We start from the raw sequence: 42,745 nt of genomic DNA on the forward strand, positions 1-42,745 counted from the left end.
GGTACGCCAGCAGCGCGAGACCAAGGGGCAGGATGAAATAGACCACCCAGCGGTGGACGCGGGCCTGGATGCCGAAGGCGTGCTGCGCCCATTCAGGATAGCGCAATTCATGCAGGCCGATGCCGGTATTGAAGGTCCGCAGCCAATAGCTGTAGGCCCCGCCGCTGGTGGGAAGGCCGAAAACCTGGAGCCAGTCGGCGGCGAAGAAGATGGCGGCATAAAGCACGCCGCACAGCGCGCCGAAGATGGCGAAAGCCCGGAACCACGGTTTGGGAAAAGCCCGCACGAACGTATCCACGCCAAGATGCGACCCGATCTTCACGCCATAGGACATCCCAAACAGGATGAGCCAGGCGAACAGGATGCGCGTGAATTCAAGAGCCCCAAGCCAGCCGGTGTTGAACACATAGCGGGCCACAACTTGTGCGAATGAGGTGAGCACCATGGCGCCCATCAGGAACGCGATGATTATTCGTTCGACGCGATCGACACTCTGACCGAACCTGCCCATTTGTCGTATCCTTAGGAATACAGGTAGCGTCGCCCGAACCGCCGCATCCTTGGGACCGGCGGGCGGGACTCTTCATGCGATGTCGGCTTTCGAGGCGGCTGGCGCGCGACGCTTGGGCAGGCACTGCCAAGCTGCCTCCAGGCAGCCTCCGAGCAGCCGCGCCGCCACGGGGGCGGCGCGCACCGCCCCGGTTCAGGGGGTGTTGGAGGCAACGGCGGCCTGGATCACATCGGCCCCGATGCCGCTCTCGAACTGCTTCCAGACCGGCTTGACGACCGCGACCCACCGCTGGCGCTGCTCGGGTGAGAGGTGACGCACCTTCACGCCGGCATCGACGATGCGCTGCTTGCTCTGGTCGTTGATCGCGGTTGCTTTGTTATTGTATTCTTCCGCGACTTCGTTGGAGATTTTCAGGAACTGAGCGCGCACATCCGGGGAAAGCTTGTCCAGGAATTTTTGCGACGTCACAAGAATGTAGGTCAGGAACTGGTGATTGGTCTCGGTGATGCCATCCTGAACTTCATAAAGCTTGCCGGTATAGATGTTGGACCAGGTGTTTTCCTGGCCATCGACGACGCCGGTCTGCAAGGCGCCGAATACCTCGCTCCAGGCCAGCGGCTGCGCGGTGGCACCGAGGGCGCTGATCATGGCGATGGAGACGTCGGACGTGGTGGCGCGGATCTTCAGGCCCTTGAGGTCCTTCGGCTCCAGCAAGGGGCGATTGGCCGACCAGGCGCGCAGGCCGTTATAGAGATAGGTCACGCCGACGAAACCGTTGCTCTGCATGGAATCGAGCAGCTTCTTGCCCACCGGGCCATGGGTAAAGCGGGAGACCGCCTCGGTGTCCTGGAACAGAAACGGCAAGTTGAAGACGTCGAATTTCTTGGTATAGGCGCCAAGCTTGCCGATATCGGGCGAGGCCAACTGGACGTCGCCGATCGCCAGCGCCTCCATCACCTCGTCGTCATTGTAGAGCTGGGAGCTCGGGTAGACCTGCATGCACAGCTTGCCGTTCATCTCGGCATTGATGCGCTTGGCCAGGGCGACCGCCATCTCGCCCTTTGGATTTCCGGTGGGCGCGCTGACGTGGCTGTATTTGATTACGGTCTCGCCGGGCTGGCACTGTTCCTGGGCCATGGCACTGCCGCACAGCAGCGTTGCCGCGACTGCGGCCAAGATGATCGGCTTCATGTTTCCTCCTCGTGAATGTCTTCACGCGATTTGTTTTTTTGGACGTAGCGCCCGTTCTGGCGCTCGCCTGTTCATTGCCGAGCATGGGTCCCGATGTGCCGGAACCGGCTCGGATATAAGAATGGAACCACGACGGAGCGCACCAGATCCGACCCAAGACCTTCGGCCGAAGTCGTAGTGGCGTCCCACAGCACAGAGAAAGGCCGCGCGAAATGGTGCGTCCCTTCGCGGAACTGACGAAAACTCATCACGTCTCCCCCGGGATGTCAATATGATTGTATTACTGAAATAAGGTCGATATTGTGCATCCGTCACACGCGCGGCTCCGCAAGGTGGGCCATCGGCCTCCTTCCCGGCGGCGCGTTCTTCCCCGTGCGACAACGATCGCCAGAAGGCGGCGTGCGGCCACAATCGGGTTTGGAGGAAATCTTGAGCAAAACATTCGGCTTCATCGGTCTCGGCAACATGGGCATGCAGATGGCGGGACGCCTTCTGGACGCCGGCCGCTCGCTCGTCGTCTTCGATACGCGCGAGAGCGCGGTTCAAGCCTTCGTCGACCGCGGCGCCGTGCGCGCCACGTCGCCGGCGGACGTCGCCTCCAAGGCCGAGACCATTTTCCTCTCCCTACCGACGCCGCCCATCGTCGAGGCGGTCGCCATGGGGGAGAACGGCCTTGCCGCCGGCACCCTGGTCAAGCGGATCGTGGACCTCTCCACCACCGGCCCGGACATGGCCGCGAGCCTTGCCGAGCGGATGAAGGCCAAGAACATCGTGTGGATGGATTCCCCGGTCAGCGGCGGCGTCGGGGGCGCCAAGGCGGGCACGCTCGCGGTCATGTTCTCTGGCCCCAAGGCGGATTACGACGACCTGATGCCCGAACTGACGGTGATCGGAAAACCCTTCTATATCAGCGAGAAGCAAGGTCTCGCCCAGACCATGAAGCTGGTGAACAACCTGCTTTCGGCGGCCGCCATGGCGCTGAGCTCGGAAGCCCTGGTGATGGGCGCGAAGGCCGGCATCGACCCCACGGTGATGGTCAACGTGATCAATGTGGGCAGCGGCCGCAACACCGCCACGCTCCAGAAATTCCCCCAGTCGATCCTGCCGGGCACCTTCGACTTCGGCTTCTCCACCGGGCTCATGAACAAGGACGTGCAATTGTTCATGCAAGAGGCCAAGGCCATGGGCCTGTCCCTGGAAGGCTGCGACGTGGTGGCCAAGCTCTGGGGAGAGGCGGTGCAGAAGCTCGGCTTTGAGTCCGACTTCACCAAGATCGTCACCCTGGTGGAAGACGAGGCCGGCGTGAGGGTGCGCAGCGCCTCCTAGAATGGGATCCGATCAGGCTGAATCGAGCTGATTGGTGAAGCCGCCGCTAAAACATTGATGGAGAACGCTTTACCGTTCAGGTGGCCATGCCATCTGAACGGCACGTGCTCGAAAGCGCTTGCCCGGGCTCGGGTCAACGCTCGATCTCACGTGCCGCCGCGCTCTCTTCGGGCGGGGCGGCCATTTAGTGTTACAATCATACAATGTTATTCTAATCTCGCCCCCGCCCGGCTCTTTATCGCACGCCGACGCGCGATAAGCCCATCCCACCGACCGCGCAGCAGGTCCGAGGCGATCGGCGGCGGTTTCACGCATAGGCGGCGGGTGTACGACGGCGGCGCTTGTCCTCGCGTCCATCCATGGAGAAGGTGTGCATGGCGGCGGAAGCCGCCCGGCGGACATGGTCCATGGCGATGGCGCGCGCCTTCACGGGGTCACGTTCGTCGAGAGCGTCCAGCAGCGCCTGGAGTTCGCTCAGGCTCTGGTTCCAGCGGTTGGGCGCCTGGAGCGATTGGGCGCGCAGCAACATGGTGCGCGAATTCAGCATGAACAGGGCCTTGCCCAGGGCATCATTGCCCGAACCGGCGATGAGGCATTCATAGAATTTGTTCTTCAAGGTCACGCGCTTGACCGCCAGTTCTTCGCTCTTCACCTCCTCGAAGACGGCACGCAGGTCGCGGTGCTGCTCTTCCGTTGCGTGAGCGGCGAACAATTGCGCGGCGAGCCCTTCCAGCACCTCGCGCACCTGATAGACCCCGATCGCCTGGGCGGCGGTGATGCGGGCCACCACCGGTCCCTTGTGGGCGACCACCTCGATCAGACCCTCGGATTCCAGCTGGCGCAGCGCCTCGCGCACCAAGGTGCGGCTTACGCCGGTCATCTCGCACAGATCGCGCTCGGGCATGCGCTCGCCGGGACGAAACCGGCCGGCGGCGATGGCCTGGCGGATGCTTTCGGTCACGCTGTGGCGCAGCAGCGCCGCCGGCCGCGCGACCAAGAATTCCTTGTCAAATTCCCTTGCTTCACTCATCCGCCGTACTTTTCTCTTGTCTCACGCCATGGCACTGGACCAACCCCGACGCCACGGCCCGATGATTCAAATATTGGCGTCACCAGGGACGCCTGTCCAGAACCCGCGAATACAAACCGATTGTCTGTCTGAACATGATCTATATCCGAAAATCTCCGCATGCGCATCGTTCTCGCGTCCCGGACACCGGCGCGCTGGGCGGCCAGGCCTCGCCGCCAAGGTGAAGCGGCGCGAGGTATTTGCCTCCCGAGCCTTCGGCCGGACCCAGCCCCGCGTCGTCCATTCCAGGCGGGCGAAGTATAGGCCGCGACGTACCAATATACCGACAGGCAGATTCCTCAACTGGGCGCGGGTTATTTCAGCTTTACTTGCGATCGCCGCGCCCGCCACGCGCCCACTCCTCGGCGCACGCATCAGGCCGCCTGCTCCCGGTCGCGGATCGCCTGGACCGTCGCGAGCACACGCTGCGCCCGGAAGACGATGGGATAATCCACGAACTTGCCGTCAAGCTGGAACGCGGCCTCGCCCCGCGCCTCGGCTTGCGCGAATGTCTCGACGATGCGCCGGGCGAAGGCGACTTCGGCGTCGCTCGGCGTGAAAACCGCGTTCACGATGGGAATTTGCGCCGGGTGGATGCACATCTTGCCCTGGAAGCCCGTGCCGGCCACGAATTCCGCCGAGCGCTTCAGCCCCTCCGCGTCGTCGAGCCGGACCCAGACGCTATCGATAGGCGGCTCCAGATCGGCGGCGCGGCAGGCGGTCACGAGGCAAGCGCGGGCCTGGGCAAGCTCGCCCTCGTGGGCGGTCCAGTTCATGTTGACGTCGAGGGCGAAGTCCCCCGCGCCGAACGCGAAGCGCCGAACGCGGGTGCCGGCATTTACGATCGCGTGCAGATTGGCGAAGCCCTTGGCGGTCTCGACGATGGGCAGCAGATCGATGTCGCCCTCGGACAGGCCGTGTTGGCGCTCCAGCTGGGTGATGATCCAATCGGCCGCGAACAGATGCCGCGCCGATTCGATTTTCGGCAGCATGATGCCGTCGACGCCGGGACGCACCACGGCGGCAAGGTCGCCAAAGCAGAACGGTGTATCCATGGCGTTGACGCGCACATAGCCGGCGCAGCGGCGCGGCCGGCCGAGGGCCTCCACCACCAGCGGACGCGTTGCGCTCTTCTCGCTGACGGCCACCGCATCCTCCAGATCGAGGATGACCGCGTCCGCCCCCACTTCGAAGGCCTTTTCAACTCGCCGGGCGTGATTGCCCGGCGCGAAAAGCATCGTGCGAAGCGGCATGGACGGCTCCCGAAGGTCAGATGCAAGGATGTGGCGCGCACGATGCGCGAAGTCCGAGCCGACCTTAGCCGCTTCTTTCCACCCCTCGCGATACAGTTTGGCGCAGCGGCGGATATCTCCAGGTTATGCCCCGCCGTCGGCGCGCGGCCGCCGGAACACGCGCAAGCCGGCCCGCCAGCGGCGGAGCCCGCACGCTTATTCCCATTAAGAAACAGTCGCTTAGACCGCGTTTCTGGAACGCTGCGGGGGTGCCATGCATTGTCGCCGCATCGGATCAACAGGGATGTGAATGCGATGCGTAAAGTTCTTTTCGCTACCGTTCTGGCGCTCTGCTGCGTCAGCGTCGAGGCCGAGGCGTTTCCCGTGCAGCCGGGTCAGCCCGGTCCGAGCCCGGTCATCACCGTCGCGCAGGGCTGCGGCGTCGGCTGGCATCGCGGGCCTTATGGCGGCTGTCGACCCAATGCCGTGCGGCGTTGCTGGTGGCGAGCCACGCCCTGAGGGGCCGCGCCGCGTCTAGGCCGAACAGAACCGAGACGATCTCCTGCCAGTCGGCGCCATCCACGGTGGCGTCAAGCAGCCGCGCCTAGAGCTTGATATGCGTCCGGTCGTAGTCTGTCAGCTCGAGACTGGTCGGTCCTGTGTCCTCGAACGTCTCGGTCATGTTTCCCCGCGTGTTCATGGCCAGCGTCACCCAGCTCTTCTAGCAGAGGCACGATGGCGGCGCGAGCCGTGCGCTTTAAAGGTGCACAAAGGTAGTTCTGCCCAGTGCACCAAACCCTTCGAGGATCGAGCGAATACATATTATAGTTGATGAGCTCAGAGGGTGTAAATTGCGATCCGTCTGCGCAAGCTGGTCGGACGGAATTTCGTGCGCCTGCGTCAGGAGAAGGGCCTGACGCAGGAGGAGGTGGAAGCACGTTCCGGCTTCAGCCAGCAGTACATCAGCGGCCTTGAACGCGGCCGGCGCAATCCCACCGTCATCACCCTGCACGAACTGGCCCAGGCGCTAGGCGTCAGCCAGCAACTGGTGCGTCCGAACGGTAAAGACTGAACCGAGGGCGGCGGGATCGGATTCGCGAGAAGTGTCACCGTCATCATCATTGCGGGGATTCTACATCACCCCCGCAATACAAACCGACGATCCGCAACCGTTTCCAGGTGCGCCATGCGTCATCCGCGTGGAGCGTGCCCATGGCGGTGGTGGATGTCCGGGTAGTGCGGGTGCCGATGGACCATCGGCGCGTGCCGGTGCCAGTGGCTGTGCGGCTCGCCCGCCGGTGCCGCGACATCGTGGTTGTGCTGGTGATGGGCGTCGTGCTGATGTCTATGCTCGTGCTCCAGTGCCTCGTGGGCATGCTCGTGCTCATGCTGCTCGGAAAGGTGCAGCCAGAGGCCGAGCGCCATCAGGAGCCCCGCGATCACGAACTGGGGCGTAATGGCCTCGCCGAGCAAGGCGATGGCCAGGACGGCCCCGACGAACGGCGCCAGCGAGAAATAGGCGCCGGTCCGCGCCGTGCCGAGATGGCGCAACGCGAGCACGAACAAGGCGAGGCTGACGCCATAGCCGAAGAAGCCGACCACAGCGGCCGCGGCCACGGCCCCTGTCGAGGGGACGGGCGCCCCGTGGCCGAGGGCGATCACGAGGTTGATGGTTCCGGCGATCAGCCCCTTGAGCATGGCGATCTGCACAGGATCGGCAGACGAGAGCTTGCGGGTGAGGTTGTTGTCGATGCCCCAGCACAGGCACGCGCCAGCGATCAGCGCGGCGCCGAGGTCTAAGGTTGCCGATCCCTGCCAAGAGAGAGCCGCCGCGCCGAGGAGGATGGCAAGCGCCCCGAGGAGGAGGCGCCTATCGACATTCTCCCGGAAGGCGATCCAGGCGATGGCCATGGTCGCCACCCCTTCCAGATTGAGCAGGAGGGAAGAGCTCGCAGCATCGGTCCGGGCGAGCCCGAACATGAGCAGCAGCGGGCCGAGGATTCCACCGGCGAGGATCACCAGCGCGAGCCACGGCATATCCGCCCGCCGCAGCGGCGCCTCCACCGCCGGAAGTCGGAGTGCCGCCCGGAAGCCGTGGATGGCGGCGAGGCCCGCGCCGGCTCCGATGTAGAGCAGGCCGGCCATCAGCCAGGGATCGATCGCCCCGAGGAGCAGCTTGGCGAATGGCGTGCTCGCGCCGAACAGTCCGGCGGACAGCAGGCCGAAGGCGATGCCGGTCTTCATCACGCGATCCCCATCCTGCCCGGGCAGTGCTCCGCCCTCAGCGCCCGAGATACTTGATGAGCGTCACGATGCCCAGCACGACCAGCGTCAGGATGAGGAGGCCGAAGAGCCACATCCCCCACATGCCGCCGCCCATCATTTGATCGTAGTACATGACGGTCTCTCCTCTGCGGGTTCAGCCCACCTTCACCACCGCCATCATGCCCGTGGCCATGTGGTAGAGGTGGTGGCAGTGCAGAAACCATTCGCCCTTCGGCCCGGCGTCGAAGGCGATGGTGACGGGCATGTGCGGCGGCACCATCACCGTGTCGCGCACCGCGCCGGAGAAGCGGCGCCCGCCGATGCCCACCACCTGGAAATGGTGGCCGTGTAGGTGCATGGGATGGCTCATGGTGGTGGGGTTCATGAAGGTCATCTCGACCCGCTCACCCGGGCTTACGGCGAAGGGGCTTGCCTCACCATATGTGCGGCCGTTGATGGTCCAGCGATAGCCGGCCTCCTCGCCGAGCATGATGGGGAAGATCTTGTCCGCGTTGCGCCGCGCGAGTGGCTTCCCCGCGGAAAGTCGCTCTTCGAACGTAAGGTCGAGCAGGCCCTGCGGACGGTCGGCAGTGTCGGCGATGCGCGCGACGGACGCGCCGGCCGTGGCCAGGATGACGCCGGTGCGCCGGGCCGAGGCCTCAACCTGCGCCAGAACCGGAAAGGCATCGCCGCTCGCAGGAATATCCACCAGAAGGTCGATGCGCTGGCCCTGGGCCAACGGAAAAGCCTCCGCCTCCGTCGGGACGCAGGGTGAGCCATCCACCGCGACGCAGCGGGGGTTCAGGCCCGGCACGCTGACGAAGAAGGCGGTGGCGGTGCCGCCGTTGATGATGCGCAGCCGCACCCTTCCGCCCTTCTCCACCTTCACCACCTCGGGATCGGCAAGGGTGCGGCGGTTGGCGAGGAACGCGTCATAGTCGACGTCGTTGGCGTGCGCCATCATCCCGCCGCCCATGCCGCCCATCGCGCCCATGCCGTGGCCGGCATGGCCCATTCCCGGCATCGCCATCCCCGCCGCGCCCAGCGTGGGCTGGCCCGCTCCGTGAGCACCGTGGCCGCCATGGGCGTTCGCGCCACCGAGGCCGGCGAGGATCTCCTCCGGGCTGCGGAAGGAGAAATCGTGCAGCATCACCACCACGTCCTGCGCATCGCCCGCATCCGCCTCCCGGGTGACGAGGGGAGCGGCGAGCAATTGCTGCTCGCTGAGCGTATGGGAATGCATCCAGTGGGTGCCCGGCGTGAGGCGAAAATCCACCTGATCGGTGCCGCCGGGAGCCAATTCGCCGCCATCGGGGCGGGCGCGGTCCTGGTCCGGCGGGGCGAAGATCTGGCCGTGCCAGTGCATCACCGACGGGGTTTGCGAGGCGTTGAGCACGGTGCCGGTGAGGCGGTCACCCTCCTTGGCGAAGATGCCTTCGCCCGCCGGGCCCTTGACGGCGAAGACCTTGGCCGCCTTGCCGTTCACGTCGAGGGTGAGGCTCTCCACGGTGATGAGCGGGGCGGCGAGGATGCGGCTCCACCCTCCGGAGAAAGCGAGCGCACCGGCGGCAGCGCCACCCGCGAGGAAGGTGCGGCGGGACAGGGAAGACAGGTGCTTAGGTCGGGTCATGGTCGGCCTCCTGGGTGCGTCGCCGGGCAGACGAGGCGAGGCAGGGATTGAGATCAGTATTTCGCCTGGGTCGTGGAGCCGTCGGGCGCGGTGAGTTGGACGGCGCCCTTCACGCCCTTGGGCACGGCGACCGGGGCGGTCCCGGCAAGCCGGCTGCCGCCGGCGGGCGTCAGGGGGAAGCGTTGAGCCTTGCCGTCCACCAGCAGGATGGCATTGACCTTGAAGCCGTCGGCCGGAACCGGCTTATCGGAGCCGTCGCTGAGATAGAGCGAGACGGCAGTCGTCCCATCGGCCACCAGTTCGGCGTGATAATGCCCGGCATCCACGCGCACGCCGCCGTTGGGGCCGGTGCCGGGCTCGTGCGCGAGGAGTGGCGTCGCGAGCAGGGGAAGAGCGATGAGGGCCGACGCAAGGGGGCGGAAGATCATGGCGCACTCCGATCAAAAGGCATCCGCACGGGCGGCGGCCGGGGTGGGGCCGGTCTCGCCCGCCGCCGCCACCAGCCGCTCCAGCGGGCGGCGGCCGTAGAGAAGGACGAGGACGGGGGTGAGCACGGCATCGAGCAGCGTGGCGCTGACGAGGCCGCCGAAGATGGTGACGGCCACCGGGTGCAGGATCTCCTTGCCCGGCACCTCGGCCCCGCTCATGAGCGGCAGCAAGGCGATGCTGGCGGAGGCGGCCGTCATCAGCACCGGGGTCAGCCGCTCAAGGCTCCCGCGCGCCACCAGCGCGGGACCGAACGGCAGGCCTTCGGTGATGGCGAGATTGATGATGTGGCTGATCTTCAGGATGCCGTTACGCGCGGCGATGCCGGTCAGCGTCACGAAGCCGATCATGCTCGCCACCGAGAGCGGCTGCCCGGCCAGCCACAAGGCCACCACCGCGCCGATGAGGGCCAGCGGCACGCTACCCATGATGACCAGCGCGAACAGTGCCGAGCGGTAGCGGCTGTAGAGGATGGCGAAGACCAGGAGCAGCGATACGGCCGCGAGGCCGCCGATGGTGCGCATGGATTCCTCCTGCGCCGCGAAGGTGCCTTCGAGGGTCGTGGACATGCCGGGCGGCAGGTCCGTCGCGGCGATCACGCGGCGCATGTCGGCGATGATGGCCGCCGTGTCGCGCCCGCCGGAGGTGTTGGCGAGCACGACGATGCGCCGGCGCCCGCCCTCGCGCAGGATCTGGTTCGGCCCATCCGTCTCCTTCACGTCCGCCACGTGGGAAAGGGGCACCCAGCCGGATGGGGTCTCAATGAGGAGGCGGGTCAGCCCCTCTGCGCTGCGCGTTGCCTCGGGCAGGCGCACCACCAGGTCGAAGCGCCGGTTGCCGTCCACGAGGGTCGAGACCACGCGCCCGTTGGAGAGCCGTGCCAGCGCGTCCGTCACCTGTGCGGGCTGGAGGCCATGGAGGGCGGCGCGGCCGTAATCCACGCTCACCGTCACCTCCGGCACCCGCACCTGCCGCTCCACCTGCAGGTCGACGAGGCCGGGAATGGCGCCGAGGCGCTGGCGCAGGCTTTCCGCCGTGGCGCGCAGGCTGTCGAGGTCGTCGCCGAACAGCTTCAGGGCGATCTCGGCCCGCACGCCGGAGAGCATGTGGTCCAGCCGGTGGGAGATGGGCTGGCCCACGTTGAAGGACGCCGGCAGGACGGAGAGGCGGTCGCGGATGTCAGTGGTGATCTCGGCCCGGCTGCGGGCGGAGGGCTGAAGGTCCACTTCGATCTCGGAGGCGTGCACGCCCTCCGCATGTTCGTCGAGCTCCGCCCGCCCGGTGCGCCGACCCACCGCCTTCACCTCCGGCACGTCCAGGATCAGCGTCTCTGCGATAAGCCCCATGCGGTGGCTCTCGGCCAGCGAGAGGCCGGGCCGGAACGACATGGAAATGGTGAGCGAGCCCTCGTTGAACGGCGGCAAGAAGGCGCGCGGCAGGCCTGCGGCGGCGGCCAGCGCGGCGACGAACAGGAGGGCGGTTCCCGCCATCACCAGGCGCGGGTGGCGGAAGGCGGTGGAAAGGAGCGCGGCGTAGCCACCCTTCAGCATCCGCACCAGCGCCCCATCCCTTTCCGCATGGCGGCTGAGGGCGGGCAGCAGGTAGAAGGCGAGCACCGGCGTGAGCGTGATGGAGGTCAGTAGGCTCGCGAGGATGGAGACGATATAGGCCTGCCCCAGCGGCTCGAACAGCCGCCCCTCGATGCCCGGCAGGGCGAACAGGGGCACGAACACCAGCACGATGATGAGGGTGGCGTAGACGATGCCGGAGCGCACCTCCCGGCTCGCCGCCACCACCACGTCGAACACGGGACGGGGCGCCGCCGCGGCGGCATTCTCGCGCAGCCGCCGGAAGATGTTCTCCACGTCCACCACCGCATCGTCCACCAGTTCGCCGATGGCGATGGCGAGGCCGCCCAGCGTCATGGTGTTGATGGAGAGGCCGAAGGCGTGGAACACGATGGCTGTGGCCAGGATCGACACCGGGATGGCGGTGAGCGAGATGACGGTGGTGCGCCAGTTGAGAAGAAACAGGAACAGCACCACGGCCACCACCGCCATGGCCTCCAGCAGCACCTTCTCCACGTTGCCGATGGAGGCGGCGATGAAGTCCGCCTGCCGGAACACCGGCGGGGAGATGCGGATGCCATCGGGCAGCGTGCGGTTGAGGTCCGCCACCGCCTCTTCCACCGCGCGGGTGAGGGCGAGGGTGTCCGCCTCCGGCTGCTTCTCCACGGAGAGTATCACGGCAGGCCGCCCCATATAGCCGGCATCGCCGCGCTTCAGCCGCGCCGCATGGTCCACCTGCGCGATCTGATGAAGGAAGACGCTGCCGCCGGCGGGGCGGGGCAGGACGAGGGTCTTCAGGTCGTCGAGGCTGAGGGTGCGGGCGATGTTGCGGATGAGGAATTCCCGGCCGCCCTGGTCGGCGAAGCCGCCGCCGGAATTGGTGCCGAATTGGGAGAGCGCCTTTTCCAGCGCGTCGAGTGTGATGCCGTAGGCGCGCATGGCGGCAACATCCGGTGCGACGCGGAACTGCCGCACCTCCCCGCCCATGGGGATGACCTGCGCAATGCCGGGGATGGCGAGGAGGCGCGGGCGGATGACGAAGTCCGCCGCCTCCCGCACCGCCATGGGCGATGCGGTGTCGCTGGTGACGGCGAACATCAGGACCTGCCCCATGATGGAGCTGATAGGACCCATCTGCGGCGCAACGTTCGCCGGGAGCCGGTCGCGCACCAAAGCGAGGCGCTCCGCGATCTGCTGGCGGTCGCGGAAGATGTCAGTGCCGAAGTCGAATTCCACATAGAGGACCGAGAGGCCGACACCGGACACCGAGCGCAGGCGGGCGAGGCCTGGCAGGCCGTTCATGGCCGTTTCCAGCGGGAAGGTGATGAGTTGCTCCACCTCGGCGGGCGCGAGCCCTTCCGCCTCGGTCATGATGGTGACGGTGGGCCGGTTGAGATCCGGCAGCACGTCCACCGGCAGCCGCGTGACCGCATAGGTGCCGTAGACCACCAGCACCAAAGCGAGCGCCAGCACCGGCAAGCGGTTGCGCAGGGATTGGGTGACGAGGACCGTGAACATCCCCGGCCTCAGCGGATCTGGTCAAGGAGTTCGGCGCCATCGGTCACGATGCGGCGGCCGGGGGCGAGGCCCGCCAGCACCAGCACGCGAGACGCGTCGAGGGGCTCCGTCTTCACCTCGCGCGGCATGAAGCGCTCGGCGCTGACGTGTTCATAGACGATGGGCTGGCCGTTCGCCCCGCGCACCACCGCCGAGCGGGGGATGGCGATGCCCGAGCGCGGGGCGCCGGCCTCCGCGAAGACCGTCAGGAACTGGCCGGGGCGCAGCTCCCCGGTATTCGAGGCGACAGAAAACAGGAGGGGAAGTGCCTGGGCCCGGTCAGATATCCCCGCGCCCATGAAGGCGAGCGCCACGGTTCGCCCGTCGGGCAGGCGTCCTGTGGCACCGGATCGGCCGACATCGGGCGAGAAGCCGAGCGCCTCCACCCACAGTCGGCGGGGATCGACGATGCGGAACACTACCGTGTTCGGGTCCGCCATCTGCCCCGCCACGGCATCGGCGGCGGCGATGACGCCCGACACCGGCGCGCGCAGCGCCTCCGGCTCGCGCTGCACCCGTTCCAGCCTGGCGCGGCGGGTTTGGAGCCCCTTCAGCTCGATCTCCGCCTCCTCCACCTCGCGGCGGGTGACGGCGTTGGGAATGGCCGAGAGCCGCTCGTAGCGGCGCTTCACGATAGCGATCTGCTGGTCCAGCTCGTAGCCCTGCTGCTCCAGGTCCTTGAGGTCGGAGGCGCCGATGGGCGGATGCACATAGGCGAGGATCTCGCCAGCCTCGACCTTCGTGCCGAGCGGCTTGAAGCCCCCTTCCGGCGGCGTAAGGCGCCCACCCACCGCGGCCTGGACAAGGCCGCTGGCATTGACGTCCGGCACAACGCGGCCGGGCAGCTCGACCGTGCCGGCAAAGGTGCCCGCGGCGGTCACGAGGGTGCGCACGCCGAGGATGCGCTGGGTCGGCTTGGGCACGATCACCGAGCCGTCGGGAAGGCGCTGGGCGGCATCGCGGGCGGGGGGCCGCGTGTCCGCCGCCCATGCGCCCTTCGGGGCGCCGGTCAGAGCGACGCCGAGCGATCCGAGGATGAGGAGCGCCCCCGCCCGCCGCCGGGACATGACCAGCGCTCCGGCCAGGAAGCCGATGAGGAGGCCCGCCAGAATGCCCGCGAGGAGGTCGGTTGGCAGACCGCCGAGCTGCGCCAGCACCACCGGCGCTTGCTTCTCGGACGATGTCGGAGCGGCGGGTATGGTCAAGGTGGCGGCAAGAACGTCCACCGCGTCGCCGGCCGTAACGGTGAAGGCGAGGTCGTGCGCGCCCGGCCTAGCAGCGAAGGGAACCGGCAGCACATAGGCGCCCGGCCCCGCGGGCTTCGCGGTCCGCGATCCTTCGGGCGTGTCCACCTCGATGGTGGCGCCTTCCACCGGGGCGTTGTCGGCGAAGCGGTCGAGGTGGATGGTGAGGGTGCCGTCGCGCAGCACCGCCACCAGCTCGAAATCAGCGGAGGTCGCCTCGGCGCGGGGGACGAGCGTCGTCACCGGGGGCGGTGGGGGCGCACCGTGGTCGTGGCCTTCGTGGGCCACAGCGGGGCCGGATAGCGCCGCGCCGGCGAGAAGCCCGCACAGGCCGAACACGGCTTTCCGCAAGAAATGACGCGCCATGCCTCAACCCGTCCGCTCGCGATTCCGGTAGCGGAGAGCGATAGCGTGCGGCGCGTCACGCCGCGTATCGCTTCTGTATCAGTTTGTTTCAGCCTGGACCTTGGGCAGGCGCACCGTGGCGATGAGGCCGCCGCCGGGGACGTTGGCGAGGGCCAGCGCGCCGCCGTGCGCCTCGGCCACCGCGCTGGCAATGGTGAGGCCGAGGCCCACGCCGCCCGTGGCGCGGCTGCGCGAGGCTTCAAGCCGCACGAAGGGCTCGAGCACGGCGGCGAGTTGGTCCTCTGGAATCCCCGGTCCCTCATCCCGCACCGTCAGGACGGCATCCGCTTCCTCGTCCATAATTGACACATGCGCGGAGCCGCCATAGGCGAGCGCGTTATCCACCAGATTGCCCACCATCCGCTTCAGGCTGACGAGCCGTCCCGCGACGACGAGGCGCGGCGGCGCCGAAAGATCGGCCCGCAGGCCCCGGTCCCGCGCGTCGTCCACGATGGTTTCCACCAGGGCCACGAGATCGAGCTGCCGCACCGGCTCCTCGCTCGCCTCGCCGCGCAGGTAGGAGAGCGTGGCCTCGACCATCTGCTCCATCTCCGCGACGTCCCCGGCGATGGCATCGCGCAGCGCCGGGTCGCTCACATCCTCAAGGCGGAAGCGCAGGCGTGTCATGGGCGTGCGCAGATCGTGGGAGACCGCGGCGAGGGCCTGGGTGCGCCGCTCGACCAGCCCGGCGATCCGCGCCTGCATCCCGTTGAAGGCGTGGGCCAGCTCGCGGACCTCCTTAGGCCCCGTCTCGGGCAGGTGAATGCGCGCCGCATCCGGCGGAAGGGCCGCGACGGTGCGCGCCATGGCCCGCAAAGGCCGCGTGAGCCATGCGGCGATGGCGAGGGACAGGAGCAGCACCCCCGCCGCCATCAGCGTGGTGGACAACAGGGAGCCGTGGCTCCCGGAGGTCTGCGGCACCGAGGCGAACAGGCGCACATTCAGCCAGCTCCCGTCGGGCAGGCGCACGGCCACGAGGCTAAGGTGCGGATCTGGCCCGGCGCCAACCAGAATGTCCGCTGTGGCAAGGTCCGGTGCGAGGGCGCGAACTTCGGCGGCGAGGCGCTGGGCGGACGGGTCGGCGTGGGGCCCCGTCGCCGCCATGGCCGCGCGGCCCCAATGGGCATCGATGGCGCCCCCCGACAGGGCATGAGCCACGTCCTCGCGCTGGTCCGGCGGCGTCGCGGCGAGCGACCGGCGCAGCGCCACGACCTGGTCGGCGAGGCGGACGGCATGTGCCGCATGGCGCTCCCGCTCCATGGCATGTTCGTAGGTCCACAGGCTCAGCACATGGACCACGACGATTCCGAGCACGGCCACGACTGCGGTCCGCAGGGCGAGGCTGTCGAGGGCGCGGATCATGAGCGCGCCACCTCCGGGACGAAGAAATAGCCGGTTCCGCGCACCGTCTTGACCATCTCCGGCCCACCGCTCGAATCAAGCTTCCTGCGCAGCCGGCTTACCTGGATGTCGATCGCCCGGTCAAAGCCGGTGGCGATGCGGTTCTTCGCGGCATCCATCAGCTGGTCGCGCGTCAGCACGCGCTGGGGATGCTCGAGGAAGGTCAGCAACAGGTCGTATTCGCCGGTGGAGAGATCGACGATGGCGGCTTCCGGATTGGTCAGCTCCCGCCGTCGGGTGTCGAGCGTCCAGCCGGAAAACGTCAGGCAGGTGCCCCCGCTAGCAGAGGCGGGGTCGGACAGCCGCGTCCGCCGCAGCACGGCATGGATGCGGGCGAGCAGTTCGCGTGGATTGAAGGGCTTCGCCAGATAGTCGTCGGCGCCCAGTTCCAGCCCGACGATCCGGTCGACGTCGCTGCCGCGGGCGGTCAGCATGATGATGGGCACGTTCGAGGTGCGGCGGATGTCCCGGCACAGATCAAGCCCGCTCGCCCCCGGCAGCATGACGTCGAGAATGACGAGGTCCACCGTGCCGGCGGCCATCGCCTCCCGCATCTCGCGGGCATCCTGCGCGGCCGTGACCTTGTGCCCGTGCTCGCGCAGGAACTTGCCGGCGAGGCGCCGGATCTCGGCATCGTCGTCAACGATGAGGATGTGGCCTTCGGGAGACACGGCGTGATGCATTCCTGAGCGACATTCCAATGGCGGCTCGTAGCCTTATAGATCATTTCGCCCGGCCGCAGCGCAGCCCAGGTCCTTGCGACAAATTGGATGCTGGAGAAGCCGGCCCTGCATGGCGCGAAAGTCCTTGGCCCTTACAATATGTCGCGATCTCCCCGGCCGGGGAATTGGGCGGCAGTGTTGGTCGGCCCGCTTGGGTATCGAGGCCCCGGCCGGATCCGGCCGGGGCCTCGGGCGGCTCACTCGCCGCGGCGCCCGCTGGGGCGGGACCAGATCAGCGAGAAGGTGTCGCCTTCCTCGTCGTCGAAGAGATTGGCGTAGATCGGGGCGTTGAAGCTCGGATCGTCGAGCTTGAGGCCCAGATAGTCGCGGCCCTCGCTGGGGCGCTTGGACCAGGCGGCACCGATCTCGGCACGGGCCACCAGGACCCGGTGGCTGGGAGCGCCCTCGCCGTTGGCGCGCAGGTCGGGAAGGATGCGCACGCCCTTGGCCTGGACGCTGAGGATGACGATCTCGCCGGTGAACTCGTTCGCGCCGGTCTTCTTGAAGGTGCCGATGGTGGCCATTGTCGATCTCCGTCTTCCGTTTCCGAGCCCGCACCGTTGCGGCCTCGATGGCGATCGAAGGGCCGGAGGCGACCACCGCCGCACCCCGGCAGGAGCCTGATGGTCAAGGAGGACTTTCTTGTCGCGCGAGGAATGGGCGGAACGCCCAGGGGAAGAAAGTCCGACACCGCCATTGCGGCATGGCCGGTCGAGGCACAGCCGGCCTTCGGCCAGATCAGGCCATGGAAGAGGCCTGCTGGCGCGCGCGATCAACGGTCGGAGAAAGAAGATGCTAGCGACCTCTCGCGCGCCCGGCAGGAAGCCCGTCCGTGCAGCAGCACCATGTCGGGGTGCTTGGAATGCACCCGGTCGAGCTTTGCCCAGATGAGCGTGTGATCGGCTGTGTCACCGCCTGCAGGATGCGGGCCTTGGTGACCCGACCAAGGAAGTGTCGACGGTGGGCTTCCATCCGGCGGCCACCATGTCGAGCGCCACCGCCTGTGCCAGCCTATCGGCATGGGCGAAGGCGCGGGGACGCCGGTTCCAGGCCTCCTGCACGGCATTGACCGAGAGGCTCACCACATGGGCGAACAAGGCGGCCTGGCTGTCGCGGTCCCACCCGCTCAGGGTGTCCCAGAGCGAGACCGGCTCCTTGGGCAGCGCCTTGGCCCAGCTCTCATCTCGGATGCGGATGGCCTCGGCGGAGACGCTGTCGTTGAGGCCCGGCGCCTGGGCGTTGAAAGACACGCTTTTCAGATTGAGCTTGAGGCAGCTGTCCGAGCCGTAGGCATAGAAGTCCTTCAGCGTGAGGGCGTGGACCGCCGCCAGGAAGGCCACATCGGGCTGCTCGCCGAGCGCGTGGCGCAGGCCGAGGGTCTGATGGGTGGTCAGTTCGGTGAGCAATCGGTCGGAGATCGGCGTGCGGCCGTCTTCTTCCTCGGGCTCCGCAGGCGCATCATATGCGGCTGCCTCCTGATGAGGGGCCGAGGCTGCGTGGGTGTAACCATAGCTCTCGGCAAAACGGTCTTGGTCCTCCTCGACAACGGCCAGGGGCACCTTGAGGGTAACAGGCCACTGGCGGGGGTCGAGGCGCGCGATCATGGATCTCACCCGGTGCCCGCGACGAGCGCCGCCTTTGCGGCGATGGGGTCGAACAGGCTTGCCTCCAGCGGTACGAACCCGTCGAGCCGCAGCATGGCGAGCACCGCCTGGCCGTCCTCGTCCTCGTTCATGCGTGAAAACGCCTCCGTCAGCGCGGCGAATGCCTGTAGGTCTGCCGGATGGCGCGAGGCCGCGATGGGGGGAAAGCCGAGCCATTCGGATCGGCGCAGGATGGCGACCCGCGACGTCAGTTCTATAGGTGATAACGTCGAGCGCCCCGCCGGGCCTTGGTGGGGGCAGGGTTTCGTAAGGCTTACGTTTTCCTGCGGATTGTCCCGTCCAATCGGGTCGCTTCCGCCACAGTGTTCGAAATCGTGCCGTACTTGCGGACGTTGGTGTGGAGCAAAGCCAGGCGCTGCTCCGTCTCGTCCGTATCGATGATCAGTTCGTAATCCACGGAGATGATTTTCGGCGGCGCGTCCTGCCGAACGGCATGGAGCGTCACTTCCACCCCGCGCAACTCGAATTTCAGCATCGGGGCCACCCGCTCGATGCCCTTGATCATGCAGGCGGCGATGGCCGCGAGGAACAGTTCCGCCGGGTTGAACGCATCGGCGCGCCCGCCGATGTCGGTGTCGAGGGTGATCTCGGCCTCTTTGGTGCGGGCGAGGCTGCCGTGGGCGTTGATGCGCGATGCGCGAACCTTGTATTCCAGCATGACGGCGCTCACGTCGCGAGCCAGCGGGAAACATCGTCAGGCTTCGGCAGGCCACCGGCATGCACCACCTTGCCGTCGATGACGATGCCGGGGGTCGAGGCGATACCGTAGCCGGCGATCAGCGCATAATCGGTGACTTTCTCCACGGCGATGTCGAGCCCGAGCTTGGCCGCCTCGGCCCGTACCATCTGTGCCGCCGCCTCGCAGCGGGAGCAGCCGGGGCCGAGGATCTTCACGTCTTTCATGGCTTTTGCCCTTCTTGTTTTCAAGAAAACAGCGCGTTGAACAGGAAGCCCACGGCAAGGATCCCGGTTCCGACCACGCCCACGAATACGGCGATCAACTTCAGACTGAGGACTTTGCGCAGGATAATCATTTCCGGCAGAGACAGGGCGATCACTGCCATCATGAAGGCGAGCACGGTGCCCAGCGCGGCCCCCTTGGCGAGCAGAGCCTCGACCACCGGGATGATGCCCGCGGCATTGGAATACATGGGAATGCCCAGCAGAACCGCGGCAGGAACCGACCACCAGGCATCCCGCCCCATGATGGAGGCGAGGAGGTCCGCCGGCACGAAGCCGTGGATGAAAGCGCCCGCGGCGATGCCGGCGATGATCCACATCCAGACCTTGCCGACGATGTCACGCACCGCGTCGAGACCGGCCTTAATGCGCTCCACCAGCGTCATGCCGTTTGGTGGCAGTTCGACCGGACTGGCGCGCACATTGCGCACCCAGTCTTCCAGCCAGCCTTCCAGGTGCAGGCGGCCGATGACCCAGCCGGCGACGATGGCCACTGCAAGGCCGAAGCAAAGATAGGTGAGCGCCACCTTCCAGCCGACCAGCGCAAACAGCAGGCCCAGCGCCACTTCATTCACCATGGGCGCGGCGATGAGGAAGGAGAAGGTGACGCCAAGCGGCACGCCGGCGGAGACGAAGCCGACAAACAATGGCACCGCCGAGCAAGAGCAGAAGGGCGTGACGATGCCGAGGCCGGCGGCCGCGATATTGCCGAGCCCTTCGCGCTTGCCGGCGAGCAGCGCACGGGTGCGCTCGGCGGAAAAGAAGCTGCGCACCACGCCCATGGCGAACACCACCAGCGTCAGCAACATCAGCACCTTGGGCGTGTCGTAGATGAAGAATTCGACCGCTTCGGCGAGATGGCTGCCGGGCTCCACCGGCAGGCGCGCCACCAGCCATTGGGAGAAGGGCGCAAGCTGGGCATAGACCACAAACCAGAGCGCGATTGCCGCGAGCGTTGCCAACCCCCAGGCCAGAGGCGACGCATCTCGTGGCGGTTTGCGCTCGGTCAATGACAGGTCGGCGCTCATGCCGCTCTCCTGCTCGATGAAGCGTTCAGGCTTGAGAGGATAGCATCGACGATGGCCGCCTGCTCGGCCGGCAATTCGGGATTGCGGCGGTAGCGCACCCATTGAGCGTCCCGCCGATCCACCACCACGCCGGCCTGCTTGAGCACCGCCATATGGCGCGACATGCGGGACTGGGTGACACCAAGGACGCGCACGAGCTCGCAGACGCAATGCTCGCGCCCGTCCCACAGAAGGCGGACCGCCGCGAGGCGGGTAGGTTCGGCCAGGGCCGACAGAAGGGTGAGGGCAGGTTCCATAGAGCTTTAATATGCTCATGCGCATATGCGTGCAAGCGCATTTTTGGTCGCAGGCCATTGCCGGTAGCGCCGTGTTTCGGCCATCGGTGACGATGGTTTCGGGTGTGCCCGCCCGCCGCTGTGGTTCCCGCGACAGGACTGCGGAAGCCGTGCGTCCTGCATCACGATTGGGGCATCGCGCGCGGATTGATGCGTCAGGAGGCGCGGGCTCGGCCTAGGATGTCCGGGCTCGACCCCGGTTCAGTTCGGAGGGGCGGACGTGTCCGCCCCGCAACAAGGGAGAGCGTCATGAAGATCAAGTCTGTTTCCGTCACGGGCGTCGCAGCGTTTGCGCTGGCCGCGGCGGCATTGTTCGCTGTGCCGGCGAGCGCCCAGATGGGCGGTGGGCCGGGCTATGGTCCGGGTATGATGGGTCAGGGTGCGGGTTATATGGGCCCCGGCCAGGGGGGCTGGGGTCCCGGGTTCAATCGCCCGGCCCGGAGCATGATGGGCGGCTGCGGTGGCTGGATGACGGGTGATGCCGACGGCCAGCTCCCCGCCTTCATCGAGGGCCGAGTTGCCTTCCTGAAGGCCGAGCTCGGCGTCACCGATGCGCAGGCCAAGGCATGGGACGCCTATGTGGTGGCGATGAAGAACAATTTCGTCAGCATGCAGGGCCTGCGCCAGGCCATGCGCACCAGCTTTGACGCCGATACGCCGCTGGAGCGCCTGGAGTCCCGTATCGCGGTGATGGAAGCCCGCGCCGCCGCTCTCAAGGAGATGAAGCAACCGCTAAGCGACCTCTACGCCGCGCTCAGCGATGGCCAGAAGAAGAAGGCCAATGAGCTGCTCACCGGCATGGGATGCATGATGTGATGTGAGCGTGACGGGGCGGGCCTCGCCGCCGGCCTGGGCGGATGTCCGTCGCCGACGTGCTTTCGACGTGCTTTGTCGCGCCCGGCAGGTCTCGTCGGGCCTGCTCCGCCAAACTGATGTTGCCGGGATTGTCGTCCGACTGATGGTCCCGTCACAGTCGCGCCGTTGACGAAGAACGGCATGATGCGCGGGCCCCTCCCCAACCGCGACAGGAGGCATGTCTCCAGGCGGTGGGCCCCGCGGGTGGAGCTACGGTCAGCGGTTCTGCGCACCGTCTGGGCTCCCGCCTCCGATTTGGACGCCATAGGTTGAGCACGCCTCACCGCATGTCGAAGAGCTCCTGATGGAACCTCTGCTCCACGGGAAAACCCGCGGCGGCAAAATCCCGTCGCAGCGTCGCCCCGAAGCCGGCTGGTCCGCAAAACCAGATGCTGGCCTCGCGCCAGTTCGGCACGGCCTCGCGGATGCGGGCGCCGGTCAACCGGCCGTCGCGCGGGCTGACCAGCAGGTGCAGGTGCACGTTGGCGGACCTTGCGTCTTCTCCGAGTTTGGCGAGCGCCCCCTCGTCCACATCGGAGGTGGCGTGGAACAGGTCGGCCGTCTGTCCCTCCGGCCAATCGGGCGCTTCGCCGCGCAGGGCCATGTGCTTCATGCGCGCGATGAACGGGGTGATGCCGATGCCGCCGCCGATCCAGATCTGGTTGCGGCAGTCGTCGTCGAAAGTGAAGCGGCCATAGGGCCCCTCGACCCGTACTTCCTGGCCCACCTTGAGCCTCTCCTTGAGGCGGCTGGTGTGGTCGCCCAGCTCCTTGGTTATGAACGTGATTCGCGGATGGTCCGGATGCCACCCCGACGCAATGGTGTAGGGATGCGCGCCTTCGGAGGCATCTGACAGGGCGAAGGCGAACTGGCCCGCCCGATGCCCCGGCCAGCCGGCGGGCACATCGATGATGGTTTCGAGCACCTTCACCCCCGGAAAATAGTTCAGCTCGGCAATGCGGCCCTTCACCTGCCGCGCGGCGCCGACCCGGCGCAGCAGCACCACCCCTGTGGCGAGGGTGCCGCCGGTCAGCAGCACCGCCATCACACCCCCGAGCGGCGTCATCCAGTCGGCGAAGTTCAGGAGCACCACCGTATGGAACACCAGCACCAGATAGGCGACAGCCAGCAGGCGGTGGGTCTTGTAGAACCAGCGGTAGGGAAAGATGCGGATCAGTGCCAGCGCGATCAGCACCATGGCTGCGTAGAAGGCCCATTCGCCGATGTTCTCGGCGGTGCCGCGCAGGCTTGAGAAGAAGGCCTCGATCGGGTTCTCGATGGGAGGGCGTGGGCCGCGGGCGGGTCGCTCCAGAAGACCCCAACCCACGGCCCATTTCGGCCCCTGCGCCCACAACCAATGGATGACGGCAACGACAAGCGCGGTGATGCCGAGCCATTTGTGGAGGCGATACATCTTGTCGAGGCCGCCCATCCAGTGTTCGGGCCAGCGCGGGCGCAGAGCTAGAACCATCGCCGCGCTCATGACCGCAATGGCGAGGACGCCTGTGTACTGCACGGCTACCGCCCGCACTGCGAAGAAGCCATTCAGCTGGAACGCCCCGGGCTCCGCAGCGATCCACAGCACTGACATGCAAGCCAGGAGGCCGAAAAGAGCCAACTTGATGTGTCGCATGTCTACGTTTCTCTTTCACGCCGCAACGAGACGCCATTGACGCTGAGCGAGCATCTCCATGGCGAAGAACACCCGAAAGTGGCGGATGCCGCATTGAGAGAACTCAAGGGACAGGTTTTGCACCCGCACCGCGCCGCCCGGCCAGATCGGGCTGTTCACGACAATCCTGCTCTTTGTGTCCGCGGTGATCATCGCCCTCATTGTCTATACGCTGACCATCGAGAAGCTGAAGCAGATCGCGACGCTCAAGCTGATCGGCGCCCCTGATCGCACGATCGTCCTGATGATCGTGCAGCAGGCCCTGGCGCTCGGCCTGATCGGGTTCGTGCTCGGCACGGCCATGATCTTCGCCATCAAGGATCACTTCCTGCGTCAGGTGGTCCTCGAGGCGGACAATGTGGCCGGGCTCGGCCTGATCGTGCTTGCGGTCTGCATCGCATCGAGCGACCTGCGTGTTCGCGCGGCATTGCGGGTTGATCCCGCCACGGCGCTCGGAGGCTAGGCGACATGGCATTGAACGGGATCCCCTGGTTCGCCTCGATCACATCTCCAAGCAACTCGGCACGGGAGCAACGCGTGTCGATGCCCTGCGCGACGTCTCGCTGACGGTCTACCCGCGCCAGGTTGTGGCTCAGCTGGGTCCGTCGGGATCCGGCAGGACGACACCGCTGAACGTGATCGGCTGCATCCTCGGCGCCTCGTCCGGATCGATGGCGCTCGATGGCGAGCGCGTGATCGAGGACGGGCGCTGGCTGAGGTCGGATCTCAGGCGTCTGCGGCTGGACAAGATCGGCTTCATTTTTCAGTTCCACAATCTGATCCCATTTCTCGACGCAACCGACAATGTGGCCCTCGTCCTGCGCCTAGCGGTGATCCTCCCTCGGTTTTGTGGACACCCATGTTAGGTTTTGCGAGCTTCACAGGAGTGTTCGATGGGCACACGGCGTCGGGTGTTTCCAGAGGCGTTCAAGCAAGAGGCCGTTGACCGGGTGACCTCCAGCGGCCTTTCCACCGGGCAGTTGGCACAGGAGCTGGGGCTGCACAAGACGGTGCTGCGCCGGTGGGTGAGAGACCTCGCCCCACGGGCGACCTGGCTGCGGAGAACGCCCGGCTCAAGCGGGAGAACGAGCGCCTGCGGATGGAGCGCGACATCCTAAAAAAGCCGCGCTCATCTTCGGAGCGGCCTCCCGATGAAGTTCGGGTTCGTCGATGAGCATCACGATGTGTGGCCGGTTCGGGTGATGTGTGCGACTCTGGGGCTGTCGGCCAGCGGCTATTATGCATGGCGCGCCCGGCCGGAGAGTTCGTGCGCGCAGACCAACCGGGCGCTCACCGAAGGTATCCGGCTGATCCACGAGGAGAGCGGCATTCAATATGCTGCCGAGGCCTACCGCGGGGCGCTTGCCACCGCGGGCATCACCCCATCCATGAGCCGCAAGGGCGATTGCTGGGACAATGCACCCATGGAGAGCTTCTTCCACACCCTGAAAACCGAGCGGGTCCATCATCGCCTCTATGCCACCCGGGCCAAGGCGCGACGGGACCTGTTCGGATACATTGAGGGCTTCTACAATCCCCGCCGCCTGCACTCGGCGCTCGGCTACATAAGCCCTGCCGAGATGGAACGCAGAGCGGCTTAACCCCGTCCACTTTTTCGGGGGAGGATCAGTCGGCATAGGTCTGCGCGCCAGCGGGGCATCCCATGCACAGCGCTGATCCAGCGGCGCCGACAAGCAGGGCTATGCCAGCCCACGATAGTCCGCCTGCTCCTGCGGTTTCGAGAATGACACCGCCCACGACGGCCCCACCGAAAATGGCGATATTCCATGCCGTGACGATCATCGCCTGGGCCACGTCGGCCACCGGGCCGGCCGCGCGCGCTGATGCGGTCTGAAAAACCGTCGCCGACCCGCCAAAAGCCAGTCCCCAGATCATTGCGGACCCATAGATCGCCAACGGGGCTCCGCTCGTCACCGCAAGTATGAAGACCGCCACAAGAAACAGGCCGATGCCGATGAAGGTCAAGGGTCGCAGCCATTTATCGATCAACGCGCCCGTCAGGCCAATACTGACAAGTGCGGCGCCCCCGAAGACCAGAAGGACACTGTCGATCTGGTCGGCCATGCGGTGGCCAGTCAGCAGTGGCGCGATGTAGGTGTAGAGGAGGTTGTGGGCCAGCACGAAGCAAAGCGTCACCGCCAGCACCGGCCGCACGCCTGGAACTGCAAAGACCTGGGCCAAGGAAGGGCGTTGCGTTTCAGGCTCGCCTGCAAAATCCGGCACCTTTACGATGATCCAGCCCACAAGCAGAAGTGCGATGACGCTGAGCAGACCGAAGGTCAGCCGCCACCCCGCGAGGATGCCCAGAAACGTGCCCGCCGGGATGCCGATGGAGAGCGCCAGGGGCGTCCCCGTCATTGCGATGGCCATGGCCCGCCCTGCCAAATGAGATGGCGCCATGCGAACCGCATAGCCGGCCAGCAACGCCCAGAGCAGGCCGGCCGATACGCCTCCGACGAAACGCGCCACCATTGCGACGACGAAGCTCGCGGTCAAGGCCGTGACCAGATTGGCGACGGCGAAACCGATGATGGCGCCAAGCAGGAGCGGTCGTCTGCGCCAGCTTCGCGTCGCTGCCGTCAGGGGAATCGCGGCGAGCAGCGACCCCAGCGCGTAGATGCTGATCCATTGTCCGGCCATTGCCTCGCTCACCCCCAGCGCCCCCCCGATCTGCGGGAGTAGCGCGGCCGGGAGGGCCTCCGTCAGGATCGTGACGAAGCCGGCAACCGCCAGTGCGCAAAGTCCCGCCACCGGCAGCCGATCGACTTGCGCCGTCACGCCGAGGCCTTCGGCAGTACCAGGTCGCCAACGGTGTAGGTGTGAAACTCGCAGGATGAGACGATGTCGAGCTTGCGGAACTTCTCAAGGAAGACCGGATCGGAAAAGAAGATTTCGACATCGCCGGGATCGGAAATCGCCTCAATATTCACGACCGTCAGCCCATCGGTGCTCTTGGCGAGGTTGCTCCACAGAAAGCCCGGCTTCCGCTCGGCAACATAGTGGACGACATCCTGGATCAGCCGGAACGCTTCCTCCTGCTTGCCGGGGTGAACGTGAATCACGTTGACGATGAAGGTCGTCGGGGCGGGCTCTATCGTGAAGGCGGGGATCATCTTCATATCCTTGGCTGCGGAAGGCCAAGGGATAGCGGACGGCTTGTTACGGAAAAATGGGCCGTCATTCCGGTGACTACGGAATAAAATTCGCGCAATAGTCAGGGCATGGACAAACTCACGGCGTTCGATGCCTTCGTGCAATCGGCTGAAACCGGCAGCTTCGTTGCAGCCGGCCGCAAGCTCGGCCTTTCCGCCTCGGCCGTTGGCAAGGCGGTGGTTCGCCTTGAACAACGGCTGGACGCGCGCCTGTTCCATCGCAACACGCGCAATATGACGCTGACCGAAGAGGGGCGGCTGTTCCTCGAACGCTGCCGCCGTATCTTCGAGGAGGTCGAGGCAGCGGAAGCCGAGCTTGCCCGATCCAATCGAACGCCGAGAGGGCGGCTGCGCGTGAGTCTGCCGCTGGTCGGCATGTTGCTGACACCGGTGATGGCTGATTTCATGCGCGCCTGGCCCGAGGTGCAACTCGACCTGGATTTCACCGATCGGCTGGTGGACGTTGTGGAGGAAGGGTTCGATGCGGTCGTTCGGACCGGGCAACCCTCGGACAGCCGGTTGATGAGCCGCAATGTCGGACGGTTCCGGCTGAAAATTGTCGCCTCACCCGCCTATCTGGCGAGATGCGGCGAGCCAGAAACCCCTGACGATCTGGCGCATCACCAATGTCTTCACCAACGGTCGCCGAGCACGGGCAAGCTACGACCCTGGCCGTTTGCTCGTACGGAAAGACAGGGAAGGATCATTCTGCCCGAGCGGATGAGCGCGACGGCGGTTGATCCTCTGATCGAGTTGGCGATCGAAGGAATGGGAATTGCCTGTCTGCCTCCCTTTGCAATCCGTAGCGAGATTGCTGACGGCCGTCTCGTGTCCATCCTGGACGAGTGGGTAACCGAGACCGATCAGTTCAATGTGCTCTGGCCGGCCAGCCGTCAGATCACGCCCAAACTGAGGGCGTTCGTCGACTTCATGGCCGAGCATCTGCAGCCGCAATAGGCGTAGCAGATCGCGTCGATGCGGCTGTTTTGGTGGCGGGCGGAGCTGCGGCGGCTTGGCGCGCGGTACGGAAATCGGCGGCGTTTGCGTAGCTATCGCGTCATAGCGTAAAATCAATGGGGATGGCGGGCCGGTAGAGATTCGAACTCCTTAGCCTCGCATTCCATCAAAACAGAAAGTGGTGGCAGCCAAGAGACAGCGCGCTGAGCGGGGGCGTGTCGACCGCTTGTATATCAGCTTCCGCAAGAGGCTGTTCGATCCGGGCTTCCGCCCGGCACACGACAACGGCGAGTCGGAGGGGGCGGAGTGTAGAAAGAGCCTAAACTGCCAGGTCTGCGACAAATTCCGAGAGAACAGTTCGTGCAAGGACTTCGAAGGCTGCGTTTTTGAATGGCTCGCGCCTGACGGTCGCGCGCTCGGGTCAAGACCGACGGTATGGGAAGTGACTCGATCAGCGAGCTCGACATGAGCTACGTGGAATAGAGGCGCGATAGAGCTTGGGGCCAAAACCGTCTCGATGGTAATTTATCGTTTCTCTTCTATCGTAGTCTTGCTTGCCAAAGCCAAATTCGCACATCATGGAAGCGGCCTCATCAGGCTCGTTCAACTAAGCTACACGATGAGATTTCGCACGAGCTCGCATCTTGAGCGTGCTGAGTTCATCCAAATGCTTCTTCATGAACTCCGCAGCCGCGTGACGCCTATCTGCAAGCAGCAGATCGAGAAGCTCGACATGCTCCATGCAGCGCCGACGGGCGCTGTCCCTGTCGAGCATCTGGCGATAGTCGATCAGGCGACGGAGACGGTCGATACGTTTCAGCGCGTCGATGAAGAAGCTGTTCCGGCTGCACTCGATGATGGCCTCGTGGAGGCCGCTGTTCAGTTCGAACAGGCGAGCGTCGGATACCCCGTATATGCCGCCATGGATGAGCCACTGCTGCTGCTCTCGACACCTCTCCAGTGTGGGCCGGTTGAGCATGAAGCCTGGTTCCATGATGGCGGCGGGCTCGATCAGCAGACGGAACCGGTAGCTGTCCTCATAGGCCTGAAGCGATGTGAGCACCGGCAGAAAGGCCCATCCATTGCCCGGCAGCCGCTCGATCCATCCCTCGTTCGTCATCCTGCGCAGGATATGGGTCAGCCGGCCGCGTGTGAGCTTGTAGCGACGCAGAAGCTCGTTCTCGGTGATCCGCTCGGGTAGCCGCCCCGAAACACGGTCATCGGCGATGTCTAGATAGATCTGTTCATCTTCATAGCTCGACGCGGACTCGAACGTCTGAATCTTCTCCCCGTCTGCCTTGGCGATGATGAAGCCGCCGCGGTCCCCCTGCCGGACGATGCCCGATGCCTCCAGCACCTTGAGTGCATTGCGCACCGGCGACCGGGACACCCGAAACATCTCGGCCAACCGCCGTTCAGCGAGCCGCTCGCCCTCGCTCAGGCGCTCGGCGTGAATGTGCTCAACGATCTGGGCGACCAGCTGATTGATAAGTGGGGTTGTCTGCATGCTCGGAATCCAAGGGCACTCCCCTTTTGCCACACGGAAATCTGTATACCAAATCACGTTGGTCTTTTGCCATTGCAAAGTACCAAATATGCCCCTATAAGGCATTTCACAACGATAAAAGACCATGCGGCAATGTCCGCGATCTGGGAGCGGCTCAAGTGCGAATCCTTGTTCTTCCAGGCGATGGCATTGGCCCGGAAATCACCGAGGCCACGCTGCGAGCGCTCGACGCGCTCAGCGCTCGCCTCGATCTGAAGTTCGATTTCGATGAGCGGGCCATTGGCCTCGAGGCGCTGGCCGAGCGCGGCACAACCTTGCCGCTCGAAGTCATCGAGCGAGTGCCGGGGGTAGATGGCGTGATCCTCGGCCCCGTCTCGCACTACGAATATCCGTCGCGGCAGCACGGGGGAATCAATCCTTCCGGAGAATTGCGCACGCATTTCGCGCTCTTCGCCAATATTCGCCCGTGTCGGTCGCGCCCCGAACTAACCATCCTTCGTCGTCCGATGGATCTCGTCGTGGTGCGCGAGAACACCGAGGGTTTCTATTCCGACCGCAATATGTTTGCCGGCACCGGCGAGTTCATGCCGGACGAGAACATGGCGCTCTCGATGCGCAAGATCACCGCCAGAGCTTCCGAGCAGGTAGCGCGCGCCGCATTCGACCTCGCCCGCGGGCGGCGCAAGAAGGTGACAGCAGTTCACAAGGCGAATGTGCTGATGCTCTCTGATGGCCTATTCTTGAGAGAGGTGCGCAAGGTCGCTGCCGAATATCCGGACGTTTTTCTGGAAGAGTTGATCGTCGATGCGACCGCCGCCCACCTGATCCGCACGCCGGACCGCTTCGACGTCATCGTCACCACTAATATGTTCGGCGACATCCTCTCGGATGAGGCGTCCGAGCTTTGCGGCAGCCTTGGTCTTGGCGGCTCTATCAGTGTCGGCGACGGCATCTGCGTAGCCCAAGCGCAGCACGGCTCCGCCCCCGATATCGCCGGGCGCAACGTCGCGAATCCGACGTCACTGATGCTCTCGGCGGCCATGCTGCTGGACTGGCGCGGGCGCCGTGACGGCAACAAGGCGCTGATCGAGGCCGCTGCCGTGCTTGAAAAGGCGATAGGCAAAGTTCTGGGCAACCCGGCGACGCGCACCGCCGATCTTGGCGGCTCGCTTTCCACAGATGCTTTCACCGACGCTGTGTGTGCTGCCGTTACCCACCCGTCCGCCGCTGGACAGGCGGCCTGAGTTCCAACACTCAACCGAACGGTTCCGAGATGCTCGTATCCATCAACCCCGCCGATGGCGCCGAACTGGCGCGCTATCCGCTCCACAGCGCGCAGGATGTGGAAGACGCGCTAGCCGATGCCGCGACCGCGCAGGCGGCATGGCGGCAGGTTCCCATTCTCGAGCGCGTTGGCTTGCTGCGCCGTATGGCGAGCGTGCTGCGCGCGAACAAGTCCGCCTACGCCCGCATGATCACACAGGAGATGGGTAAGCCGCTGGTCGAGGCAGAGGGCGAGATCGAGAAGTGCGCGTGGAATTGCGACTTCTATGCAGATGAGGCGCCGGTTTTCCTCGCTGATGAGATCATCGCCTCGTCTGCATCTCATAGCGCCGTCGTGTTCGACCCGCTCGGCGTCGTGCTGGCGATCATGCCGTGGAACTACCCGTTCTGGCAGTTCTTCCGTTTTGCCGCGCCTGCCTTTGCCGCGGGCAATGGCGCCCTTCTCAAGCATGCCAACAATGTGCCGCGCTGCGCACTGGCGATTGACGAGGTGATGCGCGAAGCAGGGTGTCCCGACGGGTTGTTCCGGACGCTGCTGATCGACGCCGGCTCTGTCGCCGGGCTGATCGCCGACGACCGGATCGCGGCTGTCACGCTGACCGGCTCGACCGAGGTTGGCGCAATCGTCGCGGCGCAGGCCGGCAAGGCGCTCAAGAAGCAAGTGCTGGAGCTTGGCGGGTCGGATCCCTTCATCGTGCTCTCGGACGCCGATGTCGAGGCCGCCGCAACCATGGCGGTAAAGGCCCGTTATGTGAACGTCGGGCAGAGTTGCGTGAACGCCAAGCGTTTCATCGTCGACCATGCGGTAGCGGACAGCTTCGTCGAGGCATTCTGCCGCCATGCCGCTGCCCTCAGGATGGGGGACCCGCTCCAGCAGGGCGTGTCTATCGGACCTATGGCGCGCGCCAATCTACGCGCCACGCTTCACGATCAGGTGGAACGCAGCGTCGCGGCTGGTGCGATCCTGAAGATGGGCGGCCAGATGGTCAACCGCCCGGGCTTCTTCTATCCGGCAACCGTCCTCGACAACGTGACGCGGGAGATGGCGGCTTTCCGCGAGGAAACCTTTGGTCCGGTCGCCGCCATAATCCGTGTCGACGGGGCTGATGAGGCGATCCGTCTCGCCAACGACACCGAGTTCGGCCTCGGTGCGGCGCTCTGGACCGCCGATGTCGAATCCGGCCAACGCCTCGCACGGACGATCGATGCCGGCGCCGTCTTCATCAATGGCATGGTCGCTTCTGATCCCCGTCTACCCTTCGGCGGTATCAAGCGGTCCGGCTATGGCCGGGAACTCGGCTCCTACGGCATCCGCGAATTCGTGAACCTCAAGACCCTCTGGGTCGGCCCCGTGAAGGCAGCCTGAAATGACCAATACCCATCCAACCGGCGCGGTGCTGCGCCCCTCCGAAATCAAGCCGCGCGAACGTGGCAGCGGCGCGCGCACCGTGCCGCTCGTCACCCGCCGCATCGGTTCGACCAGCCTGATCAACGGCATCACCGCTTTTGAGGGTGGCGCGTCGATCCCGATCCACACCCATAATTGCGAGGAGAGCGTGATGGTGCTGGAGGGTCATGCCATCGCGACCCTCGACGGTGTCGAGCACTACCTCGGTCCACAGGAGACCACGTGGATCGCGGCGAACGTGCCACACAACTTCCGCAACGCGTCGGCGACCGAGCCGATGAAGATCTTCTGGACCTACGCGTCCATCGACGCCACCCGCACCAACGTCGCCACCGGCGACACCCGCACCATTGATGCAGAACACGACGCCAAATAGGCGCGAGTGACCAGAGTTCCGCCTGACGGAGCTCCCAAAAGAAGAAAAGACGCCAAATCAAACAATCACATACCCTTAGGGAGGGAATAATGATCGCTATGGATCGCCGCCAGTTTTCCGTTCTCGCGACCGCAGCCATCGCTTCGCTGACGGTAGGCACTTCGCCGCTGCTGGCGGAGGAGGTGAAGGGGCTTGAACTCCTTGCCCCCAGTGCTCCGGGCAGCGGTTATGACCAGCTCGCGCGCAGCATGCAGATCGTGCTTCAGGAAAAGAAACTTGCCTCAGGCGTTCAGGTCCAGAACGTCGCCGGCGGCGGCGGCACGGTCGGCCTGTCGCAGTTCATCACCAGCCGCAAGCGGGCACCGAGCATTCTGGTGTTCGGTTTTGCGCTGGTCGGCGGCATCATCACCACCAAATCGGCGGTGACGCTGAACCAGGTCGTACCGCTCGCCCGGCTGATGGGCGAGACCAACGTCATCGTTGTTCCCGCGAGTTCAGACATCAAGACGATGGCCGATCTTGTGGCCAAGCTGAAGGCCAATCCGCAGGCGGTGTCGTGGGCGGGCGGTTCTATCGGCGGCATCGACCATGTGATGGTCGGCCTGATCGCCAAAGCCGTGGGCGTCGATCCGACCAAGGTCAACTATGTCGTGCACGCCGGCGGCGGCGAAGTACTCGCCTCCACGCTTGGCGGCCATGCCACGGTCGGCATCAGCGGCTTCGAGGAATTCCGCAGCCAGATCGAGGCTGGCAAGCTCCGCGCGCTGGCGATCTCGTCGGGCGAGCGCATGCCAGACGTGAAAGTGCCCACGCTGAAAGAGGGCGGCGTCGATCTCGCCATTATGAACTGGCGCGGCCTTGCCGTTCACGCCTCGACCTCGGAGGAGGAGAAGAAGGCGCTCGCCGAGATGATCGCGGCAATGGTCAAGACCGAGGAATGGAAGGCGGTGCTTCAGAAGCGCGGCTGGATCGACGCCTATCTCCCCCCTGCCGAGTTCGCGAGCTTCCTGAAGCAGGAACAGGTTCGCGTGGCGACGGCGCTCAAAGACGTCGGCCTGACCCAATAGTCGATCTGGAGAACCGGCGATGACGACAGAAAAGGGCCTGCGACTTGGAGAAGTCGCCTTCGGCCTGGCGGTACTGGCGCTTGGCGTCTTTATCGCCTTCGAAACCTGGACAATGCCTGGGGTGGGTGCGGCGACAACCGTTGGCCCCCACCTGTTCCCCGGCCTCGTTGCCGCAGGACTGATCCTTGTCGGCTTGTGGCTGCAGCTTGAGGCCGTTACCACCGGTCCGGTCGAGGCCGATGGAATCGAGATCGACTGGCCGTCCTTTTCGCTGGTGGCGAGCGGCCTGCTGCTCCAGATCGTTTTGCTGGAAACGCTCGGCTGGATACTCGCCGGTACGCTGCTGTTCGTCATGACAGCGCGCGCCTTCGGCAGCCGCCGCTATCTCACGAACGCCCTGATTGGTCTCGCGCTCACGATACTGACCCTCGTGGTGTTCGACCTGGGTCTGGATCTCGAGCTTCCCGTCGGTTCGCTCTTCGAGCCGCTGCTCGACGCCCTTCGGAAGTAGATCATTATGGATACGCTCAGCGCCCTGTTCCACGGCTTCTCCGTGGCGCTCACGCCTTACAACCTCATGTGGTCGGCGATCGGCGTGACGCTCGGCACCGCGATCGGCGTCCTGCCCGGCATCGGCCCGGCGCTCACTGTCGCGCTGCTGCTGCCGGTCACCTACAATCTCGACCCGACCAGCGCCTTCATTATGTTCGCCGGCATCTTTTACGGCGCAATGTATGGCGGATCGACCACCTCCATCCTGCTGAACACGCCCGGCGAGAGCGCGTCCATCGTCACCGCACTCGACGGCCACGCTATGGCGCGCAAGGGACGCGGCGCTCAGGCGCTGGCGACAGCGGCGATCGGCTCCTTCGTCGCCGGCACAATCGCGACGGTCGCGCTGACCTTCGTCGCGCCGCTGATGGTGCGCATCGCACTCGCCTTCGGACCGGCGGAATATTTCGCCCTCATGGTGCTGGCGCTGACCACGGTCACGGCGGTGCTGGGTGACTCCCTGCCGCGTGGGCTCGCCAGTCTGTTCTTCGGCCTCGCCCTCGGCCTCGTCGGCATTGACCTGCAGACCGGGCAAGCACGTTTCGCGCTCGGCATACCGGAACTGCTCGACGGCATTGACGTCGTCGTAGTGGCTGTAGGTCTCTTTGCGGTCGGCGAGACGCTCTACAACGCCGCGCGGCATCGCTTTGAGCCCGAAGAGATGTACGATCTCAAGGGTTCCAAATGGATGAGCCGCGAGGACTGGGCCCGCTCATGGAAGCCCTGGCTGCGCGGCACCGCCATCGGCTTTCCTATCGGCGCGCTACCGGCAGGCGGCAGCGAAATCCCGACCTTCCTGTCCTATCTGATCGAGAAGCGGCTCTCCAAGCACCCCGAAGAGTTCGGTCACGGCGCCATCGAGGCCGTCGCCGGTCCGGAAGCCGCCAATAATGCTTCGGCGGCCGGCGTGCTGGCGCCGCTGCTGGCGCTCGGTTTGCCGACCTCGGCCACCGCAGCCATCATGCTCGCCGCCTTCCAGCAATATGGCCTGCAACCAGGCCCGCTGCTGTTCGAGAACAATTCGAGCCTCGTCTGGGGCCTGATCGCCAGCCTCTATATTGGCAACGTGCTGCTGCTGGTTCTCAATCTGCCGATGGCCGGTGTGTGGGTGAAGCTGCTCATGATCCCGCGGCCCTGGCTTTATGCCGGCATCCTGATCTTCGCGACCATGGGCGCCTACACGCTCAACAACAATCTAGTCGATCTCGTGATCCTCTGGGTGATCGGGCTCATCGGCTTCGGCATGCGCGTGCTCGATATTCCTGTCGCTCCCTGCATCGTTGGCCTGATCCTTGGTCCGATGGCGGAGCAGCAGTTTCGCCGGGCGCTGGCGATCAGCCAGGGCGACCTCTCCGTCTTCGTCACCCATCCGATTTCGCTGGGGCTGCTGCTGATCGGCCTTCTCCTCATCCTCGTGCCGGTACTGCTGCGCCGGCGCCGGGCGGCGAGCCACCCCGCAACCGATCTCACACGAGAGGCCCAATGAAGCCGTCCCATCTCATCAAGGCCGACGATCTGCTGCACTTCTCGACGGCAATCTACGTCGCCGCCGGGCTTGCGGAGGCCGATGCGCGGCTGTGCGCCGACACGCTGGTACAGGCCGATCTATGGGGGCACCAGTCCCACGGCGTCATGCGCCTGCCCTGGTATGTCGCGCGACTCAGATCGGGCGCCGTCAAGGCGGACGCCGTTCCCGAATGCCTTATCGATGCCGGCGCGATCGCCGTCATCGATGGCCACGACGCCATGGGGCAGGTCCTGGCGGAGCGCGGCATGCGCCAGGCGATCCGCCGCGCCAAGGCGCATGGGGTCGGCGTGGTGGCGCTGCGCAACTCCAATCATTTCGGCACGGCGATGTATTTCACGCTGCTGGCCGCAAACCAGGGATGCGTCGCCTTCCTTTCGACCAACGCCAGCCCGGCGATGGCGCCGTGGGGCGGCCGGGGCAAGACGGTGGGGACGAATCCCTGGTCGTGGGCGGCTCCCGCAGGCCGGCACGCGCCGATGGTCCTCGACATTGCCAATACGAGTGTGGCCCGCGGCAAGATCTATCTCGCTCAGCAGAAGAGGCTCGCCATTCCCGAAGGCTGGGCCATCAATGCCGAGGGAGAGCCGACGACCGATCCTGCCGATGCGCTCAAGGGTGTCACGCTGCCGATGGCGCAGCACAAGGGCTACGCCATCGCCGTGATGATGGACATGTTGTCTGGCGTGCTCACAGGCAGCGCCTTCGGCACCGGTGTGAGCGGCCCCTACCAGGCCGAGCGTCGGGGCGGGACGGGTCATTTCATGATCGCCCTCGACATTGCCGCCTTTCAATCGCCAGCCGAGTTCGGCGAGCGCATGGATCGGCTCATCGACGAACTGAAATCCGTGCCACTGGCAAAGGGTTTCGACGAGATCGTCTATCCGGGCGAACTCGAGGCCCGGAACGATGCGATGCACCGGGCGCACGGCATCCTCCTCCCGGCGGACACGGTGAAGGACCTCGGGCGTCTCGCCGACGAGACCGGATGCAGATCTCCATTCGCCAATTGAGGACGGTTCGGTGCCAGCACGCAGATACAGCGCTCATCTCGGTTACATGTTCACCGAGCATCCGCTCGAAGAGCGCTTCGCGGCCGCTGCAGCGGCCGGCTTCCGAGAGGTCGAGCATCCGGGTCCCTATGGGCTCTCGGCGGAGCGCGTGCGCGAGCTCTGCGACCAGCATGACCTCTCATTCGTCCAGATGGCGCTGCCGGCCGGCAATGCCGCGCGCGGAGAAAAAGGCATCGCTTGCCTACTCGGCAGGGAGCAGGAATTCCGGCAAAGCGTCGAGACGGGGCTCGACTACGCACAAGCGATCGGCAGCCGCTTCGTGCACGTCATGGCCGGCGTCGTTTCCAAGCCTGAGGTCTTCGATGCCGCCCGGGAATGCTACATCACCAATCTCCGCTTCGCATGCGACGCCGCCGCCGCTCGCGGCATGACGCTACTCGTCGAGCCGATTGGGGGCGCCACGATCTCCGGCTATCTCGTCGACCATCCGGCGAAGGCGCTTCGCGCGATCGCCGGCGCCGGCGCCTCGAACCTGCGGATGCTGTTCGACGCCTTCCACGCAACAAATGCCGGAGTCGACGCCATCACCTTCGTGCAGCAGCATTCCGAGACGATCGCGCACATCCATATTGCGGATCATCCCGGGCGACACGAGCCTGGAACAGGGACATTCGACTTCATCCGCTTCTTCGAAGCTCTCGATCGTGTCGGCTACCTGGGTTCGGTCGGGCTGGAATACATCCCGGCCGGCGACACACGGGAGGGCCTGAGTTGGCGCTCCCGATTCTGAGCCTTCAGACCAATAAACACGATGGAGTGGGAGGATGATGAGGATCGTTCGTTGGGCGATGGTGGGCGCATGCATGGCCATCGCCACGAGTGCCGGAGCGCAGACGAAACTCTATAATGGCGAAGCGGCGGTCACCGCCGCAGGCTTCCCCGCCGTGACCTATTTTAGGAAGGGTGATCCGGCCAAGCCGCTCGTGGTCTTTTCGCCTGGCGCGCACCACATGGCGCGTATTGCCTATGGCGGACATTCAGGAGCGCGCCGCGAGGATTTCCTCGATCATTGGCTGACGCAGAAAGGATACAGCTTCCTCGCTGTCTCCTACCCCATCGATACGCCCGCCTTCGCCGAGAAGCGCCCGGAATTCACGGCACGCGACTGGGGCAAGCAACTGATCGAGATAGCCCGGACGAAGATCCAGCAGAACGGCCTCTCCAACAAGATCGTGGTCGCGTTGTGGAGCATGGGCGGCAAGGCGGTCCAGCCGAGCTACGCCGCAGCCCGGGACGCGGGCCTTGAGGTCGAGACGACGATCTCGTTCGCCGCCACCCCGGGAATTCCCGGCCTGATCTCCTATACGACCCATATCGACATGGCGCCCTCCGGATATGCATCGCGCACGCCCCTTTATGTGGGCTGGCTGAAGCAATTGGCCGACAATGCGAAGGACAATGGCGGCCGAGCGATCATTCCAGAGGAGATTTTCCGTACCGAGTATGTAGGGGACATGTCGGTCAATCTCCAAGGCTATGGAGAGGTCTATCGCGAGGGCAAATTCGAGCTCGATCACATGGCCCAGGCGACGGCTTACGGCGCCTTCAACTTCGACGCCTACCCCCTCGTGACCGTCTTCGAGAATGAGGAAGTTGCCGATGCGCGGCACGTTCTCGCCGATCGGGCCAACTGGACGATCTACAACGTCAACACGATCGTCAATCGCTACATCGCCGGCAACAAGATCAAGCTCGGCGCGCTCGGGGACGAGCATTGGAAGAAGCTTGTCGCGTTGACACGAGAGCTCGACGACCGGCTTTCGATCGCGGTCGGCGGAAACCACTTCTTCTTCGTCGGCGAACGCGGGGCGAAACGTACGGCTGCGGCGATTGACGAAGCTGTCGCTCGAACCAGAGCCGTCAGGGCCGAGCTTGAGGAGATTTTGAAGATACCTCTGGAGTAGTGGCCCGTCGCCACAGAGCCGGGGCCTCGAGTTCAGGTCAAGAACACGAATAATGACTTAATATAGGGAGGAATAGGTGTCTGGGAATACGGACCTCAATCGTCGTCACCTGATCATGGCCGCCGGAAGCCTTGCAGCCGCCGCTACTGCCGGATGGGTCTCGCAGCCCGACGAGGCGCAGGCGGCAGCTAAACGGGGCTATGCCTATGTGGGCTGTCGAACAACCAAGGAGCGCAACGCGCATGGGGAAGGCATTGGCGTTTTTGAGATCGACGCCAGTTCCGGCGAGTGGAGGCAGGTACAGCTGCTTCGGGATCTCGTGAATCCATCGTTCCTGGCAATCGATCGGCGAAGGCAGTTTCTTTACGCTGTTCACGGCGACTTCAGTGAAGTCAGCGCCTTCAAGATCAATGCGGGCACCGGCCAACTGAGCTTCATTAATCGGCAATCCACACAGGGGAAGAACCCGGTTCATCTCACGATGGACAATACCAATCGGTTTCTCACGGTAGCGAACTACGCGACGGGTACGTTGGCGGTTCTGCCCGTCGGAGCTGACGGCGCGCTGGGGCCTCTTGCCAGTCTGACAGAGCTTGCGGGATCTACGGGCCCCCACAAGGTGGAACAATCCGCGTCACACCCACATCAGGTCCTATTCGATCCCAGCCGACGCTTCATCGTCGTGCCGGACAAAGGCTTGGACCGTATCTTCATTTATCGTTTGGACCCCGACACTGGAACGCTTCTGCCAAACAACCCACCTTCGATCAAAACTCGCGAGGGGGCAGGTCCGCGGCATATCGATTTTCATCCGACCAAGCCCTTCGCATATGTCGTTAACGAGCTTGACTCCACTGTGGCGACTTATCGATGGGACGGCGAGCGCGGTGCGCTCGAGGCTTTACAGATTCTGCCCTCGACGCCATCGTCGTATGTCGGAAACAACCGAGCGGCAGCTATCCAGATCGCGCCTTCAGGTCGCACTCTTTGGGCCTCCAACCGAGGTCATGACAGTATTGCCATCTATGCAGTGGATCAGGGCACGGGACTGCTGTCACCTGCAGGATGGGAACTAACTGCCGGACGCGGGCCGCGATTCATGACATTAGATCCATCTGGAGCCCGGATTTACGCCGCGAATGAGCTCACAGACAATATCGTTGAGTTTCACGTAGATGAGTCCTCTGGACAGCTCAGCAATACAGGGCAGATAATAAGCACTGGAAGTCCCGTCTGCATTCTTTTTTCTTAGAAAAATGGCATTTCCGGTACGTAAAATAGAATACAATGCCAGGCGTATCAGTTAAGCTTCACATGAGAGCTGTCCCGTCAACTTGAGGGGCGGGAGGACGGCACCTTTCCGGCGACAAGCCGTCGAAGGAAGTGTTCCTGCACCAAGCGTTCTACGAGACGCGACCCCAAACGGACGCGGTGGTGCATCTGCACTCGACCTACGCCACCGCGCTGTCCTGCCTGCCGGGTATCGACCCGACCGACTGCATCGAGCCGCTGACGCCTTATGTCGTGATGCGCGTCGGCCGCGTGCCGCTGCTGCGCTATGTGAAGCCCGGCGATCCGGCGATGGGCGCCATGATCCGCGCGCTGAAGGGCGCGAGCGCCGGCTTGCTAAGCTGGCCGACAACGCGAGGTGTGCTCTTGGTACGCGCCTTGGTGGAAGGAAAGAACGGCGCGAATGCGCCTGTAACCTACGCCAACTCTCGTAGAGAAATGGCGCGCCGACGTTGATGAAAGTGAGAACTACGTGTTCGCTGCGGCACTCTAGGGCGCGCACTTCAATGTGCTGACCGGGCTTGCCCGGCGCCAGCTAAGCGCCAGAATCGGGCGCCGACTCTGACATACGAGGTCATTGCGCTTTCGCTTAATGCCCACGTTTCTTAATAGTATGAGCCACCGGATCGAACGTATTCTGCGCCCGCTTGCAGGCCCCATCCCAGTCGAAGTAGCTGGGCGAGATGTTCATGTAGGCCCAAATGTTAGTAAGATAATCCCGGAAGCGAACCGCCCGTTCGTATCGGTCCGCTAATGCAAATGAACGGATGTTGGCTCGCAATGCGTCGCTGGCGCGCTCTTCGAAGATCGGCGTATCAACAACCACCGCGCCAAGGTAGGTAAAAGACGTCATCCATGTCTTTAGGTGATAAGCACCAATAGTATTGATCCGAAATGCACTCGGAACAAAGCCGTACGCGCCATCTTCGTCTTCTTCAAAGGTAATTCTATCTGGCGCCTCAATCAATTTCTTATTGTTTGCCGCGCGCACAGTCGCATCTACGACGGCTGGTTTATACCCCAGCGCCTGCATTTCAGATTTTATAATGTCGTAGCTTACGAAATCTTCGGCGCTACGGCGCGGCGCATTCTCATCGAGGAGACCAAGGATCAACGGAAGCAGGAAGTGCTCGCGAGGATCATCCGTTTGAACGGTGAATATATTAGCGGCGATGACTTTTTCCGGGTCAAAATACTGATAATCCCTTCTTAGCGCCACCTTCCAAAAATCATGAACCGGAATAAAATATCTTGATGTTTGCTCGAGACTAATCACCAGCCTCTGCAGGTCTACGTTGGGATTACCAAACATCCCAGCAATAAACTCAATCAAGAGCCGCACGTTCCCGCCCGTTATATTTTCGAGAAACAGCTTTACATCATCAGAATAATCGATTGAATCAAGCAAAACCTGTATCAGCGTCGCGATATTTCCGAATTTAAATGAAATGCCGTTAAGTTTACTTAGCTGTCGCTTGCCTTCCGCGATGCTCAATGCAAAGGCTAGACGCCGCTTGATGACCTCATCGATCCGCGGCGGCGCGATCGTGAACACTCGGTGAGGATAGGCCGACAGCGCACCAGACCGCTTAGAGACAAAGAACGTTCGGGGACGCACTGAAATGAAAACCGTCGCACGCCAATCGGCGGCAAGATTCTGGGCAATGACAAACGCTTCTTGCTGAACAGCAGTGCTGCGTTGATCCGCATTGTCAAGAGCGATTATTATCTGCTTGCGTCGCTCCGTAGAAAGGTACTCGACAGAAGCGCGAATATGTTCAGCCTTATTTTTCCGCCTTTCGTCAAGCATAGATAAAAGCTTTTCTGTATAAAGAGTCGGATTTGACTCTTTAATTTCGCCGTATAACCCTCGTTCAAATCGCTTTATTTCCTTTTTATAGATCGACTTAACAAATACAGATTCATTTATATCTAAGTCATATTTTTCGATCAGTGCATTTTCTATTTGATCTAAGACTAGCGATTGAATGTCATCCCAAAGAGCGCCTTTTCGACCGAGGTTCACGTACGCTTAAATCGCATGCTGGAATTCGGCGAAGGCACTTACATACATTAGATGCTTTAAGAATGAAGATTTTCCTACGCCAACATCGCCAACCAAAGCGATGGGGTGATTAGATATAGCTTGGGACAGTATCTCTGGTGTAAGCTGTGGCTTTGCTCCTTTTCCTAACACAGGCCTTACGGTATATGCGTCCTCGGCGTCGGGAAATATGGAAGCATAGCGCGCGCTTAACATTTGCTTGCTGATTAGTGCATGTTGGTTCAAAGCTCCACTCTGACAATAGCATGACTTGTAAAAACTCTCTTCATCCTCTGGCTGATCAGAAACACTTAACAAAAGCAACTCAGCAATATCAGCCATGGAGCGCTGAAGGTCACTTGGCTGACGAAATTGTGGGTACTGAGGAATGCTTGTAGAGAGTTTTTCAGGTGGCTTAGAAGATGCGGCATTCATCAGTAGTTCAAATAAGCTGCCAGCCTGAATCGGCCAGGAGAAAGTAGCTGCCAAGCCCTATGAAAAGCAGAGCCGAGCTGATCTAAACTCTCGAAAAGAATGCATTTTTACTTTGTCTTGACGTCCAAGTCTTTCTCAGCGCGAAAAACCACTATTTGGTGACCATTCGTGGCAACTGCCACTTCAACGCCTCGGGCAAGGCAGTAGCCATTCACCTGATCAATCGCCTCCTTGCACTCTGTAAAAACAAGCATAACGGAGGAGAGAGCGTGCACTAGGCTTGCCGTTCGCCGTTTCGGAACCTCAAAGAGCTTCCCCTCGCGCTTCGCCTCCCAGATCACGGTAACGGGTTTACCAAGTTCGTAGTCGGAATACTCGCGCCCTTGAGCCTTTTCGAGATGAAGTTCATCAGGATGGGCAGGCCATCCGAGGCATTCGACGATGATACGATCAATGATATGAAAGCGCGTTTCGGCTTCATTCATCGTGCGATCGCGACCGTTCAGGTCGGCGATTAAGCGCTCAAGGTTCGCCAACCCCTCGTTTAATTCAGATGCGGCCGGACCCACCACGAATCGCCCCCTATGCACAATGCAACGATGACCCGCGGATTCGGACTGCGCAACGTGGCGGTTGATGGATTTCACCTTCGCTTCCACGGGGCACAGTAACCACTTTCTAATCCAGGAGACGAGTTGACTGAGTAGCTGTAGGGCTTGTTCGTGTGCCTCTGATCGGACGAGGGCATATCGAGAGGTCGGGTCGTCGGCGCCGGCCGAAGGGCCTGTTCCGATTGTGATGCTATCTCGGGCCCTGGTTGGTGCGACGAATCCCATCGACGATATATGCTTGTCCGCGCGCAGGACGCGGGCGGCGCCCGACACGGTGATTCGCTCTCATGTCCTGACCCATGACACAATCGCTGTGCCGGCCCCCGTCCGGCCGCCTTTGCGACTAAGATCGGATAGCATAAAAAGCGATGGATAATTCGTCCGCACGATTTATGATGTTCACTATATGTTCGAACCT

General features: G+C 64.0%; 44 protein-coding genes and 2 pseudogenes (1 of these 46 running past the window's edge). 19 read left to right on the forward strand and 27 right to left on the reverse strand.

What is annotated here, in order from left to right; translation table 11 throughout:
• Nucleotides 1-511 carry the 5' portion of a TRAP transporter small permease gene (locus V5F77_RS11170; RefSeq protein ID WP_429005420.1) on the reverse strand. The gene continues 161 nt to the left of window position 1, outside the view, so the window shows 511 of its 672 coding nt (coding positions 1-511); its start codon is at nucleotides 509-511; the stop codon falls past the left edge of the window.
• A 192-nt stretch (nucleotides 512-703) separates the two neighbouring features.
• Nucleotides 704-1,702 (reverse strand): DctP family TRAP transporter solute-binding subunit, encoded by a 999-nt coding sequence (locus tag V5F77_RS11175; protein WP_429005421.1) that lies wholly within the window; start codon nucleotides 1,700-1,702, stop codon nucleotides 704-706.
• A 426-nt stretch (nucleotides 1,703-2,128) separates the two neighbouring features.
• Here V5F77_RS11175 and V5F77_RS11180 point away from each other — a divergent pair, with 426 nt between their 5' ends.
• Complete coding sequence (locus V5F77_RS11180; RefSeq protein WP_429005464.1) at nucleotides 2,129-3,028, forward strand: NAD(P)-dependent oxidoreductase; 900 nt, start codon at nucleotides 2,129-2,131, stop codon at nucleotides 3,026-3,028.
• 307 nt (nucleotides 3,029-3,335) lie between these two features.
• Here the strand turns inward: V5F77_RS11180 and V5F77_RS11185 are convergent, their stop codons facing one another.
• Both V5F77_RS11185 and V5F77_RS11190 read right to left on the reverse strand, forming a co-directional pair.
• Nucleotides 3,336-4,058 (reverse strand): GntR family transcriptional regulator, encoded by a 723-nt coding sequence (locus V5F77_RS11185; protein WP_429005422.1) that lies wholly within the window; start codon nucleotides 4,056-4,058, stop codon nucleotides 3,336-3,338.
• Between the two features lie 413 nt (nucleotides 4,059-4,471).
• A complete protein-coding gene (locus V5F77_RS11190) occupies nucleotides 4,472-5,350 on the reverse strand; it encodes an HpcH/HpaI aldolase/citrate lyase family protein (protein WP_429005423.1) in 879 nt (292 codons plus the stop codon).
• Nucleotides 5,351-5,644: 294 nt separating this feature from the next.
• On the opposite strand from V5F77_RS11190, the gene V5F77_RS11195 reads away from it, so the two are divergent.
• A complete protein-coding gene (locus tag V5F77_RS11195) occupies nucleotides 5,645-5,848 on the forward strand; it encodes a GCG_CRPN prefix-to-repeats domain-containing protein (protein ID WP_429005424.1) in 204 nt (67 codons plus the stop codon).
• Nucleotides 5,849-6,185: 337 nt separating this feature from the next.
• Nucleotides 6,186-6,401, forward strand: coding sequence for a helix-turn-helix domain-containing protein (locus V5F77_RS11200; RefSeq protein ID WP_429005465.1), 216 nt, complete (start codon nucleotides 6,186-6,188; stop codon nucleotides 6,399-6,401).
• Nucleotides 6,402-6,520: 119 nt separating this feature from the next.
• Here the strand turns inward: V5F77_RS11200 and V5F77_RS11205 are convergent, their stop codons facing one another.
• From V5F77_RS11205 to V5F77_RS11275, 15 genes and pseudogenes are all read right to left on the reverse strand, one after another.
• Nucleotides 6,521-7,573 (reverse strand): DMT family transporter, encoded by a 1,053-nt coding sequence (locus V5F77_RS11205; protein WP_429005466.1) that lies wholly within the window; start codon nucleotides 7,571-7,573, stop codon nucleotides 6,521-6,523.
• Nucleotides 7,574-7,748: 175 nt separating this feature from the next.
• Complete coding sequence (locus V5F77_RS11210; RefSeq protein ID WP_429005425.1) at nucleotides 7,749-9,224, reverse strand: multicopper oxidase family protein; 1,476 nt, start codon at nucleotides 9,222-9,224, stop codon at nucleotides 7,749-7,751.
• Nucleotides 9,225-9,277: 53 nt separating this feature from the next.
• The gene (locus tag V5F77_RS11215; protein WP_429005426.1) at nucleotides 9,278-9,652 is read right to left on the reverse strand and encodes a hypothetical protein; all 375 of its coding nucleotides are present in this window, start codon (nucleotides 9,650-9,652) and stop codon (nucleotides 9,278-9,280) included.
• Nucleotides 9,653-9,664: 12 nt separating this feature from the next.
• Entirely contained in the window at nucleotides 9,665-12,796 is a 3,132-nt protein-coding gene (locus V5F77_RS11220) for an efflux RND transporter permease subunit (protein WP_429005427.1), read from the reverse strand.
• Nucleotides 12,797-12,804: 8 nt separating this feature from the next.
• Nucleotides 12,805-14,445: an efflux RND transporter periplasmic adaptor subunit gene (locus V5F77_RS11225; RefSeq protein ID WP_429005428.1), complete on the reverse strand. Its 1,641-nt coding sequence runs from the start codon at nucleotides 14,443-14,445 to the stop codon at nucleotides 12,805-12,807.
• Nucleotides 14,446-14,523: 78 nt separating this feature from the next.
• Nucleotides 14,524-15,846 (reverse strand): ATP-binding protein, encoded by a 1,323-nt coding sequence (locus V5F77_RS11230; protein ID WP_429005429.1) that lies wholly within the window; start codon nucleotides 15,844-15,846, stop codon nucleotides 14,524-14,526.
• Entirely contained in the window at nucleotides 15,843-16,556 is a 714-nt protein-coding gene (locus V5F77_RS11235; protein WP_429005430.1) for a response regulator, read from the reverse strand. Before V5F77_RS11235 ends, V5F77_RS11230 begins: the two co-directional genes overlap by 4 nt.
• Nucleotides 16,557-16,804: 248 nt before the next feature.
• A complete protein-coding gene (locus V5F77_RS11240) occupies nucleotides 16,805-17,131 on the reverse strand; it encodes a DUF736 domain-containing protein (RefSeq protein WP_429005431.1) in 327 nt (108 codons plus the stop codon).
• 248 nt (nucleotides 17,132-17,379) lie between these two features.
• A complete protein-coding gene (locus V5F77_RS11245; protein WP_429005467.1) occupies nucleotides 17,380-17,496 on the reverse strand; it encodes a hypothetical protein in 117 nt (38 codons plus the stop codon).
• Between the two features lie 14 nt (nucleotides 17,497-17,510).
• A pseudogene (locus V5F77_RS11250) lies at nucleotides 17,511-18,067 on the reverse strand (DNA-binding protein); the annotation flags it as partial.
• 149 nt (nucleotides 18,068-18,216) lie between these two features.
• Nucleotides 18,217-18,555: a PhnD/SsuA/transferrin family substrate-binding protein gene (locus V5F77_RS11255; protein WP_429005468.1), complete on the reverse strand. Its 339-nt coding sequence runs from the start codon at nucleotides 18,553-18,555 to the stop codon at nucleotides 18,217-18,219.
• The gene (locus V5F77_RS11260; protein ID WP_429005469.1) at nucleotides 18,525-18,929 is read right to left on the reverse strand and encodes an OsmC family protein; all 405 of its coding nucleotides are present in this window, start codon (nucleotides 18,927-18,929) and stop codon (nucleotides 18,525-18,527) included. Before V5F77_RS11260 ends, V5F77_RS11255 begins: the two co-directional genes overlap by 31 nt.
• An 8-nt stretch (nucleotides 18,930-18,937) precedes the next feature.
• On the reverse strand, nucleotides 18,938-19,174 hold the full coding sequence (locus V5F77_RS11265) for a thioredoxin family protein (protein ID WP_429005432.1): 237 nt from the start codon (nucleotides 19,172-19,174) through the stop codon (nucleotides 18,938-18,940).
• A gap of 20 nt (nucleotides 19,175-19,194) precedes the next feature.
• Nucleotides 19,195-20,259, reverse strand: a complete 1,065-nt coding sequence (locus V5F77_RS11270; RefSeq protein WP_429005433.1) for a permease — start codon at nucleotides 20,257-20,259, stop codon at nucleotides 19,195-19,197.
• Nucleotides 20,256-20,555, reverse strand: coding sequence for an ArsR/SmtB family transcription factor (locus V5F77_RS11275; protein WP_429005434.1), 300 nt, complete (start codon nucleotides 20,553-20,555; stop codon nucleotides 20,256-20,258). Before V5F77_RS11275 ends, V5F77_RS11270 begins: the two co-directional genes overlap by 4 nt.
• 288 nt (nucleotides 20,556-20,843) lie before the next feature.
• Here V5F77_RS11275 and V5F77_RS11280 point away from each other — a divergent pair, with 288 nt between their 5' ends.
• Nucleotides 20,844-21,410 (forward strand): Spy/CpxP family protein refolding chaperone, encoded by a 567-nt coding sequence (locus V5F77_RS11280; protein WP_429005435.1) that lies wholly within the window; start codon nucleotides 20,844-20,846, stop codon nucleotides 21,408-21,410.
• A 319-nt stretch (nucleotides 21,411-21,729) separates the two neighbouring features.
• On the opposite strand, the gene V5F77_RS11285 is transcribed toward V5F77_RS11280, so the two are convergent.
• Together V5F77_RS11285 and V5F77_RS11290 are read right to left on the reverse strand one after the other, a co-directional pair.
• On the reverse strand, nucleotides 21,730-23,082 hold the full coding sequence (locus V5F77_RS11285) for a ferredoxin reductase family protein (protein ID WP_429005436.1): 1,353 nt from the start codon (nucleotides 23,080-23,082) through the stop codon (nucleotides 21,730-21,732).
• A gap of 15 nt (nucleotides 23,083-23,097) precedes the next feature.
• A complete protein-coding gene (locus V5F77_RS11290; protein WP_429005437.1) occupies nucleotides 23,098-23,241 on the reverse strand; it encodes a hypothetical protein in 144 nt (47 codons plus the stop codon).
• Between the two features lie 16 nt (nucleotides 23,242-23,257).
• Here V5F77_RS11290 and V5F77_RS11295 point away from each other — a divergent pair, with 16 nt between their 5' ends.
• The 3 genes and pseudogenes from V5F77_RS11295 (at nucleotide 23,258) to V5F77_RS11305 (ending at nucleotide 24,722) form a co-directional block, all read left to right on the forward strand.
• Nucleotides 23,258-23,584, forward strand: coding sequence for an FtsX-like permease family protein (locus V5F77_RS11295; protein WP_429005438.1), 327 nt, complete (start codon nucleotides 23,258-23,260; stop codon nucleotides 23,582-23,584).
• A complete protein-coding gene (locus tag V5F77_RS11300) occupies nucleotides 23,535-23,987 on the forward strand; it encodes an ATP-binding cassette domain-containing protein (protein ID WP_429005439.1) in 453 nt (150 codons plus the stop codon). The genes V5F77_RS11295 and V5F77_RS11300 overlap by 50 nt, the downstream gene beginning before the upstream one ends.
• A 27-nt stretch (nucleotides 23,988-24,014) precedes the next feature.
• Nucleotides 24,015-24,722, forward strand: a pseudogene (locus V5F77_RS11305) (transposase).
• Nucleotides 24,723-24,747: 25 nt separating this feature from the next.
• On the opposite strand, the gene V5F77_RS11310 reads toward V5F77_RS11305, so the two are convergent.
• Together V5F77_RS11310 and V5F77_RS11315 are read right to left on the reverse strand one after the other, a co-directional pair.
• Entirely contained in the window at nucleotides 24,748-25,920 is a 1,173-nt protein-coding gene (locus tag V5F77_RS11310) for an MFS transporter (protein WP_429005440.1), read from the reverse strand.
• The gene (locus tag V5F77_RS11315) at nucleotides 25,917-26,255 is read right to left on the reverse strand and encodes an antibiotic biosynthesis monooxygenase (protein WP_429005441.1); all 339 of its coding nucleotides are present in this window, start codon (nucleotides 26,253-26,255) and stop codon (nucleotides 25,917-25,919) included. Before V5F77_RS11315 ends, V5F77_RS11310 begins: the two co-directional genes overlap by 4 nt.
• Before the next feature lie 108 nt (nucleotides 26,256-26,363).
• On the opposite strand from V5F77_RS11315, the gene V5F77_RS11320 reads away from it, so the two are divergent.
• Nucleotides 26,364-27,251 carry a LysR family transcriptional regulator gene (locus tag V5F77_RS11320; protein ID WP_429005442.1) on the forward strand — a complete coding sequence of 296 codons (888 nt, stop codon included), beginning with the start codon at nucleotides 26,364-26,366 and terminating at the stop codon, nucleotides 27,249-27,251.
• Nucleotides 27,252-27,858: 607 nt separating this feature from the next.
• On the opposite strand, the gene V5F77_RS11325 is transcribed toward V5F77_RS11320, so the two are convergent.
• Nucleotides 27,859-28,884, reverse strand: coding sequence for a GntR family transcriptional regulator (locus V5F77_RS11325; protein WP_429005443.1), 1,026 nt, complete (start codon nucleotides 28,882-28,884; stop codon nucleotides 27,859-27,861).
• 32 nt (nucleotides 28,885-28,916) lie between these two features.
• Between V5F77_RS11325 and V5F77_RS11330 the strand changes: the two genes are divergently transcribed.
• The 11 genes from V5F77_RS11330 (at nucleotide 28,917) to V5F77_RS11380 (ending at nucleotide 39,693) form a co-directional block, all read left to right on the forward strand.
• Nucleotides 28,917-30,002 carry an isocitrate/isopropylmalate dehydrogenase family protein gene (locus tag V5F77_RS11330; protein WP_429005444.1) on the forward strand — a complete coding sequence of 362 codons (1,086 nt, stop codon included), beginning with the start codon at nucleotides 28,917-28,919 and terminating at the stop codon, nucleotides 30,000-30,002.
• Between the two features lie 29 nt (nucleotides 30,003-30,031).
• The gene (locus tag V5F77_RS11335; protein ID WP_429005445.1) at nucleotides 30,032-31,408 is read left to right on the forward strand and encodes an NAD-dependent succinate-semialdehyde dehydrogenase; all 1,377 of its coding nucleotides are present in this window, start codon (nucleotides 30,032-30,034) and stop codon (nucleotides 31,406-31,408) included.
• Nucleotide 31,409: 1 nt separating this feature from the next.
• Nucleotides 31,410-31,826, forward strand: coding sequence for a cupin domain-containing protein (locus V5F77_RS11340; RefSeq protein WP_429005446.1), 417 nt, complete (start codon nucleotides 31,410-31,412; stop codon nucleotides 31,824-31,826).
• Between the two features lie 89 nt (nucleotides 31,827-31,915).
• Nucleotides 31,916-32,893 carry a Bug family tripartite tricarboxylate transporter substrate binding protein gene (locus V5F77_RS11345; RefSeq protein WP_429005447.1) on the forward strand — a complete coding sequence of 326 codons (978 nt, stop codon included), beginning with the start codon at nucleotides 31,916-31,918 and terminating at the stop codon, nucleotides 32,891-32,893.
• Nucleotides 32,894-32,912: 19 nt separating this feature from the next.
• The gene (locus V5F77_RS11350) at nucleotides 32,913-33,404 is read left to right on the forward strand and encodes a tripartite tricarboxylate transporter TctB family protein (protein WP_429005448.1); all 492 of its coding nucleotides are present in this window, start codon (nucleotides 32,913-32,915) and stop codon (nucleotides 33,402-33,404) included.
• A gap of 6 nt (nucleotides 33,405-33,410) precedes the next feature.
• Nucleotides 33,411-34,931: a tripartite tricarboxylate transporter permease gene (locus V5F77_RS11355; RefSeq protein WP_429005449.1), complete on the forward strand. Its 1,521-nt coding sequence runs from the start codon at nucleotides 33,411-33,413 to the stop codon at nucleotides 34,929-34,931.
• Entirely contained in the window at nucleotides 34,928-35,983 is a 1,056-nt protein-coding gene (locus V5F77_RS11360) for an Ldh family oxidoreductase (RefSeq protein WP_429005450.1), read from the forward strand. Before V5F77_RS11355 ends, V5F77_RS11360 begins: the two co-directional genes overlap by 4 nt.
• A gap of 46 nt (nucleotides 35,984-36,029) precedes the next feature.
• Nucleotides 36,030-36,773, forward strand: coding sequence for a hydroxypyruvate isomerase family protein (locus tag V5F77_RS11365; protein WP_429005451.1), 744 nt, complete (start codon nucleotides 36,030-36,032; stop codon nucleotides 36,771-36,773).
• A gap of 34 nt (nucleotides 36,774-36,807) precedes the next feature.
• The gene (locus V5F77_RS11370; RefSeq protein ID WP_429005452.1) at nucleotides 36,808-37,947 is read left to right on the forward strand and encodes a hypothetical protein; all 1,140 of its coding nucleotides are present in this window, start codon (nucleotides 36,808-36,810) and stop codon (nucleotides 37,945-37,947) included.
• A gap of 76 nt (nucleotides 37,948-38,023) precedes the next feature.
• Nucleotides 38,024-39,199 (forward strand): lactonase family protein, encoded by a 1,176-nt coding sequence (locus tag V5F77_RS11375; RefSeq protein ID WP_429005453.1) that lies wholly within the window; start codon nucleotides 38,024-38,026, stop codon nucleotides 39,197-39,199.
• 131 nt (nucleotides 39,200-39,330) lie between these two features.
• On the forward strand, nucleotides 39,331-39,693 hold the full coding sequence (locus tag V5F77_RS11380; RefSeq protein ID WP_429005454.1) for a class II aldolase/adducin family protein: 363 nt from the start codon (nucleotides 39,331-39,333) through the stop codon (nucleotides 39,691-39,693).
• A gap of 133 nt (nucleotides 39,694-39,826) precedes the next feature.
• On the opposite strand, the gene V5F77_RS11385 is transcribed toward V5F77_RS11380, so the two are convergent.
• The 3 genes from V5F77_RS11385 to V5F77_RS11395 form a co-directional block, all read right to left on the reverse strand.
• The gene (locus V5F77_RS11385) at nucleotides 39,827-41,263 is read right to left on the reverse strand and encodes a hypothetical protein (RefSeq protein ID WP_429005455.1); all 1,437 of its coding nucleotides are present in this window, start codon (nucleotides 41,261-41,263) and stop codon (nucleotides 39,827-39,829) included.
• 6 nt (nucleotides 41,264-41,269) lie between these two features.
• Nucleotides 41,270-41,716 carry a hypothetical protein gene (locus V5F77_RS11390; RefSeq protein ID WP_429005456.1) on the reverse strand — a complete coding sequence of 149 codons (447 nt, stop codon included), beginning with the start codon at nucleotides 41,714-41,716 and terminating at the stop codon, nucleotides 41,270-41,272.
• Between the two features lie 107 nt (nucleotides 41,717-41,823).
• Nucleotides 41,824-42,363, reverse strand: coding sequence for a hypothetical protein (locus tag V5F77_RS11395; protein WP_429005457.1), 540 nt, complete (start codon nucleotides 42,361-42,363; stop codon nucleotides 41,824-41,826).
• Nucleotides 42,364-42,745 lie beyond the last annotated feature (382 nt).

It is taken from the genome of Roseixanthobacter psychrophilus, assembly GCF_043195195.1.
In the GTDB taxonomy this organism is placed as follows: Bacteria; Pseudomonadota; Alphaproteobacteria; order Rhizobiales; family Xanthobacteraceae; genus NCEH01.

Excerpts from the sequence above, each read along its gene's own strand:
- V5F77_RS11175 (WP_429005421.1), bottom strand. The coding sequence starts at position 1,702 with ATGAAGCCGATCATCTTGGCCGCAGTCGCGGCAACGCTGCTGTGCGGC.
- V5F77_RS11185 (WP_429005422.1), bottom strand. The coding sequence starts at position 4,058 with ATGAGTGAAGCAAGGGAATTTGACAAGGAATTCTTGGTCGCGCGGCCG.
- V5F77_RS11190 (WP_429005423.1), bottom strand. The coding sequence starts at position 5,350 with ATGCCGCTTCGCACGATGCTTTTCGCGCCGGGCAATCACGCCCGGCGA.
- V5F77_RS11195 (WP_429005424.1), top strand. The coding sequence starts at position 5,645 with ATGCGTAAAGTTCTTTTCGCTACCGTTCTGGCGCTCTGCTGCGTCAGC.
- V5F77_RS11205 (WP_429005466.1), bottom strand. The coding sequence starts at position 7,573 with ATGAAGACCGGCATCGCCTTCGGCCTGCTGTCCGCCGGACTGTTCGGC.
- V5F77_RS11210 (WP_429005425.1), bottom strand. The coding sequence starts at position 9,224 with ATGACCCGACCTAAGCACCTGTCTTCCCTGTCCCGCCGCACCTTCCTC.
- V5F77_RS11215 (WP_429005426.1), bottom strand. The coding sequence starts at position 9,652 with ATGATCTTCCGCCCCCTTGCGTCGGCCCTCATCGCTCTTCCCCTGCTC.
- V5F77_RS11220 (WP_429005427.1), bottom strand. The coding sequence starts at position 12,796 with ATGTTCACGGTCCTCGTCACCCAATCCCTGCGCAACCGCTTGCCGGTG.
- V5F77_RS11225 (WP_429005428.1), bottom strand. The coding sequence starts at position 14,445 with ATGGCGCGTCATTTCTTGCGGAAAGCCGTGTTCGGCCTGTGCGGGCTT.
- V5F77_RS11230 (WP_429005429.1), bottom strand. The coding sequence starts at position 15,846 with ATGATCCGCGCCCTCGACAGCCTCGCCCTGCGGACCGCAGTCGTGGCC.
- V5F77_RS11240 (WP_429005431.1), bottom strand. The coding sequence starts at position 17,131 with ATGGCCACCATCGGCACCTTCAAGAAGACCGGCGCGAACGAGTTCACC.
- V5F77_RS11260 (WP_429005469.1), bottom strand. The coding sequence starts at position 18,929 with ATGCTGGAATACAAGGTTCGCGCATCGCGCATCAACGCCCACGGCAGC.
- V5F77_RS11265 (WP_429005432.1), bottom strand. The coding sequence starts at position 19,174 with ATGAAAGACGTGAAGATCCTCGGCCCCGGCTGCTCCCGCTGCGAGGCG.
- V5F77_RS11270 (WP_429005433.1), bottom strand. The coding sequence starts at position 20,259 with ATGAGCGCCGACCTGTCATTGACCGAGCGCAAACCGCCACGAGATGCG.
- V5F77_RS11275 (WP_429005434.1), bottom strand. The coding sequence starts at position 20,555 with ATGGAACCTGCCCTCACCCTTCTGTCGGCCCTGGCCGAACCTACCCGC.
- V5F77_RS11280 (WP_429005435.1), top strand. The coding sequence starts at position 20,844 with ATGAAGATCAAGTCTGTTTCCGTCACGGGCGTCGCAGCGTTTGCGCTG.
- V5F77_RS11285 (WP_429005436.1), bottom strand. The coding sequence starts at position 23,082 with ATGCGACACATCAAGTTGGCTCTTTTCGGCCTCCTGGCTTGCATGTCA.
- V5F77_RS11315 (WP_429005441.1), bottom strand. The coding sequence starts at position 26,255 with ATGATCCCCGCCTTCACGATAGAGCCCGCCCCGACGACCTTCATCGTC.
- V5F77_RS11320 (WP_429005442.1), top strand. The coding sequence starts at position 26,364 with ATGGACAAACTCACGGCGTTCGATGCCTTCGTGCAATCGGCTGAAACC.
- V5F77_RS11325 (WP_429005443.1), bottom strand. The coding sequence starts at position 28,884 with ATGGTCTTTTATCGTTGTGAAATGCCTTATAGGGGCATATTTGGTACT.
- V5F77_RS11335 (WP_429005445.1), top strand. The coding sequence starts at position 30,032 with ATGCTCGTATCCATCAACCCCGCCGATGGCGCCGAACTGGCGCGCTAT.
- V5F77_RS11340 (WP_429005446.1), top strand. The coding sequence starts at position 31,410 with ATGACCAATACCCATCCAACCGGCGCGGTGCTGCGCCCCTCCGAAATC.
- V5F77_RS11345 (WP_429005447.1), top strand. The coding sequence starts at position 31,916 with ATGATCGCTATGGATCGCCGCCAGTTTTCCGTTCTCGCGACCGCAGCC.
- V5F77_RS11350 (WP_429005448.1), top strand. The coding sequence starts at position 32,913 with ATGACGACAGAAAAGGGCCTGCGACTTGGAGAAGTCGCCTTCGGCCTG.
- V5F77_RS11355 (WP_429005449.1), top strand. The coding sequence starts at position 33,411 with ATGGATACGCTCAGCGCCCTGTTCCACGGCTTCTCCGTGGCGCTCACG.
- V5F77_RS11360 (WP_429005450.1), top strand. The coding sequence starts at position 34,928 with ATGAAGCCGTCCCATCTCATCAAGGCCGACGATCTGCTGCACTTCTCG.
- V5F77_RS11365 (WP_429005451.1), top strand. The coding sequence starts at position 36,030 with ATGTTCACCGAGCATCCGCTCGAAGAGCGCTTCGCGGCCGCTGCAGCG.
- V5F77_RS11370 (WP_429005452.1), top strand. The coding sequence starts at position 36,808 with ATGATGAGGATCGTTCGTTGGGCGATGGTGGGCGCATGCATGGCCATC.
- V5F77_RS11390 (WP_429005456.1), bottom strand. The coding sequence starts at position 41,716 with ATGAATGCCGCATCTTCTAAGCCACCTGAAAAACTCTCTACAAGCATT.